Here is a 46,046-nt window from a genome sequence, read left to right on the forward strand (position 1 = left end):
GTCTCGTCGCTGCTCATGAGCCATCCCCTGCCGTTTGAATATCGAGCTCATCTTTGGGCGCGCGGCTTTTGGAGTCGAGTCCTTGAAATATCGCAAGCTCGATGCCTCGGGGGATTACTCCTTCGGGAACGGCGCCGCCGACTTCTGGAAGGACCAGCCCGAGGCCGTTGCCCAATCGGTCCAGACCCGTCTGGGCCTTTGGCAGGGCGAGTGGTTCCTCGACCAGACCGAGGGCATGACGTGGAAGACCGAAGTGCTGGGCGTCCGCACTGCGAACACCCGTGATCCGGCCATCCGGCGCCGCGTGCTCGGCACGACCGGCGTGAAGGCGATCACGGCCTATTCCAGCAATCTCAACCGCGACACCCGGGATTTCAGCGTCAATCTGACCATCGACACGATCTATGGCGCGGCGACCGTGACCGGGGTGAACTTCTGATGGCTATTCCGGTTGCGACGATCGATGAAAACGGCATATCGGTCCCGGATTACGAGACTGTCCGCCAGTATTTCGTCGACGAATTCAAGGGCATCTTCGGTCAGGATATCGACGTCGATCCCGACACGCAGGACGGTCAGCAGATCGCGATTTTTGCCCAGGCCGTGCACGACGCGAACTCGATGGCGCTACAGGTCTACAACGCCTACTCGCCTTCGTCGGCGCGCGGCGTCGGGCTTTCCTCGGTCGTCAAGATCAACGGCATCAAGCGGCTGGTTGCATCGAACTCGACCGTCGATCTCACGCTGATCGGTCAGGCTGGGACCACCATCACTGGCGGAATTGCCAAGGATGACGCTGGCAATCAGTGGCTTCTGCCGACGTCTGTCACCATCCCGGCGGGCGGATCAATCACGGTCACGGCCACCGCGAAGGATGCTGGTGCAATTCAAGCGCTGCCCGGCGCGGTTTCGACCATCGGAACACCGACGCGCGGTTGGCAGAGCGTCACAAATGCGAATGCCGCTTCGCCGGGCCAGCCGGTCGAGCTCGACGCTCCGCTTCGCCAGCGCCAGACCATCTCGACCGCTCTTCCATCCCTGACGGTCTTTGAGGGCACCATGGGCGCTGTCGCAAGCGTGACCGGCGTCGATCGCCTGAAGGGCTACGAGAACGATACCGGGGCGCCGGACACCAACGGCATCCCTGGGCATTCGATCTCGCTGGTTGTCCAGGGCGGCGATGCCACGGCAATCGCCCAGGCCATCGCTGACAAGAAGACGCCCGGCACCGGCACCTATGGCAGCACCTCCGTCAATGTCACCGATGAATACGGGGTAACCCGCGCGATCAAGTTCTACCGGCCGACGCCGGCGACGATCAAAGTCAACATCTCCCTGACGGCACTGCCAGGCTACACCACGGCGATCGAGACCAGCATCAAGCAGGCGGTCGTCGACTTCGTGAATGGGCTCGATATCGGTGGGACGGGCGGCTTCGTCGAATGGGCCGAGGTGTTCGTTCCCGCCAACCTTGCGCTGGCCGGCAACGCCAAGACCTACAAGATCACGGCGCTGACGATCGCCAAGAATGCGGGCTCGTTCGGCACCGCTGACCTCCCGATCGCGTTCAACGAAGCTCCGACTGCTGACCTGACCAACGTCGCGATCACGGTGACCTGATGGCTGACGTCGATTCCTATCTTGGCCTGATCCCGTCGCTTCATCGCGGGAAGCCAAAATTCTCGGCGATGATCAAGGCCTTGATCGAGCCGATCGTCGCGCAGCAGGCTTTCATGGAGCATCTGCCGCTGGACTTCGACCTCGACCAGGCCATCGGCGTACAGCTCGATCAGGTGGGCGAATGGGTCGGCCGGACGCGCTTCATCAAGGTTCCGATCGCGAACGCTTGGTTCACATGGGGCGATGCCAACAAGGGCTGGGGTCGTGGCATCTGGTATGACAAGCGATACGACACGCCAGCGGGCATCACGCGCTTGGACGATGGCACCTACCGCACACTGCTGCGGGCGAAGATCGCGGCGAACAACTGGGATGGGACACTTCCCAGCGCAAAAGCCGCGCTCGAAATCCTGTTCCCGAACGGTGACACCAGCATCGTCGTCATCGACAATCAGGACATGTCAATCACGTTCGCCGTTGCTGGCGTGATCCCTTCAGCCCTGTTCATTGCGCTTCTGTCGCAAGGCTATCTGCCGCTCAAGCCTGAGGGCGTTAAGGCGAATTACCGCATCACGACTGTGAGCGGGCCAATCTTCGGCTGGGGGGTCGATAACGACCTCATCGGCGGATGGGGGCGCGGCGCTTGGGGCGCCCCTCCCGAATATTTCACATCCTAATCATCGGAGCACTCGATGCCCACCAACGACTTCCTGCCGTTCGCGTCGGCGGGCGGCGCAAACGTGCTGTCCCAGGCAGACTATCTGGTGCTCGCAGCTCGCCTCGCGGGTTTCGTCGATGGCGTGGCAATGCCAGAAGAGGCCAATAAGGCTTGGCGTCAATCCGCGGCGATGGCCACCATGATCGGCCGCTTCATCGCAGATCATGGCGGCCTAGATGCACTCGACAACAGCGATATTGACACCCTGCTGGCGAACTTCATCTCCACGTATCGGAGTCAGAAGGCGAACGTCATCACAGTCGGGGGAACGGCAACCGCACTGGTTGGGACACTCAATTCACCTATCGTGGGGTATTCGGTCGGGATTACTCTGCGCGCGGTGATGCCGGCTGCTGCGGTGGGTGGCGGGACCACGCTTGCCCTCAACGGAGGTCCTCCGTTTGGCGTCGTACGGCCGGGCGGTGGCGCCATCCAGCAGGGCGATTGGTTAGCCGCCGACATCGTTCAGTTCGCGTGGAACGGCACATCATGGCAGATCATGTCGCCGCTCGTGGGCGAGAGCCTAAAGCATTTCATCCAGACCTTCGACGTTTCCGGCACTTACACGGTCGGTGCCGGCATCTACTGGATCTTCATCGAATGCTGGGGGGGCGGTGGCGGTGGCGGTGGGGCGAACGGTCCCGGCGCTGCCGGTTCGGGCGGCGGCCCGGGCGGCCATGGCTACGGCTGGTATCCCGTCACGCCCGGCCAGGTCTTGACGGTGACGGTCGGCGTCGGTGGTGCTGGCGGCACTGTGTCGGTCGCAGCTGGTTTCGGCGGCACCTCGTCTGTCGGTTCGCTGATTTCCTGTACCGGCGGCGGTCCTGGCGTGGCCTCTAGCAGCGGGCCGCAGAACACGTTTTTCGGAGCCTCGGGCACATGTACGGGCGGCAACGCCGTGTTCGGCGGCGTGCCCGGCGGTTACGCCTACCAGATTGCAAGCGGCCAGCTTTTGGCGGGCCAGGGCGGCGGAGCGGCTCGCTCGACCGGCTCGACCGTCTCGCCCTCGAACGTCGTCGGCGTCGGCGGCAATTTTCCGGGCGGCGGCGCCAGCGGCTCCAACGCGAACGGTCCCGGTGGGACCGGTGCCGGCGGCCGCGTGATCATCACCTGCTGAGAGGCCTGTCATGTCCCGCTATGCCCAAATCCGCGACGGAGTAGTCGCTGAAATCATCACCTTGCCGACGACCATCACGGTCATGGTCACGCCGGCTGTGCCGGCGGGCGTTGACGAACAAGGCGAGGCCGTTCCAGAGCAGCCGGCGACCTATGGCGAGCGCGCCACGACCCTGGCGGACTTCTACCATCCAGACGTCGCCGTTGGCATGAAGCCGTGTGGCCCGGCTGTCGAGCCTGGCTGGACGTGGAACGGCACGAGGTTTTCAGCGCCCGTCGTCGCGCCTGTCGATCTTCAAGCCGTTAAATCCAGCTTGAAGGCTCAGATCGACGCCCAAGCGGAGGTGCAGCGACTGCGCTACATCACCCCCGGCTCTGGCCAGGCGATGACTTACGCTCGCAAGGTAGAGCAGGCGAAGGCGGCGCAGGCGGACGCCGATCCGCAGCCGGGGGATTTCCCATTGCTCGCCGCCTCTCTGGGTATAGATGGCGGCGACGTCGAGGCGGTGGCAGCGACCGTTCTTGCCATGGATGCTGCCTGGGCGCAGATCGGCGCGGCGATCGAGGCGGTTCGGCTCAACGCGAAGAGGGCGATCGACGAGGCCGAAACTGCCGAAGCCGCGCAGGAGGTAGAACCAGCATGGCCGGATCCCGCCTGATCTCTCCCTCGCTTTGACGCGTGGCCTCAGAGCGGCTTTTCCACATCCGGAGCATCCGCGGCCACGGCCGCCGTCCAGCGGACGCTGGTCGTATCGCGGCAGGCCTTATCTGATCATCCGTTGACGTCTATCGCACGCATCCCGGCGTTTTCTGCGGCCTGCATTCCCTGCGGGGAATCTTCAAAGACGATGCATTTCGAGGGGGCAACGCCGAGCCTGCGTGCCGCCTCCAGGAAAAGGTCAGGGTTCGGTTTCGGTCGCGTCACATCTTCGATGGTCACGACCGCGGTAAACAGGGAAATCAGGCCAGCCGCTTCCATGCAGGCGGAGACGATCTCGCGAGAACCTCCCGAGGCAACGGCCATCGGTAGAACTCCAAGGTAATCTCTGGCGATGCCGGCCACAGCACTGATTTCGCGTACACTGTTGATATCCGCCAGGAACCTCTGCCGCATCAAGCGGATCACCTGATCTCGATCGACCTCGACATCGTGTTCAGCGTCAAACTGATCCATGAGGCCATGTTCCGAGTAGCCGGCGCGTTCCAGGTACCAGGCCCGGTCCATCGTCTTGCCAGATGCCATGAAGCCGTGTGCCCACGCGCCGGCGTAGATGGGCAGCGTATCAACGAGCGTCCCGTCGCAATCAAAGATCAAGGCTTCGGCGTCAGCCGGGATTTCGAACCGTTTGCTCATGGTGCCGCTATATCGCTCGCCAACTTTGGCGTCCAACGCCAACCGGAGCGTTTTGCTTAACCCGGCAAATAGGTTCCGACCCGGGCGGCCGCCGGACAGCCTTCGGCGCCTATCTAACTTCTAATCTTGGAGATTCGGTAATGGATTGCCGCGAGGTGCAAGCCACGCTGGTCGCGCTCGGCTATTCGATTGTCGTGGATGGCAAGCCCGGCCCGAAAACCAAGGCGGCCATCCAGGCGTTTCAGGTGTCACATGGGCTGCATGTCGACGGGATCGTCGGGCCGAAGACGATTGCAGCGCTGAACGCGGCGACGGCGGGAAAGCCGCAGGGCGCTTCGGTCTTCGATCGCGCGAAGTTCTTTGCCTATCTCCGGTCGGGCAAAGCGCCGATGTTCGGCACGTCGCTGTCGCCCGGTCAGGTCCGAGGCATCGAAGGTATCCTCGACGGCTTCGCGAAGACTGGCGATGGCCGCGACAAGACGCTGGGGTATGGGCTCGCCACCGCACGGCGCGAGGTCGGGCCTGGCATGGTCCCGGTGCGCGAGGGCTTCTGCAAGACCGACGCGGCGGCCCGCGCCTATGTCGCCAAGCACTATCCGAACAAGGGCTACAGCAAGCCGTTCGGGCCGTGGGGCCACGTCTATTATGGCCGGGGAATCGTTCAATTGACGTGGTTCGACAACTACGACCGTGAGGGCATCGCCGATGATCCCGATCGCGCGCTCGATCCCGAGTTCGCTGCCGAGCTCATGTTCGCAGGCCTCGTTGACGGCCGCTGGAACGGGCAGGGGAAGGGCATCGCCTTCTATCTGCCGACCGGCGGGCCCGACGACCTGAAGAACGCGCGCCGCACGGTCAACGTCACGGACCACTGGGAAGAGATCGCCAGCTTCTATCGCCAGTTCATGGCGGCGATCTTTGCGGCTAAGGGCGCCGCTTGATCACCTGAGGATCAGTTGCACGGCCTTCCAGAAGCAGAACGCTATTGCACCGATCCAGATGATTTGGATCGCAACCAGCGCCGCGGAGAACATGAATTCCACCGCCTCTGAGCTCAGCCTCTCCGTGCTTCGCTTGTGCCGATGTGGAGCAGGTTGGGCCATCTGAGAACACTCCAGTCTACATGACCGGCATCCCCGCAAATGTGGTGCCGCGCCTTTGATCCCGTAGCGGCCGGGCCTGCCGCTTCCTCACCCCGGAGCATCACATGATCGGCACCCCTGTGCCGGGCTTGCCTGCGCCTGGTCAAACGCTGACGCAGGAGATTGTCCGGCGCATCTTCGATTACGACCCGGATACTGGCGCGCTGGTTCGGCGGGTCAGTTATGAGCGTCATGTAGGAAAGCGGGTGGATGCCCAGTATCGGGGGCGCCGCCGCGTCTTGATCGCACGCAAGCTCTACGAGGTCAGCAGGGTCATCTGGCTATACGTTTATGGCCATTTCCCTGATTGTGACGTCGATCACATTGACCGCGATCCACTGAATGATCGGCTGGATAATCTTCGGCTAGCGTCTCGCGCGCAGAACGCCTCGAACCGCGGTCTTTCGAAGAACAACCGCAGCGGCATCAAGGGCGTTCGACAACGCGGTCCAAGTCGGTGGGTCGCAGGGATCGGCTTCGAAAACCGTTGGATACACCTCGGGTCGTTCCGAACCGCTGAGGCGGCACGGGACGCATACAACGCCGCAGCTTTGAAGCTGCACGGCCAGTTCGCTTGCCTCAACTGACACCACCACAGGAGATCAAAATGCATAACCGTATCGTCCTGGCGCTCGTTGCCTTGGGATCGCTGGCGCTCGCCGGTTGCCAGAACTGGAATACCCAGACATCAGCCGCCGGCTGGGAGCAGATCGCCGTCGGCACTGGCCAGGTCATCGGCAAGACCAAGGCTGACGAGAAGGTGGCGAAGGCATCGGTGGAACTCGCCAAATACTGCGGCGCCCTTCAGGCCGTTGCGGTCGGCGCCACGATCTTCGCGCCGGAGAGGCAGAAGAGCGCGGCGGCTATGGCGGCAGCGGCGGTCAACACCGTCTGCGCCAATCCTCCGTCTGATGTCGCGTCAGCGCTGACGACTGCGGCGGCGGCTTATGGCGCCGTGATCGCGGCCCAGCAGACCGCAACGCCCTGACCGCAGAAGAGGAGATAGGCATGTTCACGATCGAACAGTTCTGGAGCCTCGTCCGCACGCTCCTGCAGACGGCCGGTGCCGCCCTCGTCACGAAAGGCTATCTCGACGACGGCTCGATGCAGGTCGTCGTGGGTGCGCTGATGACGCTGATCACCACCGGATACAGCGTCTGGCTCCGCCGTAAGGCCGGCATCGTTGCTTCGGCCGCAGCTCTGCCGGAGGTGAAGCAGATCGAAGCGGCGCCATCGATCGCGGCGAAGATATCTGACGACAAGGTCATTCCGGCGAGCCCACCTGGGCTCAAGATTTCTCCCGATGGGGCAAGTCCAGGTTTGTGAAAACAAGCCGGAGAGTTTCTTGAGCGCCAAACTGCGCGTCAGGCCCCAGCTGATCAGCATACTGGTTCACCAACCTTTGAGCAGCGAATTGTGCTCGGTCGGCGAAGGCCCGCGCTTGCTCTCGGCTCATTTCCGCCGCGGTAGCCTCGATGAGGCCTTTTATCGCGGCGGCCGCGCCGATTGCCCTTCCGCTGCCCGCGTCGTTTAGCTTTGCCATGGAGTCTCCTCGAATGATCGAAGCCAGGATACTCGCGCTCCGGCTGGCGAGATGACAATGCCGTACCGCAATCACCCTTTGCCGGTTCGGCTCTATCTCGGCATTCATGACCATTTCCCGGCCCGGCGCTCCGAATGGGTTCTGGCCGGGATCATGGTGGCGTGGGGCTGCATATTGATCGGTCCGGCTCCAACCTTTGCGGGCAACCCTGCCTGGGCCCAGATGGCGGCCATGATGAAGGAGAGCACCTGGGGGTGGTTCGCCATCGCGATCGGGGTCTTCCGACTGCTGGCACTCGTCGTGAACGGGACGTTCTCGGGCACCTGGTACGGTCGCTGGTCGCCGCATGTGCGGGCCCTGGCGTCGTTTCTGTCCTGCTTCCTCTGGCTCCAGATCACCTTTGGCCTGCTGGCCTCCGATGCGGCGACGACTGGCCTTGCTGTGTATCCCGGCCTTCTTGTCCTCGACGCGATGAACATCGTCGCCGCGACCAAGGATGCCGCGAGCATGGACAGGGTCGTCGCCGATGGTTCTCCCTGAAGGTATCACCCCAGAGAACGCGATCGGCACGCTTGTCGCTGGCCTTGCCATCGGCGCCGTGATGATCCGCCAGTACCTGAAGGATCGGAAGAGCCCGACAACGCCGTCTGGGGATCGATTGATCCCCGGGCTGTCGATCGCGGACATGCGACCACTTCAGGAAATAGCCGCCGAGCAGTTGAAGCTGACCGCGATCATGGAGCGCATCGCCATCTCGCTCGAGAAGATGCTGGTCATCAGCCAGGAGCGCGCCGAGGACGCCGAGATCGTGCGCCGGGCAGAAATCATGGCCCAGGAGATGCTGAAGCAGCTTCAGGTCACGAAGTCCGCGCCGCGCCGGCGCCGGACATAGATCGCGGCTCCGGCCGCTGATCGCCTCGCCCTCGTAAGGGGCGGCCCTCCTTGGGCGTTTCCTCCCGAACTTGGCCCGGTTCCGAAAGGGATCGGGCCATTTTTGTTTTGGAACCGGAGCGGCGCTCTTTGCGTATCTGCTACAGCAGATGAAACCGACTTGGCCCCGTCAGCTCCGGCTGGCGGGGCTTTTTTCGTTTTTGGCTCCGGTCCCGCACGGAACGAATCGGCCAGCGCCTCGTTGGCGATTCGTTGCGTTGTGGAGTTGCGTCGATGTGTGCGCGTCGGGTTCTGAGAACCGGGCCGGGTGTCGATACCGTGAAGGGGCCAGTCACCCGGCGCCGGAACCCCGAACGTGATCTGTTTTCTGATCCGATGCCCGAACGCATCGAGCCCTGCTTGGCGATGCTGAAGGCTAGGGCGCCAGTCGGTCCAGATTGGGCCTTCGAGGTGAAATGGGACGGCTATCGCCTGGCGATCCACATCGTTGGCAAGCGGGTGCGGATCATCACGCGCGGCGGCCATGACTGGACGCCGCGCTTTCCAACGATCGGGCATGATGCGCTGAGCCTTGGCGTGGACTGCGCCATCCTCGACGGTGAGGCCGTGGTGCTCGACAAGCGCGGCGCTTCCGATTTCGGCGCTCTGCAAAAGGCTCTCGGCGGCCGCGGCGGCAAGCGTTTCGCCTCGGAGGCCATCTTTTATGCCTTCGACCTGCTTTATCTGAACGGCCGTGACCTGCGTCCGATGCCGCTGAGCGATCGGCGCGAGTTGCTGGAGGATATTCTCCTGGCCGAGCCTCATGGCTCGATCCGGTTGAGCGAGGAGATCGACGCCGACGGCGCTCCATTCCTCAAACTCGCCTGCGAGATGAAGCTTGAAGGCATCATCGCCAAGCGCCGCGATGCGCCCTATCGATCGGGACGGGGTGGCGACTGGCTGAAGATCAAATGCAGCCAGTCGGAGAGCTTCGTCATCGTCGGCTATGAACCGTCGACGATTGCCCTGGGCGGGATCGGCCGGCTGCTGCTCGCCGCGAGGCAGGGCGACAACCTGGTCTATGTCGGCGGCGTCGGCACCGGCTTCACGCACGCCACCGGCACGGCGCTGCGAAAGGAGATGGACGATCTCGTCATCCCAAAGCCTGCGATTAATATCCGAGGAAAGCGAGCCTATCGCTGGCTCACGCCCGCGCTTGTCGCCGAGATCCAGTTCCGCGGCTGGACCGATGACGGCAAGCTCCGTCATGCCTCCTATAAGGGCCTGCGCGAAGAGGCCGACGAGGCGACGGTCTACGAGATGCCGACTGGCTAGAGCGGCGGCTCGCCTTCACCGGCTTCCTTCTCATGTGCTTCGGCCAGCAGTTCCCCGGCCGCGAAAAGTATAGCCCCTGTCGGTGCGATCTCCTGCTGCAGATGCCACTCGATCTTATCCCGCGGTTCACCGGAGCGGTCCGCTATCAAGGGCCACCCAATCTTGATCGGGGTAAGCCTTCTGCATGCGAAGCGCGAGTTCCCTTCCGTTGGAAATCGGTTCTTCGGGTTCCATGTGCGATCCTGTCCCCTCGGGCGACCCCTCTGACGCCTTGCCGGCCACGCTGATGGATTGCAGATAGGTCTCGACAGCATCCGCGATCGCCGCAATCTCGCGTTCTTCGTCGCTGTCGGTCGTGCAGCCCATCAATTCGTCAGCCCGCTCCAGCGCAGCGGCCAAATCCTGCTCATTGCGGATGACGAGGCGGGCCATGGCGCATCAACCGGCGCCTAATCCGATCGTTCCCTTCGGCGCTTATCGATCTGCTCATAGAACTCATGCGTATCGCCCCGGCTGATGAGGTTCTTCGAGCCGCAGCGGGAGCAGATATAGCGGAGGTAAATATCCGGGATCGGCGTTTCGGGCGGCAGGTCGCTCACGTCGATGCCGTTCTTGTTGTGCTTGCACTCGTTGCAGAAAATCTCGACACAGCGCAGGCCCAAAGCGAGGCGGCTACCAACGGTGGCGGGCGGAACTTCCCGGCCATCCTTGTCATAGGCGCGCCGCGGGTTGCGTTTCATAGCGCGCGGATCTGCTCCTCAAACTCCTCCGGGATGGCGCCATGGCGGGCGAGGACATCGATCGATGCGACTTCGCCGGTCTCGTCATCCGCGACGACATGCACGACGGCGACGCCTTCGGCTGTGCGCCCCAGGCGTTCCCCTTCATTGAGCGCGTGGTGCTTCGTTTTCGCCGGCACGCGCTGGCTAGGAATGAGCTTCCTTCGGTATGTCTTGAAGGGCTGGAGAAAGAAGGTGTCGACGTTCATGGCTTGACTCCCCGGGGCGGTTTGTTCTCATAATGTTCTCATACACGAGGACGCAAGCCATGTCAGCCCAGCCGGCCGACCAACATGTCGAAGACACCACGCTGGACGCGGAAATTACGGGCATTGTTTCCATGCTGATGGAGGAGCACGGCACCGAAGCCGCGGCCCTACGCGCGTTGGCTCATGACTTCATCATCCTGTTGGCCGATGCCGACCGCTCGACTTCGCGAGGCTATCTGCGTGGGCTGTTTTCGCAGGGAGCGCGGCCGGTCCGCGAGACCGAATGAGCCATGAAGCCTCCGAACGACCTCACCGAGCTGCGGAATTTTCCGTGGATCTTCGTGCGCCTTCGCTGCCACTTCTGCCAGCGCAAGGGCGACGCCCGCCTCGCGGTCCTGTCCTGGCACTATGGAGCGGGCGCGACACTCGCTCAGATCGTCGCCATCTTCATGTCGCGCTGCCCATGGGACCCGCACAACCCGGCCCGGAAGCCGCAGAAATACGGCAGGAAGTGCGGAGCCTACTGTCCCGATATCGGCCGGACCTCACCGCCCGATCTGCCACCCAGCATGACCGGGCTCACCCTGATCGAAGGAGGGAAGGATGACCAACTTCCAACTGAGCAACCCGGAGAGCCGAACCGCCGCCGCGTTGGAGGCGACTAGGAGCGTCTATCTGCAGATTGAAGGCGCCAGCCCGGAGGAAACCAGCCGTGGCCTCGCGGCCGCGCAGGCGGTTTTTGAGAAGGCCGGCGTCACTGCGGGCAAGGCGTATTGGGCGATCTGCGAGCTTGAGAGGGCCGATGACCTGGGATGGGTGGATAAGGTGCCGTCCGAGGCGATCGAGTACATGCATGTCTGGGAGGAGGCGGAGCGCGCCGCGATCGACGCCTGTTGCGCCGGATGGCAGTCCAATAGGCCGGAGCGCTATGTCCTCCACCTGTTCCCAAAGGCGGAAGCTGCGGTAAGCTGAGGCCGGGAGGCCTCATGTGCAATCTCTACAGCCATACCCGCAACGTCGAGGCGATACGGAAGCTGTTCGCCAAGTTCGACAGCGGCGGCGTCAACATGCCGCCGCAGCCCGGCATCTATCCCGATTATGCGGCACCGATCGTGCGCAATGAAGACGGCGGCCCACGGCTGGCAATGACGCGCTGGGGCATGCCGTCGTCGAAGAAGGCCTTGCTCGAAGCTGCGACGAAGCGCGCCGACAAGCTGCGGGCGAAGAACAAGGAAGTCGACTTCGACTGGCTCCTGCGGATGGAGCCGGACGGCGGCACGACCAATGTCCGCAACACCTCGAGCTCGCACTGGAAGCGTTGGCTCGGTGTCGAGAGCCGATGCCTGGTCCCGTTCAATTCGTTCGCGGAGCCGGGCCCCGGCGGGAACCATTGGTTCGCGTTCGGCGAGGAGCGGCCGACGGCATTCTTCGCCGGCATCTGGTGTCCCCAATGGACCAGCGTCAGAAAGATCAAGACCGGCGAAGAGACGATCGACCTTTATGCCTTTCTCACGACCGAGCCGAACGCCGAGGTCGGCGCGATCCACCCCAAGGCTATGCCGGTGATCCTGACGACGCCTGAGGAATGTGAGGCCTGGATGACGGCACCGTGGGAGCAGGTGAGGGCGCTTCAACGCCCGCTGCCAGACGGCTCTCTCGATATCGTTGCCCGCGGCGTGAAGCAGGACGGCCCAAGCGAGGAGCTGTTCCCTGCAGTAGCCCCGCCGGCGCAGGGCGATCTATTCTGATGGGTCATTGGGAGCAGATCGGCCAGGACAATGCCGAGGCGCGGGCGCGCAGGGCTGCCCTGCCTCGCTGGCGGCGGGTGGTGGCCTTGCATGGCCTTGCCGCCTTTCCTCGCGCTGTTATGGATCGTAATGGCCGCTTCGCTGCTCAGGCTCTTCGGGATGGTCTAGAAGCCGTCATCCTGGACGGTCGAACCGATCTCTTGGACATGGTAGGGCGCCAGCAGGGCCTCGATGATGGCGTTGTGATCTGCGTAAAGAGCCGGGATCGCGTCCCATTTCGTCCACTGCGCAGCATCGGCATCATCCCGGCGACGAGCTCCGGGCGCTCGATCTCGTCCGACAAGGTGATCAGAACGGCGCCCGAGATGATGCGGCTCCGCGGATCTCGGTCGATCGCGTCGAACGCCATAGGCCGATAGACGGCAAGGATGAGCCCCGGCGTGGCCCGCAAGTCGACCCCGGCTTCTTCCTTGAACTCCCGGATCGCGCAATCGCTGAAGGTCTCGCCCTGGTCGAGAAAGCCGCCCGGCAAAGCCCATTGCCCGCTGCTCTTTCGCCGGACCAGAGCAATTTCGTTCCCGCGCACGACCACTGCGTCGGCCGTTAGGTGCGGGCCCTTGCCGTATTTCGATTCGTAGGCCGGATCAGGCATCTCACTCTCCCTGCGCCCGGATGGCTGCGGCAATGTTCCGCGAGCAAGCTTTGCCGATCGGCTCGTTCGATACCAGCGCGCCGTGATCCTCCGCAATCTTAGCGCATCGCTCCCTCTCCGCAGCGACCGCTGCTTCGACCTCCTGCCGATGCCTGATCTGCTCGCATGGCGTGCCCATCTGCTTGTCGAGGAGGAGGGACAGTTCGCGGACGCGTTCGCCTAGACGCTCCTTCTCCGCCAGGATCGGGGCGAAGAGGCAGGCCACCTTCTGCGCGATGGCGAACGCACAGGCGCGAAGGGTGAACACACCGCCATTGGCGCCCCGCCAAGACATCATTTCGCGCTCGACCTCGTCAGCCAGTTCGCGCTCTCCCGGCATCGCGGCAGGGGCTGTGTCAGCGCTCATCCTTCGCCTCCCGCCGCAGAGAGCATGGCGCGGTAGCGTGCCGCCATGGACATAGCCGCGAGCTTCCGACTTCCGAAAATCGCGCCGTCATCTGGCCCGATCGCGGCCGCTAGCATTTGCTCGTTCGGCTCCTTCGGCACGAGCACCCACCCCTCCGTGACGCCGGTAGAGCCTGGGCAGAGGGTGGTGGCGAGGAACGGCATCAGAGCCTCGGCAAGCGCACCGGCGCCAAGGCTGCGGTTGCCGTCAACGCGGCGGATTTCTTGCGCAAGGGCGTCAATCGTCAGCTTAGCGCTCATCGCGGGGCTCCAAGGCGGCGCGGCCTGCTTCGGTAAGGCGGTCATGCCCGCATGTCATTTCGCTCGACCGACCCGCAAGGAACATCTCGTCAATTCGGGCAGTGGATAACACGTCGCCCGTTGCTGTCAGGCGCCATTCGAATTCGGTCAGTCCCTTCCGCCGCATCGAGCAAGGCATGTTGCCCCGCCCCTTCGGGTTCTGAGGGCCATGGTCGCGAAGAAGGGTCAACCAAGCTCGGGCCTTTTCGCTCAGCTTCTCAGCCATGGCCTTCGTTCTCCTTGGCGGGGCGGGTCGCTTGAAGGGCAAGGACGACATATCCCGGTTCAACGCCATGCTGGCCGCCGGTCAGTATCCATGCAATTTCGCACTCGATTGGCGGCGTCTTGTCGTAGCCCTGCCATTCGGTGTTCCAGCGGCGAAGCCGGACGATATCGCCTTTCTGGAAGCCTCGATCATCGCGCCGGACCTCGAACGTCTTTTCGCCTCGCGCGACCGCGTCGAAGTAGACAGGCCACGTCTTCAATTCGTGGACGACAGGCATGTTAGTCTTCCTCCTTCGGCATGGCGGCGCGGGAGGGGTCTTTTGAGTGCGCATCAGCGAGGCCTGCGGGGCTGTTCTCCAGAGTCTCCCAATCGCTCGCCACCATGTCGCAGCCAGATGGCGTGTAGGGACCGACCGTCCCGTCCCTCATCACCATCACGATGACGCCATTGGAGAAGCCTTCGACAACGCGCATCTCGATATGAGATGGCCGGTTCCAGTCCCGTCGGCTTGCCCGACCACCACAGAGAACGGCCTGCATGGCTGCATCGAAGCAACCGTCCCAAGGGTTGACGACTACGCGCGGGGCATGAGCTTCCATCGCCCCAACGACGCGCTCTAGCATCAGGAGCGGCACAGTGAGGGTGGCCTGCTCTTCGCCGTCGCCCTCTGACTCGCAATCGCTGATGCCGAGCTTGCGCCGGCTATCGCAGCGAACTCGCAGTCCGATAACATCGGCGCGCAGCTCATTAAGTTCTGGCCGGACACTCGCGGATGCCACATCAAATCCCCTCATCCCTTCCTCCCCTCGGTCGCGGGCGCTAGGGCGGCGCGTAGAAGCCGTTCGCACTCTGAACGCCGCATCGGCGGGTGAAGGTTCTTCATCTCAACCATTGCCGCGTCGATCATAGCTGTCGTGACGCCACCCATCTCCACCGTGGCGGGCGCGGGGTGCGCGTAGAGGGGCTCGCCCTGCGCCTCTGATCCCGCACGGGTCAGCCACTTGATCCGGTCCGCGTCTGTCTCAAATTCCCAATGCGTGAACTTGCCGCCGTGCAGTGGATATCTGAAGCGCCAAGCTACCGCCTCACCCCGCGAGATGGCGTCGCTGGCGAGGAGGGCAAGCGCTTCTTTCGCCAAAGCTTTCATCTCAGCTTCAACTTGGGTTCGGCAGTCTCCCAATTCTCGCAACGCAATGATCTGTTCGAGCTTCACCCGCACCCCGCTCGGAGCCGGCGCTGGGGCGTCGTTGGTCGGGATCATGGGCTGGTGTCCTTATCGCTCGAAGCACGGGCAACCCGCGCCAGTTCGTAAGCCTTGTCGACATCGGCGTGCCATGTAGGGTCGCCGTGGTAGGCAATCGGCTGCTCGTCAGCGTCGATCTTGATCGCGCCGGGGCCGCCGTCGTTCGTCCAGCCCCACCACCGCATCCACGATTTCGTTTCGTCGATATCAGCCATCGTCCTGATCCTCCGGCGCTGGGGCAGCGGTGAGGGCGGCGCGGTCCAGGCGTTCGATCTCAGCGAGGATCAGAGCGCCGGCTTTCACCAAGTCGCGGCGGCGATCGGCTGGCTTCCACCAACTCCGGTCCCACGGCCATAGTCCTTCGGTTTTCGTTTGCTTTGTCCGATGAGCACGCCGCTCTTCGGCGCTTAATTCGCGCTCAAATGTGGTTCCGGCCGCGTAACAGGCCGCCGCCTTGGCCAGTTCGCCAGCCGAATGCTGGTCATCATGTTCGGCCGTCCATCCCTCGGAAGCGGTCTGACGGCGGCGCTCTGCGAGAACATCTTCCCAAGCCCGCGTCGGTGTGCAGTTTGGGCAAGGCTCGGCATCGTAGCCATCGCCTACACGCCAGCCGCCAATCAGCCCATGCCCGTTGCATGACTTGCACCGCGCCTCCATCCCGCTCGCCGGCAAGGCTTCAGGGGATGGGGAGGCGAGATAGGTCATGGCGCGGATTTCGCGAATTGCGGTCAGGCTCTGCTTAGGACCACGGCGCCACTCATCTGCGATGCGGGCGATCTCGCACATGTCCGCAGCCGCATCGGCAATCTGCTTGGCCAGTTCTTCGGGCGCCACCGTCCCCTGCGCGGCGGGGGTTGAGAGAGGGGTCATGCTGCCTCCACTTGCGTGAACATGCCGCCATCCCGCTCAATCCGGGCGCGAGCCATCGCGACATATTTGGGGTTGAGTTCAGTAAGCACAGCGTCGCGACCAAGACGGTCAGCAACCAAACCCGTGGTTCCGGCGCCGCCGAACGGGTCGAGGACAGTTCCGCCGTAAGGGCAGCCAGCGAGAACACAACGCCGCGCGATCTCTTCCGGCATGACCGCAAAATGTGCTTCGTCGTATCCACCAGGCGGAACGAACCAGACATCTCGCATCATTGCGGGCTTCGACTGCTGCTCCGCCTTCTCCATGGCATCCCACCGATCGTTGAAACCGGCGTGCCTGCGAGAGTGCCCGCGCTGCTTGTCGATGCCACCAACTGCCTTCATCGGGCCGTTTGTCTTCGCCCCGCCGTTGGCGCGATGGCTACCCGCCTGCGCCTGAACATCTTGAGCCTTTCGGATCAGCGTCGATTCACGCGGAGGGGTTTTGATTGCATCGAAGTCAGACCAATAGGCGGCCTTCTTCGTCAAAAGAAAAACGGCCTCGTGGGACGAAGTGCAGCGATCCTGCTGGCTCCCCGGCATTCCGTTCGGCTTTGCCCAGACGACCTCAGATCGGAGGAACCAGCCATCCGCCCGCAGGGCGAACGCCACCATCCAAGGAATGCCGATCAGGTCTTTCGGCTTGATGCCTTCCATGGCCTGCCGCTTCCGGCGAACGGCCCAAGACGGCACTTCACCGTCATCTGCCCGCGTCTGCTTGCCGATGTTGCCGCCGCCACCCCATTTGTCCGTGCTGCAGTAGCTATCTCCGAGGTTCAGCCACAGAGTGCCGTCGCCTCGCAGGACGCGGCGCACTTCACGAAACACCGTGACCATCGCCTCCACAAACTCATCAGGTGTGGGTTCGAGCCCGATTTGAGACGGGTTCTCGTAGTCGCGCAGCCCGAAATACGGCGGCGATGTCACGCAGCAATGGACTGACCCGGCGTCGAGTTGACGGAGCGCTTCCCGGCAGTCCGCATTGATGATGCGAACCGTCATCGTCCCGCCTCCCTCTGTTCCGTCCCTGGATCTTTATTTGTGGCATCCGCGAGCGCGGCAGGGCCGTTCTCCAGAGCCTCAAAATGTTCAGGCAAAGGCATCCACTTCAGCGGCACGATGTCGGAATGGAAGACGTGACCGGACGCCCATTTCCAGTCGCCAGCGATATGCATCGCCTCACCAACCCAGCCGCCCGTCGTGGCGACAAGCATCCATTCGTCTTCGGGTGCCGACGTGACGTCCTGCCAAGTCTCTGGCCGGAGCCGCGCGGATGCCAACTCCTGAGAAAGCCTTTCCCCCCTCTCTTCGGAGGCTTTGAGGGCGGCTAGGGCTTCGTCGCGCTGGCGGGTGGCTTCGGCTTGCGCTACCTGGTCCGATTGCTCGTTCTCCTCAACCGCGTCCAAAACCGCCTTGAGTTTTTCAGCGGCCGAATTCCACCCGTCGATCGCGGGATCGCCAAGCTCATCGAGGAAGGCGCGCTCGCACGCCTCCTTCTCGCTCAGGGTGCGGGAGGTCGACTCTAGGGCGTCGGCGACACTGGTCAGAAACGGATCGTTATGCTCGATCCAGCTGACGCCTCCGTCAATCGGGTCGCCAGTCCACTCTCGCCGGACGGCCCGCCTCCTGATCTCCGACGCCAGCGATGCTGCGTTGAGGGGTGCGGTCATCGGTGTCCTCCCTGGCCGTACTTCTGACGGCGCGTTGCCCATGCGCGGGCTCGAATCTCTCGGATCTCATCAGCGGGCTTGGGAGCCGCCTTCTTGCGGGGCGGATTGAGCAGCGGCCCATCGTCCAGACCGGAATTGTCAGACCTGTGGTCGTGAACCCACGTCAGGAGCCCGCCACATTCTTCGCAGCGCACAGCCTCAGACATCGGAGGCCTCCCCGGTGGGGGTGGGGAGGTCCTGCATCGGGATCGGATCGTCCATGCCCCTCAGGATGGCGATCGTCGCAACATACTGCTTGTAGATGCGCCCATAGGCTTCATCGAGGCGCTTGTTCACCTCGTCGTCAGCGGCCTCCGCTTCTTCCTCTGACAAGGTCAGGTCGCCCAACGCAGAACTGAGGCAGTGCATTGTGGCCTGAACGTCTGCCTTGCGGCGCATGCGCTCAGTGGGCGTGGTCGGACCCCAGCCACGACGCATGCGGTCTAGTTCCTGACGCTCAGTTATCGTGGCGTCATCCCATGAGCGAAGAAGTTCAACCTCCCGCTGCCAAGCCTTCGACAGCCTTTCGCGCTGCTCCCGGACGAATTTGAGCGGGACGCCGGGCAGATCGACGCAGCCCAACACTTCGCAAATGGCCTTACGCTCGCGGGTCATCTCATCGATGATCGCTTGGAGCGCCGCCTCCTTATCGGTCGGCACAAGTCCCCGCTCACCCATGGCGCGCGCTCCTCGGGGAGAGGGGCGTTCTGACAACCCGGAAAAGTCGTGGATTATCAGTGAGGGGTGAAACGCAGAACGTGTGAGAACGTCCCTTGCGATCTCCGGTTTTTCTGAGGCCTTCTAAGCTGCTGGTCGCAGGTTCGAATCCTGCCGGGCTCGCCATCGTTTCATAGCGGAATTCCTCTTTGTTCTTCGAGGCGTTCTGACAGGCATGCCGCTGTCATTCTGACTTGGAGCCGCGCCGATGGGTGCGGCGCATCGTTCCCGGAACGCTCCAGCCTCGCCAGTGATCAGCGACCGCGCGGGTGTCGCGGATCGAACTGTACGATGTTCGAAAGGGCTCTTTCCTTTTCGGCTTCGGTCAGGTCGACCAGCAGGCCTTCGATGGCCTTTCGCAAGTGGTTGTCTGCTGCCGTTTGCCCGGTCACGCAGAAAAACGCGCTCAACAGAAGAACGGTGCACTCGTCATAGTTCGAGACGAACTGTTTTTGGTCGTGCTTCAACGACATGATGGCCCCATGCGGTACAAACTGTTTCAAATCGGGCCGGCATAGGCATAGCTGCCGACGGCCGCGCAATTTCGAAGCCAGCGCCCGGTTGCGGATTGGGCCGAGCCCTCCAACGCGGCGGGCGGGTCTGGCAGGCGCCCGGCTCAGCGCCCGGCATCTGCGCTCGGGCCAGGCGCACTGCCTTGATCGCGCCCGAAAGGCGCTTCATCGGGAGCGGCTCTTCGGCTAGACCGGCTCTCTCGGCAAAAGCGCGGCCTCGGCGTCGCGAGGATGGATGATGTTTTCACTCACGCCCGCGATCGACCGGCTCACGGCTTTCGTCTCGGCCAGCCACGCGCGCGCCTGTGCCTTCCTGCTGCTGCTCTCGCTTTGCGCTTTCCTGCCGGGCTTCAGCACGCTTCAGCCGATCGACCGCGACGAGCCGCGCTTCGCCCAGGCCAGCAAGCAGATGCTGGAGACGGGCGATTTCGTCGATATCCGCTTCCAGGAGGAGGCGCGGCACAAGAAGCCCGTCGGCATCTACTGGTTGCAAAGCGCGGCGGTGAAGGCCGGCGCCGCGCTCGGCGTGCCGGAAGCGCGCACGCAGATCTGGCTTTATCGCCTTCCTTCGCTGATCGGCGCGACGGCGACCGTGCTCCTGACCTATTGGGCGCTGCTGGCCTTCCTGTCGCCGCCGCTTGCGCTTCTGGGCGCAGCTCTGATGGCGACGGCGGTGCTGCTCGGCGTTGAGGCGCGTATCGCCAAGACCGATGCCGTGCTCGCCGCCTGTGCCGTCGCCAGCATGGGCGCGCTCGCCCGCACATGGCTGGACTGGACACGCTCGCTCGCCTTCGTGCCGAGCCGACGCAACTGGCTGGTGTTCTGGGGCGCCACCGCCATCGGCCTGCTGATCAAGGGACCCATCGTACCGATGGTCTGGGGCCTCGCCATCCTCGTGCTGAGCGCGAGCCAGCGCTCCTTCCGCTGGCTGAAGCCGCTGCGCTTCGGGCCGGGGCTGCTGCTCTGCCTGATCGTCGCGCTGCCCTGGTTCGTCGCGATCATGGTCAAGACCGGCGGCAGCTTCTTCGCCGAGAGCGTCGGGCAGGACATGCTCGGCAAGGTCGCCGAGGGGCAGGAGAAGCATTGGGGGCCGCCGGGGCTCTATCTCCTCTTCTTCTTCGCGACCTACTGGCCGGCAGCGGCCTTCGCAGCCATGGCGATGCCCTTCGCCTGGGTTCGGCGCAAGGAGCCGCAGATCCTGTTCCTGATCGCCTGGATCCTGCCGTCCTGGATCGTCTTCGAGGCGGTGCCGACCAAGCTGCCGCATTACGTGCTGCCGCTCTATCCGGCGATCACGGCCTTGCTGCTGCTGGCTGTCGTCAATGGCGGTATCGCTCGTCACCGGCGCGGGGCGGTGGCGACGGCGACGCTCGTCGTGACCGTGCCGCTCGCCCTGATGGCCGTGGTCATCTTCGGCAACTGGACGCTGGATCATGCGGTCCCGTGGCTGGCGCTGCCGTTCTTCGCGCTCGTCCTGGCGGTCGGGGTGAGCGTCGTTGCCGCATTTCGGCGGCTCGAATTCGAGGGCGCGCTCTGGCGCTGCGTGCTGGCGAGTCTGTTCCTGACCGTCGCGATCTATCCCTTCGCCATCGAGAGCCTGCGCTCGCTCAAGCTCTCGCCGCGGCTGGCACAGGCAGCGAAGGCGGCGGGCTGCGCCGATCCGGCCGTGATCACGCTGGGTTATCGCGAGCCGAGTCTCGTCTTCCTGACCGGTACCGATCTTGCCATGGCGGCGGGCGGGACGCAGGCCGCCGCCTTCCTCGATCAGCCCGGATGCCGCGTCGCCTTCGTGGAGAGCCGCTTCGCCGGCGAATTCGACGCGGCGCTGGCTGCTTCGCCGGTGAAACCGCGCCTGCTAACGACGATCGAGGGATTCAACCTGAATGGCGGGCGCAAGCTTTCGATCTCCGTCTTCGCCAAGGAACCGGGCTGACCATCGGCCCCGGAACCAGATGGACATGAGAAAGGCCCTCGTCCCGGGACGCCGTTTCGCCGGAAATGGCGTCTTGAAGGATGCTTCGGATGGCTCCCGAGCGTCCCGAAACATCCTCCAGGATGCTCCCTGTCATCGCTCCTCAGGGTGAGGGGTGGAATGTCCACAGTGCCGTCCAGAACGCAAAAGTGGTTCACACACAGCCGCATCTTGCTCTAGAGCAGTGCCAGCCATGTCCCGGATGAAGCCGTTTTGACCGAAGTCCCTTCCCCTCAGCCCTTGCTCAGCGTCGTCGTGCCCGTGCGCAATGAAGAGGGCAACATCGCGCCGCTCGTCGCCGACATCGAAAAGGCCTGCGCCGCGATCGGCCCTTTCGAGGTCGTCTACGTCAATGACGGCTCCACGGACGGGACGGCCGCGGCGCTGGCGGCGCTCGCGGCGGCCAAGCCCTGGCTGCGCGTCGTCACCCATGCGCAATCCTGCGGGCAGAGCGCGGCGGTGCGCAGCGGCGTGCGCCATGCCCGCTCGGCCATCGTCGCGACGCTCGACGGCGACGGCCAGAACGATCCCGTTTTCCTGCCGGAGATGGTCGAGGCCCTTCAGAAGGCCGGGCTGGCGGCCGGGCTGGTGCAAGGGCAGCGCGTCGGCCGCAAGGACACCGGCTTCAAGAAACTGCAATCGCGCATCGCCAACACCGTGCGCGTGCGCGTGCTCAGGGACGGCACGCGCGATACCGGCTGCGGGCTGAAATGCTTCCGGCGCGAGGCCTATCTGGCGCTGCCCTATTTCGATGCGCTGCATCGCTTCATGCCGGCGCTGATGGTGCGGGAGGGCTACGGGGTGGTGCATGTCGATGTGCGCGACCGGCCGCGGCTCACCGGCGTCTCGAATTACGGCTTCTTCGACCGGCTCTGGGTCGGCATCCTCGACCTTGCCGGCGTCTGGTGGCTGATCCGCCGGCGCAAGCGCGTGCCGCAGATCGTCGCGGAGACCCTCTGATGCTGATCGACCTGCAACAGGCCGTCGGAAACTATTTCCACGACGTCTTCGTCAACAACATCGACTGGTGGGTGCTGCTCGGCGTGGTGGCGCAGGGACTCTTCACCATGCGCTTCGTCGTGCAATGGCTGGCGAGCGAGAAGGCGAAGCGCTCGGTCGTGCCGATGACGTTCTGGTGGTTCTCGATCGGTGGCGGAGCATTGCTGCTGGTCTACGCGCTTTATCGGCGCGATCCCGTCTTCATCGTCGGCCAGGGCTTCGGCGTCTTCGTCTATCTCCGCAACTTGCAATTCGTGCTGCGGGCCAAGGCGCGAGGCGAGGATACCAATTCCGGGCCGGGCTGAGGTTCGTTCGGTGCCGGAGGCCGACGTCGTCAGCCGAAAGTCGTCATTCCGGACAAGCGGCGAAACCGCGCCGATCCGGAATGACGGAACGGAGGTCTCTCAACCGTTCGACTGCGGGGCGCCGTCGGCCGCCGCGCCCTGGGCGGCCGGAGCTGGCCCGGCCGCGCCCGGCGGTTGCGGCTTGCGCATCGCCGCGGAATAGGCCGGGTAGCGCTCGCGATAGGCCTTGAGGAACTCCGAGATCGTGTCGGCGCTGGCGGCGGCGCGCGCCAGCTCGCGGATGTCGGCCGCCTTGTTCCGGTTCGCCCCGGTCATGAAGGCGAAGGTGCGGGCATCGGCGCTCTGGGCCATCTTCGGCGCGAATTTGCTGCGCAGCCGGTCGAGCGAGAGCGCTTCGTTCGCCATCACATAGGAGATGCCGGCGCGCATCACGTCGGCCCGCTGGCTATCGGTGAGCGGGCTGTCACCGCGCCAGCTCTCGTCGAGGATGCGCTCATAGGCCTCGCCCGCCTCGCGCCAGCGCCGGCCGGTCCAATAGATATCCGCACGTAGCCGGTCGACTTCCGGGCCGCGCTCGCTCTCGAGCATCTCGAAGGCCTGATCGGTGCGCGAGAGGTCGGACAGGGCCTTGCTTTCCAGCAGCAGGCGGGCGCGCCTGACATCGGCCGGCAATTCGACGAGGCGCGTCGCGTTGAGGGCGCGCACCGCATCGGCGGGCTTGCCGTTCATCAGGTCGATCATGGCGAGACGCGCGGCGACCGTCGAGCGTGCCGCCCCCGTCAGGCGTCGGTCCATCTGGTATTTCAGGATCTCGGCCGCCTGGTCGAGCAGGTCGAGCTCCACCAACCTGTCGGCGAGCAGGCGGGTGATCTCGTCGCCGCGCCGGCCGATCGGCAGGAACTCCTTGAAATCGTAGAAGAGGGCGAGCGCGTCGATGCGCGGCAGCTTGTCGGCGCCGCCATCGGCGAAGAGCTCGGCGAAGCGCTGTGCCGTCTCGTCATGCATCCGCCGGGTCAGCGGATCGTCGGGGAAATTCTCGTTGGCGCGGCGAGCGATCAGGAAAGCGTCCCGCCAGCGCTTCTGGTCGGTGTAAAGCCGGTTGAGCTCGGCCAGGGCTTCGATCTCGACGCGGCCGCCACGCCAGACCACCGAGACGGTTTCGAGCCGGGCGACGGCCTCGTCGACCTTCAGGTCGCTGCGCTTGTCGGTGTCGGCGAGCTTCACCGCGCGCAGTTGCGCCTCCGCCGCGACGGGGCGGCTCGTGGCCTCGAACAGGGGTCGGTAGCCGTTCATCGCGATGTCGGCGCGCCCGCTGGCGTCGTCGAGCATCGCCTGCAGCAGAGCCAGCTTCTCCTGATCGAAGCTGTCGCGCGGCATGTCGGCGAGGGCCTGGACCTGCCGCTCGGCCATGCCCATGTCCTGCGTCGCGAGGGCGGCACGCGTCATCGCCTCGCGGAATTCTCCCTGAAGGTCGGCCGGGTAGCGCTCGAGAAACGCTTCGCCGCGACGGAACCCGGCAAGGGCCTGGGCATTGCGATTGAGGCGCTGCTCGATCAGGGCGCGCCAGAGGGAGGCTTCCGCATCGTCCTTGATCGGCGCCGCCTCGAAGGCGGCGAGCGCTTCCGGGTTGCGGTGCATCTGCGCCGCCGCGACGCCCTTGAGGAAGAGCGCTTCGCGATTCGCGCGCATCGGCTGATCGTCCCGCATCAGCGCATCGAGCGGGCCAAGGGCCTCGGGGGCGAGGTGATTTGCCAGGTAGAAGCGGGCGAGCGCCAGCCTTGCTTCCGATTTGTGGCTCCGCGATGCGCCCGCCGCATCCTGGATCAGGGCCCGGGCCTGCTCCTGCGGCGAGCCGAGGCGCAGTTTGGCCCAGCGCTCGGGGTCGAGGAGGGGAGGCGCCGGCGGCGGCTGGTCCGACTGGGCGGCAGCCTGGGTCCCGTCCTGGCCGGAGAGGTCGAGCGAGACGGTGAGCCCTCCGGCACGGCCGATACGGACCTCGTTGGTGCCGGCACGTGTGACGACGTCGTCCGAGCGCGGCTGGACGGCGAGGCCCTGTGCGGTGGGCAAAAGTCCGAACTCGACGAAGCGGTAGGGCTTCGGCGTCAGTCGGGTCGGGCCGAGCGTGGTGGCGACGGCGACGGGCAGTCCCGCAGGTCCGGATTCCAGCCAGTGCACGCCGGTCAGGCCGGGCATCGGCACGGCGAGGATCGTCTGGCCGCGCTCGTCGACGCCGCGCCGTGGCTCGATCGCCGCGGCAGGCCCGCCGCCCTCCTCAGCGAGGTCGAGCGACCAGCCATTGCCGTCTGCGAAGAAGCGGGCGAGCGGCTGGCCGGCGAGGCGCAGCCTGACGAGCGTGGCCTTGCCTTCGCGGCTGACCGTGCTGTCCTCGATCTGCTGCGGCAAACGCCCGGTCAAATCGGCGGGGTCAATGGTGTCGCGCGTGTCGAAAACCAGCGTCATCGTGCCGGAGTCGAGGAAGGCGGCGGCACCGGTGGGGCGGGGAAAGCGGAAGTCGAGGCGCTTCTCGGCCGCGACGATCGCGACCTTGGACGGGGCGGGCTCGGGCGCAGCCGGCACTGCGGCGGGTGGTGTCGCCCCGGGGGTGGGCCTGGCTTCCGAGGCGGGAGCGGAGCCGCCCGCGGCCGTGGCCTCGGCCGGTTGCGCCGACACGGGCGAGGCGGCGACGGGGGTGGCTGCGGGCTCGGGCAGCGTTTGCAGGGACGCAAGCGAGAGCGCCGAAGGCTTGGCTGGCCTGAGCAGGTCGACGACCAGCCCGGTCTCGTCGTCGAAGCTGCGCGCCTGCCAGTCCGGCGGCAAGGCGAGCGTCAGGCTGAGCCGCTCCTTGCCGGCGTCGAGCGCGGCCAGCGCGATGCCTTCTGGCAGGGCGGTGCGAAGGGCGGCCTCGTCAGCGTTCATCGCCCGGTCGAAGGTGAGCTTGAGCTTGCCGTCGGAGAGGTCGGACGCCATCGCCGTGCCGGCAGGCGCCTTGAAGATCAGGCGCTCCAGCGTCGGCAGGCTCGCGCTGCGCATCGACAGCATGGCCGCGGGCGCCGGCGGCTGTCGGCTCGCCTCCCTGGCCCTCGCCTCGGCCAGGCGCAGGCGCTGGGTCAATTCCGCGATCACCTCGGGCGGCGGGCCGGGTAGCAGGCCGGTCCAGTTCTGCGGCAGGAGGTCGATGAAGGCCTTGTCGCCGGCCTCGATCAGATTGGCCTTATAGGGCTGCGTCAGCGCGAAGCGCATGCCGCGCCCGTCTGGATCGATGCGGGCGATCGAGACATAGTTCGGCAATTCGCGCGCGACCTTCGCGACATCGACCGTGACAGGATCGCCGAAGGCGACGATCAGCACCCCGTTGGCGACGCGCACGCGCGTCTGCGTCGGCTGGTCGAAGGCGAGCGAAAGGCGGCCGAAGCCGGCCGGCATCGCCTCGCCGCGCAGCGTGGCGCTGGCGGCAAGAGCAGGCGCATTCAGACCGGCCGCAAGCACAAGCGCGGTCAGCCCGATACCGAAAGCGAGGGAACGCGACAGACGCAAAACCGGAGACTCGACCCAACGCGGCAGGCCGGACTCGCATCCCGGGGGATGCGCCGACCTGCGCGCAGGTTACTGCGTCAAGCATAATGGCTGCTTAACGCGGCGCCCCGGCTTGCCGGCATCAATGCCGCTTGCAGTCGTCGCGGAAGCGCTTGCGCGCCTTGCCGTGGAGCCCCTTCTGATCGGCCTGGGTCGAGCATTCCTTCGACTTGGCAGCCTTGTCGGCGGCGCTCACCGTGGTCTTGGCGCCCGTCGTGGCCGTCTTGGCGGGAGCAGCCGGAGCCGGCGCGGTGACGGCGGGCTTCGCCGGGGCGGAGGGGGCCGGGGTGGCGGTCTGCGCCAATCCATAGCTCGTCGTCATGGCGAGCATGGCGAGCGGGAGCAGGTAGCGGGCCAGCTTCATGGAGGTCGTCCGTCAATAACCCGGATAATCGGTTCCTGGCAGTCGCCGGGTCGGCTGTCGGATGACAGAAATTCGCGCCTCTCCGGTTGAACGGCTCCTGAATGAATCTTGACCGTGATGGGGCGGGGTACAGGGGCTAGGGCATTGGGTCGGTCTCGTGTTCGATCCGATGCCTTGGCTCGTTGTCTTGGCATCGGCTTTTCCCGAAAGCCGCACGCCCTTTTTCGAGCCGATGCCCTAGCGCGAGGCCGGCGCGATCGCCGGGAGTTCGTTGCCCGGTAGGGCGGCCTCGCTCGCGACGCGGTCGAGCGCCGGGCCGCGGCCGCTCGTCGCCAGCGCGATGGTGAGCTTCTCCGCCCGCTCGGGAGCCATGGCGGCGAGCACTTCCGACATCTTGCGCGGGTTCATCTGCTGCACCACCGGCACGAGCACGTCGAGGCTCAGCCGATCGAAGACGCGGGCGGCGTCCTTGGGCTTCATCGCCTCGTACATGATGACGAGGTTCTTGATCGCCTTGGATTCCTCGACGGCGGCCCTGGCAGCCGGGCTGTTCTTCTCTTCCAGGGTCTTGAGGTCGCCGACGCGGCCGTCGAGCTTCTTCTCGGCGGTGTCGAGCAGGCGCTCGCGCATCTCCAGCTCGCGCATGCGGCCGTCGAGCTCCTCGCGGCGCTCGCCGAGGCGTTCCAGCAGCGCCTTTTCGGCTGGCGAGACGGGCTGCGCCGTGCCGTTCATGATGCCAGCCTTGTTGTTCGGGTTCGCGGCGCGGGCGGCTTCCGCCTTGGCGTCGGCTTCCGCCTTCTCCCTGTCCTTCTTCGGATCGGGGGCGGGCACCGAGCCCGTCGTCTCCGGGTCGAAGATATCGGGAGCGTGGGCCCGGGCGACGCCCTTGGCGAGCCCCCGGACTTCCGGTTCGGGCTTCGCCTTGGCGGAGGCGGCGAAGGCCGGGGGGCTTGCCGGGATCGTGCCCCGATAGGGCTCCGCCGTCCAGGCGAGCAGCTTCAGCGCCAGGAGACCCATGGCGCCGAGGATGACTGCCGGCAGGAGGCGGGGGCGTTCGATCACGCAGCCTGGCCCTCGAGGCGACGGGCGGCGCGGGCGCGGATCGCGGCGGCGGACTGCGCGGCGCTTTCGAGGCGGGAGAGCGGGGTCGGCTCGACCGGGGCGGTCGGCTGCGCTTCGGCTACCGGCTTCGCGACGAGGGCGGCGGCGCTGACGATCTGGCCGATGCGCTCCATGACGGCCTGGCCGGCCTCGACCTGCGCGGCGAGGTCGGCGGCGTAGCGCTCGGCGGTGCGCAGGCGCTCCTCCAGCGTGCGGTCGCAGTCGCCGAGCGTGTTCTTGAGGCCGGCGATGGCGCGTTCGGCATTGTCGGTCGCGGTGACGAGCGCGCCGACGGTCTGGCGCATCCCGGCCTCGTCCGCCTTCAGCCGCTCGATGCGCTTGGCCAGGATGTAGCAGGTGATGATGGTGGCGACGAGCAGGCTGGCGACGAGCGCATCGGCGATGAGGTTGATCGTCATGGCTGTCCTGCTCAGTTGGTGGCGCCGAGATGGCTGGCGAGACTGTCGAAGGCGGCGAGCGTGGTCTTGGAGCGCCGCAGCGGGCTCGTGACCTGCACGGCGATCTTGCCGTCGACCCGGCCGACGCGCCCCTCGGTCACCATGAAGTCGCCGCAGCGCAGCGACACGGCCGAGTCCGGGCGGGCGTCGAACATCAGCGTGTCGCCGATCTCGAGCTGCATCACGCGCTTCAGCGGCATCCGGGTTTCGTGCAGCACGCAAGTGACGTCGACATCGGCCTGCCAGACCTCGGTGGCGAGGTGGTTTTCCCAGATCGGATCGCGCCCGAGCTTCTCACCCATGAAGCTTTCGAGCAGCAATTCACGGATCGGCTCGATGGTCGCATAGGGCAGGAGGATGTGCAGCGAGCCGCCCCGGCCTTCCATGTCGAACTTCAGCTCGACGCGGATCGCGGCATTGGCCGGCCGCGAGATCGAGACGAAGCGGGGGTTCGACTCGACGCGGTCGATGGTGAAGGTCACCGGCGAGAGCGGCTTGAAGGCGGCCTCGGCGTCGCCGAGCACGAGCTGGATGACGCGGCGGATCAGCTGGATCTCGATCGAGGTGAAGGGGCGGCCGTCGACGCGCGGGGCGGGCTGGCCGCGCTTGCCGCCGAACATCGTGTCCAGCACCGAATAGGTGAGGGCGGTCTCGATGGTGACGAGGCCGAAATTATCCCATTCCTCGGCCTTGAACACCGAGAGCAGCGCCGGCTGCGAGATCGAGTTGACGTAGTCGCCGAAGCGCACCGAGCGGATGCTCTCCAGCGTCACCTCGACATTGTCGGTGAAGAAGTTGCGCAGGCTGGTCGAGAGCAGGCGCACGAGACGCTCGAAGATGATCTCGAGCATCGGCAGGCGCTCATAGGCGACCGAGCCGGAATCGACGATCGCCTGGATGCCGTTGCGCGAGGCGCTGTCCTCGGCGCTGGAGAAACCGAGCATCGTGTCGATTTCGTCCTGCGACATCAGGCGGTCGGTGCCGCCTTCCTGCTCGCCATCCTCCTCGAAGGTGGCGGGCATCGTCGACCACTCTGCCGCCATCGTCTCGGGCGTCAGCGGCTGGTCGCGGGGCTTATCCGGATTGTCGCGTTCGAGGCTCATCGGGATGCCGTCACTTCGTTGCGGTCGTCGGGGCGATTGGAGGCGCTCATTGCACCAGCAATTCCTTGAACAGAACGGCGTCCACCTTGGCGGGGTAGACCGTCATGTTGACCCGGCGCAGGAGCTCCTCCTTCAGCCGATACATGCCGGCCGAGCCATCGAGGTCGGAGGGGCGCAATTCGCGCATGAAGATCTGGAAGGCGTCCTCGACGCGCGGCAGCAGCGGCTTGACCTCCTCGGAGACCTTGGCGTCGCCGATCTCGAGCACGACCTTGATCTTCATGATCGGCTGACGGTCCTGCTGGCCGCCATTCGACATGCCGATCATCATGTCCTTCATTTCGAGGAAGGTGGCGGGCTTCTTGACCTTGGCGGCGGCCTCTGCGGCCTGCTCTGCCGAGGGCCGCTTGAACAGGAACCAGTAGCCTCCGCCGCCGGCGGCGGCCAGCAAGGCGACGGCGGCAATGACGATGACGAGCTTCTTCTTGCCGCCTTTCGCCGCTTCCTGGCCCGAGGCGCCTTCGTCTTCGGTCTTGGCTTTCTTCGCCATCTGCTTCAGCCCCGGGCCGTCCGGCCGGCGTCCTGCCGACCTCTCCCGCACCATCTCCAATCACGGTTAACGTCCCGTTAAGGGCGGCAGATTTTGCCGGGCCATTCTTGCCGTTGCGAACGGTTGTGCCGGGTGTCGGTATCGATCTGGTGCCAAGAAAACCGTTTTAAATCAATATGTTGCCTGAGTTAACCATGCTGGCACGGCGCTTGCCGAGTGTCCGGTGTGGCGACTGCGCTGGGGAGCGTCGAGGTCGCCGCGGGACATATCGGGAGTTAAGCCGTGGAGAACGCCTCTCTCATCGGCCTTTCGCGCCAGGTCGCCCTGTCGCGGGAGCTGGACGTCATCGCCAACAACATGGCGAATGTCGGCACGAGCGGATTCAAGGCGCGCAGCGCGCGCTTCAGCGAATTCGTCATGCCGAAAGCCAAGGCCGAGGCCTTCAAGCCGGCCGACCAAGCGCTGTCCTATGTCATCGACAAGGGCACGCCGCTCGACCTTTCGCAGGGCGCGACCGAGTTCACCGGCAACCCGCTCGATGTCGCGCTGAAAGGCGACAACTTCCTGGTCGTGCAGACGGCCGGCGGCGAGCGCTACACCCGCGCCGGCTCGCTGACGATCAACCGCCAGGGCCAGCTCGTGACGCAGTCCGGCCAGACCGTGATGGGCGAGGCGGGGCCGATCACCTTCGGCAACACCGAATTCGACATGCGCATCGCCGCCGACGGCACGGTGACGAGCGACCAGGGCACGCGCGGCAAGCTCCGGCAGGTTCGCTTCGCCAATCCGACTGCGCTGGTGAGCGAGGGGACGAACCTGTTCTCCTCGCCGACGCCGCCGCAGGCCGTCCCGGCCGGCACGCGGCTGGAGCCCGGCTCGATCGAGCGCTCGAACGTCAAGGCCGTCACCGAACTCACCCGGCTGATGGAGGTGCAGCGCGCCTACCAGAACGTCGCGAACATGATCAGCCGCTCCGACGACCTGCGCAGCAAGGCGATCTCGCGCCTGGCTGACCAGCAGGCCTGAGCCGGAAAGGAAGCCCTCCCATGCGCGCCATGCAGACAGCCGCCACGGGCATGATGGCCCAGGAGATGAACGTCCAGGTCATCTCCAACAACATCGCCAACGTCCGGACCACCGGCTACAAGCGCCAGCAGATTCACTTCCAGGATCTGCTCTACGAGAATTTCCGCCGCGCCGGCTCGGCCAGCTCGGACCAGAACACGCAGGTTCCGGCTGGCACCTTCATCGGCTCGGGCGTCAAGACGGTCTCGACCGGCCGCGTCATGACGCAGGGCAACATCAGCCCGACCGAGAAGCCCTACGATCTGGCGCTGCGTGGCGAGGGCTTCTTCAAGATCCGCATGCCGGACGGGCGGACGACCTATTCGCGCGACGGCTCCTTCGATCTCGATGCGCAGGGCCAGCTCGTCACCCGCGACGGCTACCTGGTCGAGCCCGGCATCACCGTGCCGAACAACGCCGCCTCGGTGAACATCAACGCCCAGGGCATCGTCGAGGCGACGATTCCGGGCCAGACCGCGCCGCAGCAGCTCGGCCAGATCCAGCTCACCCGCTTCGTGAACAAGGTCGGTCTCGAATCGATCGGCGACAATTTGTTCGTCGAGACGGCCGCCTCCGGCCAGCCGATCGACGGCTTCGGCGGCGGGGAGGGCTTCGGCACGCTGCAGCAGAACTACCTCGAAGAAGGGAATGTTCAGGCGGTCACGGAGCTCTCGTCGCTGATCGCGGCCCAGCGCGCCTACGAGATGAATTCCAAGGTCATCACCGCCGCCGACCAGATGATGTCGGCGACGACGCAGATGTTCCGCGGTTGATCGGGAGGGCCAGCATCATGATCCGCCTCACCCTCACAGGATTGCTGCTCGCCGCCGCGGCCTTCGACGCCGGCACGGCGCTGGCGCAGCAGCCTCGCGCACGGAGCGGGACCGCTCCGGTCGCCATCGCTTCGGCGGCTGCGACGCAAGCTGCTCCGGCGCCGGCCGTGGCCGTCGTTCCCACGCACAGGCTCGTCCTGCGGCCGGAGCTCAATCTCGTTCGAGACCTCGTCACCTATGGCGACCTGATCTCGGGGCTTTCCGGCGATCTCGCCGGTATGGCCGCCTTCCGGGCGCCGGCGCTCGGCGAGACCGGCACGATCCAGGTCGGCCGCATCGTCGAGGCGGCCCGTGCCGCGGGCGTGATCCGGGACGCGGCGGAGCTCGAGAGCCAGGGTTTCGCACAGGTGGTGGTGACCCGCACCGCTCGGCGGATCGGCGCCAACGAGATCGAAGCGGCGGTGAAGGCCGGGCTGCAGGAGCGCTTCGGCGTCGATGCCCGCATGTTCGCGCTCGCGATAGACGGTGGCGTGCCGCCCGTGGCGATCGAGCCTGAGCTGACCGGCGAGATCGCCGTGTCCGACCTCTCCTTCGATGCCCGCAGCCGGCGCCTCCAGGCGCGGCTCACCGTGCCCGGCAGCGCCGCCATGCGGCTGAAGCCACTGCGCATCCTGGGCCAGCTCGTCGAGACGGTCGAGGTGGTGGTGCCCAAGCGTGCGATCGCGCGTGGCGAGACGCTCGGCCGGGACGATGTCATCGTCGAGCGGCGCCCACGTGACGGCCAGGGCAGCGAGCTGATCGGCGATTCCCGCGCCGCCATCGACAAGGTGGCGCGCCGGGCTTTGCTCGCAGGCGTGCCGCTGCGCACTGGCGACGTCCAGCGCGAGGAGATCGTCGCCAAGGGCGAACTCGTCACCATCGTCTATGAGGGGCCGGGCCTGCTCATCACCATGCGCGGCCGGACGAACGATTCCGGCGCGATGGGGGATGTCGTCTCCGTCACCAATCCCCAGTCCAAGCGCACGCTGCAGGGCACCATCACCGGCCCCGGCCGCGTCTCGGTCAAGCCGGCCATCGGCCGCATCGCCAGCGCCCAGTGAGTATCGTCGTGGAAAGCGTCATGATCCCGAACCGCATCCTCAAGCTCTCCGGCCTTTTGCTGCTGACCGCCTCGCTCGGGGCCTGCGGCGTCGGCGACCGGCTCGCCAATGTCGGGCAGGCCCCGACACTCTCGCCTGTCGAGGACCCGACCGCGGCGAAGGGCTACAAGCCCGTCCAGATGCCGATGCCGGCGATGGAGCATGCCTCCTTCGCACCGAACTCGCTCTGGCGCACCGGCTCGCGCGCCTTCTTCAAGGATCAGCGCGCCCGCAATGTCGGCGACCTCGTCACCGTCAAGGTCAAGGTCACCGACAAGGCCCAGCTCAACAACACGACCCAGCGCTCGCGCAAGAACGGCGAGGATTTCGGGGCGGCCAACACCTTCGGCTTCGAGAACAAGCTCGACAAGTTCCTGCCGGACGGCGCCAAGGCCGACTCGCTGCTCAAGCTCGATTCGGACTCGTCCAGCCAGGGCGCGGGCTCGATCAACCGCTCCGAGACGCTGGCGACCAATGTCGCGGCGGTGGTCACCCAGAACCTGCCGAACGGCAACCTGGTGATCGAGGGCAAGCAGGAGATCCGCGTCAATTTCGAGGTGCGCGAGCTGATCGTCGCCGGCGTCATCCGGCCGGAGGACATCGAGTCGGACAACACCATCGATTCGACCAAGATCGCCCAGGCCCGCATCGCCTATGGCGGCCGCGGCCAGATCACCGACGTCCAGCAGCCGCGCTACGGCCAGCAGGTGATGGATATCCTGCTGCCCTTCTGAGCCGCGCCGATCTTCCGAAATCCGGCCGGCGCGGAGCGCTCCCCCTTGTCTCCGCTCCGGTTCGGCCGGCGGTTCCTCCCGAGCCGCCGACAGCCCCGGCCGCCCGCCACGCTCCCCAAGCTTCAAAGGCAGGCGGCCAGAAGCCCCGCGTCCTCCCGACGCGGGGCTTTTCCATGTCAGTCGTCCTCGATCTTCAGGATCACCGCCTGATCCGGCCCGATGGCGCGGCCGTCCTCGGTGCGCACGTCGAGGCTCACGCGCTGGCCGGTCTCGCGCTCGACCAGGCGGGAATGCTTTTCCTCCGGCGCGAAGAGATGGCGCTCGCCGAACTGGCGCAGCGCGACCATGACCGGGAACAGGTCCTTGCCCATGGCGGTCAGGCGATATTCCACGCGCGTTCCACCCTCGCCCAGCGGAACCGCGTCGAGAATCCCGCTCTGGACCAATGTCTTCAGCCGATCGGTCAGGATGTTCCGGGCGATGCCGAGGCTTTTCTGAAACTCGCTGAAGCGGGTCATGCCGTCGAAGGCATCGCGAACGATCAGCAGCGACCACCAGTCCCCGATCACGTCCAGGGAGCGCGCGCTGGGACAATAATCCCCCTTCAGGCTCTTGCGAGCGACCATCAGCCCGTTCCCCACCCGCGGGCGATCGATCTGCGTCTTTTTGGTTGCATGATGAAACTCATATCGTTATGCCCAATTTGGTTTCATCATAAAACTGATGCCTGAGGTCTGCAATGGATTTGGATCAGGACGCGGCGCTGCCCAGCGCCGCGAAGCAGAGCGTTCGTCCTTCAAACGGGGACGGGACCGTTCAGGCCGCGGACCGGGTCGCAGGGGAGGCGCCGCCCGAGATGCCTTCGCTGAATGGCCGCACCATTTTGCTGTTCGCCGTGGCGAGCGGGCTTGCCGTTGCCAACGCCTATTTCGCGCATCCGCTGCTCGATGTCATGGCCGACGATCTCGATCTGTCCCGCAGCGTCGCCGGGCTGATCGTCGGGGCAACGCAGTTGGGTTATGGGCTCGGCCTGCTGCTGCTCGTTCCGCTGGGGGATCTTCTCGATCGCCGCAAGCTGATCATCGGCCAGTCCCTGCTGTCCGTGCTGGCTCTTGCCTGTGTCGGCGTCTCGCATTCGGCTGCGATGCTGCTCGCCTCGATGGCGGCGGTGGGCCTTCTGGCCGTCGTGACGCAGGCTCTGGTCGCCTATGCCGCGAGCCTGGCGCGCCCGTCGGAACGCGGCCATATCGTCGGCGTGGTCACGAGCGGGATCGTCCTCGGCATCCTGCTGGCGCGAACCGTTGCCGGATCTCTCACCGACCTGTCCGGCTGGCGAACGGTCTATTTCGTCTCTGCGGCTCTCACGATGGCGATCGTGCTGCTGCTCTGGAGAGTGCTGCCGCGGCAGGAGCGCAAGCCCGCCGGCTTGTCCTATGGGCGTCTGATCGCGTCGCTCGTCACCCTGATCGTCACGGAGCCCACCCTGCGCATCCGTGGGGTCATCGCCATGCTGATCTTCGCCAACATCACGACCTTGCTGGCCCCGCTCGTCCTGCCGCTGAGCGCGCCGCCCTTCTCGCTGTCCCATACGGAGATCGGTCTTTTCGGTCTGGCGGGCGCCGCCGGTGCGCTCGGGGCGACGCGGGCGGGACGCTGGACCGATCGCGGCTACGGTCAACGCCTAACGGGGATCGCGCTCGCGCTGATGCTGCTGGCATGGTTGCTGATAGCCCAGCTTCAGCATTCGATCCTGTGGCTGATCGTCGGGGTGCTGGTAATCGATTTCGGCCTTCAGGCCGTCCATGTCACCAATCAGGCGATGATCTATCGCGTGCGGCCCGATGCGCAGAACCGCCTGACGGCGGCTTATATGATCTTCTATTCGATCGGCAGCGCGGCCGGTTCCTCGACATCGACCGTCATCTATGCCCATGCGGGCTGGCCCGGCGTGTGCGCCGCGGGCGCGCTGATCAGTCTCGCGACACTGGCCTTCTGGGCCCTCACGCTGAAGTCGACCCCGGAAGCCGCGACGAGACGGATCTCCGGCTAGATGCGCGGACGGCGCTGCGGCCTCCCGAGCCGCCGACAGCCCACCATGCTCCCCGAGCTTCAAAGGCAGGCGGCCAGAATCCCCGCGTCCTCCCGACGCGGGGCTTTTTGCGGATGGTCCAACCTGATCCTGTCGCCGAAGAGGTCGGCCACAGGAAGCCCAGGCATCAATTCGTGAGCGCGCTGCGGGCGAGACTGGCTGCCAGCGTCAGCATCATGACGCCGATGGCGAGGTCGAGGACGCGCCATGCGCCAGGCCGCGAGAAGAGCGGGGCGAGGAAGCGGGCGCCAAAGCCCAGCGACGCGAACCAGGCAAAGCTGGCCATCACGGCGCCAGCCATGAACGGGAGACGCTCCGTCGGCGGAAGACTCGCGCCGACCGCACCCATCAGCATCACCGTGTCGATGTAGACATGCGGGTTCAGGAAGGTGAAGGCGGCGGTTCCGGCGATGGCGGCGCCGAGGCTGATGCTGGCCTGCCGGTCAACGGTGAGTGCCGACGGATGGGCCGCCCGCCGGAGAGCCGAGGCGCCATACCAGCTGAGGAACGCCGCGCCTCCCAGGCCGAGGGCCAGCGATAGTCCCGGCACGACGGCGAGCATGCTCCCCAGACCACTGACACCCGCCACGATCAGCACCGCGTCGGCGGCCGCGCAGAACAGGACGATCGGCAAGACATGCTCGCGCTTGAGGCCCTGACGAAGGACGAACATGTTCTGGGCGCCGATCGCGATGATCAGCCCGGCGGATAGAGCGAAGCCTTTGGCGAAGGCGGACAGAAGAGCGGTGGTCATGCCGCCTTGATGCGTCGAGGCGACGATGTAGTATAGCTCAATTTTCTTAATCTGATTTAGGAATGCTAATGCTGGACTACCTGTCCCTCGCGGCCCTTGCCGCCGTGGTGCGCGAGGGCAGTTTCGAGAAGGCGGCTGCGGCACTCTGTGTCACGCCTTCGGCGATCTCCCAGCGCGTCAAAGGGCTGGAGGAGCGGGTCGGGGCAATCCTGCTGACGAGAGGTACGCCCTGCCGGCCCACTGCGATCGGCGCCAAGCTTTGCGCCCATATGGAGCAGGTCCGATTGCTCGAAAGCGAAGTCGTCCATGACCTGCCCGGATTGGCCGGTCAGGAAACCGGGCCTCATACGGTGCGTGTCGCCGTGAATGCGGACAGCGTCAGCACGTGGTTTCCCGCGGTGGCCACGCAATTCGCAGCGGAGACCGGCGCTCTGCTCGACCTCGTCCTCGAGGATGAGGCCCATACGGCCGAGCGTCTCCGCGCCGGCGAAGTTCTGGCCGCGGTCACGGCCGATCCCACTCCCGTTGTCGGCTGCAGGATCTATCCATTGGGCGTTATCGAATATGTGGCCGTCGCCAGCCCCGATTTCCTGGGCCGGTTCTTCGATGCGGGCGTCGATGCGGCCGGCCTTCGGCGCGCTCCGGTGCTGCGCTTCGACCGGCGGGACGAGTTGCAGTCCCGCTGGGCGCGGGCGGCCTGGGGAACGGAGGTTTCATCCGCGATCCATTGGACGCCGTCGACCCAAGGCATGCTGGACATGACGCTGGCGGGTCTGGGCTGGTCGATGGCGCCTTTGCCCCTCGCGTTGCCCCTGCTCGATTCCGGAAGGCTGATCGAATTGCCGCCTTACCGGCGGATCGCCGTCACACTCTACTGGCAGCGCACGAGACTGACGGCGCGCCTGCTCGACCGATTGACGGAAGCCGTGCGCTCCGTCGCGGCCCGAAGGTTGGCGCCGGTTCAAGCGCCGGAGCAGCTTCCCGGGCACGACTGACCGCTGTCCGGATATCCGATGTTTTCCGGCGGGTGAGTCTATCGGGTTTCCGATGCCCGGCTACCGACGCAAAAGGCCCCATGCCTGTGGGCATGGGGCCTTTTAGAGAATGCCGGAAGACTGTCTGCCGCGACTCAATCGTCCCTGAAGACCCGCTCGTTGCGCTCGTGGCGCTCTTGGGCTTCCAGCGAGAGCGTGGCGATCGGGCGGGCTTCGAGGCGCTTCAGCGAGATCGGCTCGCCGGTTTCCTCGCAATAGCCGTAGGAGCCGTCGTCGATGCGGGCGATCGCCGAATCGATCTTGGCGATGAGCTTGCGCTGGCGGTCCCGGGCGCGCAGTTCGATGGCGCGGTCGGTCTCGGAGGAGGCCCGGTCGGCGATGTCGGGGTGGTTCTCGCTCTCGCTCTGCAGGGCGACGAGGGTCTCCTTCGCCTCCTTCAGGATCTCGTCCTTCCAGGCGAGGAGCTTGCCACGGAAATACTCGCGTTGACGGTCGTTCATGAACGGCTCGTCATCGCTCGGCTTGTAGTCCGCATCGAGGATGATCTGCTTCGACATGGGCGCGCTCTCTTGCGTTGTCCGCTCACGCGCCCTTCGGCTTTGCCGCGGGAGGGTGAGCCGATTTCGCGCCCTTATAGCGATCCGTTTCAAGCGGAACAATCGCTTCCGACACAGCTTCAACCGCTTCGTGATTGACGTCGGTCAAAAGGCGGATTCTGCCGGCTTTTCAGCCGAATCCGCCTCAATCCATCGCCCGGATCGCTGCGACGATGTCGTCCTCAATCAGCCGGGCGATCGGCTGACGGTAATGTGTGTGGTCGAAGAAGAGATTCGAATCGTGCAGTTCAGGGCGGTCGATGCGCCAGTTCAGCAAGGTGGTGCGGGGCCTGCGGGCCGCGAAATCGCTGAAGGCCTTGAGGCAGGCGGCCTCGGCCGAGCCGTCAGGCGTGCCCGGTTTGGGAAGGGCCGAGACATAGACCGGCGGCCGAACGAGGATGAGCTTTGTCTCGGGCGGGGCCGATTTCATCATCGCCTCGAGGGCGGCTGCAGCGGGGAAGGGGCCGTTGGCATTGCCGCCGCCGGTCTCGACCGGCGTTTCGAGCATCTCGCGCAGATCGGGCCGGGTCGCATAGCCCTGGGCACGGTAGCTTGCCTCATAGTCCCAGTACCCGTCGGGCCGGCCGCGCTCGGCCGTGGACGAAGTCAGATAGGCGATCCGCCGCGGGATCTCCTCGACCAAATCGTAGCGCATCAGCTTGGCGAGATATGCTGTCAGGCTGCGGCTGAGCAGCCAGAACGGAAAGGACTTGTCGTTCGGCAGAGCCGGGTCCGGCGTGCACCAGAACGCGTCGACGCCGACGACGATCGCCTGCGGGGGCGTCGCCTGGTGATGGCGCAGGAACCAGTCGATGGTGAATATGATCTCCTTCGGGCGCGTCGCGGGGGCCACCAGTGAGACGAAGGGGATGTCGGTCTTCGCCTTTAGATGCTCCGGCGAGAGGAGCTGGACATGCGAGTTGCCGAAGATCGCGCCGGTGAATTGCGGGTCGCGGCCGCGGCTCGCCAGAGCGGTGCGCGGTCCCTGCGGGCGCACGCCCTCCTTGAGCTTCAGCGGTGAGCGGCCGGTATCATAGGGGTCGAGCAGGAAGGCCGTAACGAGGAAGACGGCGGCGAACAGCGTCGCGGCAGCGAGCAGCGTCGCGGTGAAGCGCTCCCATTGCGTCCGCCCGGCCATGCCCGGGGTTTCAGAACTGGAAGTAGATGAACTCATAATTGGCGTCTTCGCCGATCTTGAGCAGGATGATGACGAACAGGAGGCCGCTCAGCACGGCGATCCAGCGCGCCGGCGGCAGCTTGTGGACGAGGCTCCAGGCTGTCGGGCCGATGATGGCGAAGGCTGCGGCCGGCAGCAGCGCGCGCCATTTGAGGCCGGTTCCGATGGGGGCGAGGCCGAACAGCCCCTTGTAGATGGTCACCGCCGCGTCGAAGCTCGTGGCGCGGAACAGGACCCAGCACAGCACTACGAAGAGGAAGGTCAGGAGCCAGCCGAGCGGGGCGGGCATCGGCAGCCCGGCGCGACGCCAGAACAGGGCGACGATCAGCGCCAGTCCATGCGCGACGCCCCAGGCGACGAAGTGCAGGCCGGCCCCATGCCAGAGGCCGCCGAGCGCCATGGTGGCGAAGAGCGCCCAGAGCTGCGTCGGCAGGCCGGAGCGTGAGCCGCCGAGCGGGATGTAGAGATAATCGCGCAGGAAGCGCGAGAGCGTCATGTGCCAGCGCCGCCAGAAATCCTGGATCGAGACCGAGCGATAGGGCACCTCGAAATTCTGCGGCAGCACGACGCCGAAGAGCAGGGCGAGGCCCAGCGCCATGTCGGTATAGCCGGAGAAGTCGAAATAGATCTGGAAGGTGAAGGCGAGAGTCCCCTGCCAGGCTTCCATCACGCTGACGACCTTGCCGGCCGCGGCGGCCGCGAAGACCGGGTTGGCGTATTCCGAGAGCGGGTCGCCGATCAGCACCTTCTTGGCGAGGCCGAGGGTCAGGAGCATCAGCCCGCGCCCGATGCGCTCGGCGGCGTCGGGCCGCTGATAGGGGCGCTCGTCGAGCTGGTGCATGATCTCGCGCCAGCGCACCAGCGGACCGGCAAGCACCTGCGGAAAGAAGGCGATGTAGAGCGCGTAGCGGACGAGATCGTAGCGCGGCGCCTCGCCGCGCCGCAGATCTGTCAGGTACATGATGTGGTGGAAGGTGAAGAAGGAGATGCCGAGCGGCAGCGCGATGTCGAATTTCGGCGCCGGCAATCCGGGAATCATTCCAGCGAGATCGGCGAAGAAGTTGAAGTACTTGAACACCGCCAGAACGGCGAGGTTGAGCAGGATTGCGAGCGTGATCAGCCCGCTGGCCTTGGTCTTCTGAAAGCTTTCCGCGATCAGCCAGTTCACGCCGATGGACAGGACCAGCAGCGGCAGGAAGCGCCAGTCCCAGTAGCCGTAGAAGGCGAAGGAGAGCAGCACCAGCACCGGCAGGCGCAGACGCGGCGCGAAGCGCTCCGCCAGCCAATGCAGAGCGAGCGCCAGCGGCAGGAAGGCAAGCAGGAAGACGAACGAATTGAAGAGCATCTGGCAGGCGGATTGAAAGGATGGTTTCCGCCTTAGACCAATCTTTCCGGCGAGTCATGTGATGCATCGACGCGCTTGTTCCGACCACGCGGTGCAAGGGAGTGCTCACCAAATTCAATCAATCAATCGATTGATTGAATTTGGTGGTTATGGTACGCTTCGGCCATGCCAGCGCTCTCTCTCGACGATCAAGGCACCCGCACGGCTCTGATCAGGGCTGGACTGGATCTGTTCGGGCGGCACGGCTTCGAGGCGAGCTCGATCCGGCAGATCGCCCAGGCTGCGGGCGTCAACAGCGCGGGCATCGCCTATCATTTCGGCGGCAAGGGCGGGCTGCGCGAGGCCTGCGCGCAATCCGTCGTCGAGACCATCCGGCAAAGGCTGCTCGGAGACGCCGCGCCGCCGCCCGTACCGGTCGATCTCGGGCCTGACGCGGCTCTGGAGGCGATTCTCGCCCTCGTCGGCCGGGCGACGACCTTCATCGTGCGCAACCCGGAAAGCGAGGCGATCGCCCGCTTCGTGGTGCGCGAGATGATGGAGCCGAGCCCGGCCTTCGACATCCTCTATGAGGGGCTGGTCGGGCCGGTTCATGGCCGTCTCTGCCGCCTCTGGGCCGCCGCGACCGGCATCGAGGCGGAGGCCGAACGCACCCGCATCGGCGTCTTCGCGATGATCGGGCAGCTCCTGTATTTCCGCCTGGCGCGCCCTGCGGTGACGCGGCGCATGGGCTGGAGCGGCATCGGCGAGGCGGAGGAGAGGGCGATCGCGGGCAGCATCCGCTCGGCCATCACCGCCACGATTCTCGCAGCACGGGGAGAACGCCCATGATCCTCGGATTTCTGTGCTCGGTCGCCTTCATCGCCTCCACCTTCGGCGCCTGCGCGCCGGATACGGTGCGCATCGCCGGCTATGTCGAAGGCGAATATGTGCGGATGGGCCCTATCGACACGGCCCGGATCGAGCGGATCGACGTGCGCCGGGGCGATCGCGTCGAGGCCGGCAAGCTCGTCGCCGCTCTGGAAACGACCGATGCGGAGCACAGCCTCCGGGAGAGCGAAGCGCGGCTGGTGCAGGCCCAGGCGCAGCTCGACAACCTGCGCAGCGGCAAGCGGCCGGAAGAGATCGCGGTGATCGAGGCCAACCTTGCCTCCGCCCAGGCGCAGCAGCGCGAGGCCGAGCGGGCGCTGGACCGCCGACAGGATCTGTTGCGGCGCGGCGTCTCGACCCAGGCCGATTTCGACCAGGCGGAAACGGCGCGCGATGTCGCCGCCGCGAGCGTGCGCCAGAACGCCGCAAATCTCGCCGTCGCGAAGTTGCCGGCCCGTCCCGACGAGATCAAGGCGAGCGAGAACGCGGTCGAGCAGGCGAAGGCCACGCTGGCACAGGCACGCTGGCGGCTGGAGCAGCGCCGCCTCGTGGCGCCCTCGGCCGGCCGCGTCAGCGATGTGCTGCGGCGCGTCGGGGAGCTCGCGGGGCCGAGTGCGCCGGTCGTGCTGCTGCTGCCGGACGGGGCCGCCAAGCTGATGCTCTATGTCCCGGAAAGCTGGATCTCCAGCGTGAAGCCCGGCATGCCATTGCAGGTCCACTGCGACGGTTGCGTGCCTGGGCTGACGGCGTCGGTGACCTATGTCTCGCCGGAGCCCGAATTCACGCCGCCGGTGATCTATTCGGAGCAGACACGCCAGAAGCTGGTCTATCTCGTCGAGGCGCGGCCGGATGGCGGATCGCAATCGGCTCTGCAGCCGGGGCAGATCGTCGACGTCACCTTGCGGGGGCAGCGGTGAGCACGAGCCTCGCCATCGACGTGCGCGGCATGACCAAGCGCTTTGGACCGCGCACGGTGGTGGACGATGTCGATCTGGCGGTCGCGACAGGCGAGATCGTCGGCTTCCTCGGCCCCAACGGCTCGGGCAAGACGACGACGATCCGGATGATCTGCGGGCTGCTCAAGCCCGATGCCGGGGAGGGCACCGTGCTCGGGCTCGACGTTCGCACGCAGAGCGCGGCGATCAAGCGCCAGGTCGGCTACATGACCCAGCGATTCTCGTTCTACGAGGACCTGACCATCGCCGAGAATCTGACCTTCGTGGCACGCCTCTACGAGCTGAAGCCCGCCGAGGAGGCGGTGGCGAAGACGCTGGACGGGCTCGGACTGACCTCGCGCAAGGACCAACTCGCCGGCACGCTCTCCGGTGGCTGGAAGCAGCGGCTCGCGCTCGCCGCCTGCATCATGCACCAGCCCAGACTGCTGCTGCTCGACGAGCCGACGGCCGGCGTCGACCCCAAGGCGCGGCGCGAATTCTGGGACGAGATCCATCGTCTCGCCGGCGACGGGCTCACCGTGCTGGTCTCGACCCACTACATGGACGAGGCCGAGCGCTGCCACCGCATCGGCTACATCGCCTATGGCCGCATGCTGGCGACCGGAACCGTTGAGGAGGTGGTGCGCGGCTCCGGCCTCGTCACCTATGTCGTCCACGGGGCGGTGAAGCCCGCCCAGATGAAGGCTCTGTCGTCGGCCGACGGGGTCGAGCAGGTCGCCGCCTTCGGCGCGACGCTGCATGTCGTTGGCACCGACCGGGGCAAGCTGGAAGCGGCGCTCGAACCGCTGAAGCGGGAAGCCGGCATCAAGGTCGAGCCCGGCGAAACCAGCCTGGAAGACGTCTTCATCAAGTTCATGAGCGATGCGCGGGAGCGGGCGGCATGATCGCGCTGTTCTCCCCGCGCCGGCTCGGCGCGATGCTGGCCAAGGAATTCGTGCAGATGCGGCGCGACCGCATCACCTTCGCGATGATGCTGGCAGTGCCGATCGTCCAGCTCCTGCTCTTCGGCTACGCCATCAACAATGACCCGCGCGGCTTGCCGGCGGCGATCCTGGCGCTGGGCCAAGACCGCTATACCCGCGCCGTCGTCTCGGCGCTGGAGGTCTCGAACTACTACCGCTTCCGCGAACGGCCGCAGAGCGCGGCGGAGGCCGAGAGCCTGATGGCGAAGGGCGAGATCTCCTTCCTCGTCACCATTCCCAGCGATTTCGGCGTCCGGGTCGAGCGGAACGACCAGCCGCAGCTCCTGGTCGAGGCGGATGCGACCGACCCGGCCGCTGCGAGCGGCGCGGTTTCGGCGCTGGGAGCGATCGCGAGCCGGGCGCTGCAGCGGACCCAGGGTCTCGAGCCCGAGACGAACCCGGCGGCCGCCGCCGGGGACGGGCTCTCCTTCGTCATCCATCGCCGCTACAACCCCGAGAACATCACGCAATACAACATCGTGCCCGGTCTGCTCGGCGTCATCCTGCAGATGACGATGGTGATGATGACGGCGATGGCGCTGACCCGCGAGGTCGAGCGCGGCACGATGGAGAACCTGCTCGCCATGCCGGTGACGCCCGGCGAGATCATGCTCGGCAAGGTGCTGCCCTATCTCGCCGTCGGCGCCGTCCAGGTCGTGATCGTGCTCGGCGCGGCCCGGCTGCTCTTCGCGGTGCCCTTCCTCGGCGGGCTCGGGCTGCTGCTCGCTTGCGTGCTGATCTTCGTGCTGGCCCTGGTGCTGCTCGGCTACACCATCTCGACGGTGGCGCGCACGCAGCTCCAGGCGATGCAGCTCACCTTCTTCTTCTTCCTGCCCTCGCTGATGCTGTCGGGCTTCATGTTCCCTTTCGCCGGCATGCCGGGCTGGGCGCAGACGCTGGGCGAAATCTTCCCGCTGACCCATTTCCTGCGCATCATCCGGGCGATCATGCTGAAGGGCGCGGGCCTCGGCGATATCGGCGACGAGGTGTTCTATCTCAGCCTGTTCGTGCCGGTCTTTGCGGGCCTCGCGCTGATGCGGTTCCGGAGCACGCTGGATTGAAGGAAGCTGCCGGCGCCATCACGGCGGCGGACACGCCGCTGCGATAGTGGCTTGCAAAATGATAGTTACATCATTAGTGCGAGGACCATGCAGCCCCGGCTTTCCCCGCTTGCCGAATGTCCCTGCGCCCGCGCCGTCGAAGCGGTGGGCGAGTGGTGGAGCATCCTGATCCTGCGCGATGCGCTGCAGGGCTTCACCCGCTTCGACGAGTTCCAGCGCAGCCTCGGCATCGCGCCGAACATGCTGGCGCGGCGCCTGAAGCATCTCACCGAAGCGGGTTTGTTCGAGCGCAGGATCTATAGCGAGCGGCCGAAGCGTCACGAGTATGTGCTGACCGAGCGGGGTAGGGACTTCTTCCCCGTGGTCGCGGCGCTGGTCGCCTTCGGCAACCGGCATCTCGCGCCGGAAGGGCAGGCGTTAGTGCTCGCCGATCGGGAGAGCGGGCGGGAAGTTGTACCGGCCTATGCCGATGCCGAGACCCGGCAGCCCGTGAATTCCAACAACGTCACCGTCATCGCCGGCCCCCAGGCCAGCCCCGGCATGCTGCAACGCCTCGCCATCGTGGCGGCGCGGGATGCAGCTGCGCCGGTCTCTCCCGAATAGGAGCTCTCCATGCGCCGTATCGTCGTCACCGGAATGGGTGTGGTCTCGCCCCTTGGCTGTGGAACCGAGATCGTCTGGCGGCGCCTGCTTGCCGGGCGCTCCGGTTTGCGCCGCCTGCCGGATGCGATCGCCGAAACCTTGCCGGCCAAGATCGCGGGCGTCGTTCCCTCCAAAATGGAGGATGACGAGGGCGGATTCGATCCCGATACAGTGATCGCGCCCAAGGACCAGCGCAAGATGGACCGCTTCATCCAGTTCGCGCTGGTCGCCGCCAGGGAAGCGCTGACACAGGCGGGGTGGCAGCCGCAAACCGAGCTGGAGCGCGAGCGTACGGCGACGGTGATCGCTTCCGGCATCGGCGGCTTTCCGGCGATCGTCGAGGCCGTGCGGACGACCGACCAGCGCGGCGTGCGCCGGCTCTCGCCCTTCATCGTGCCCTCCTTCCTGGTCAATCTCGCCGCCGGCCATGTCTCGATCGACTATGGCTTCAAGGGGCCCATCGGCGCGCCGGTCACCGCTTGTGCCGCCGGCGTGCAGGCGATCGGCGATGCGGCGCGCATGATCCGGGCGGAAGAAGCGGATATCGCGCTCTGCGGCGGCACCGAGGCTTGCGTCGATCTCGTCGCGCTGGGTGGCTTCGCTGCGGCCCGGGCGCTCTCGACCGGCTTCAATGACGAGCCCGAAAAGGCTTCGCGGCCCTTCGACCGGGACCGCGACGGCTTCGTCATGGGCGAGGGGGCAGGCCTGCTGGTGATCGAGGCGCTGGAGCATGCCGAGGCGCGCGGCGCGACGATCCTGGCTGAACTGACCGGCTACGGCACCAGCGCCGACGCCTATCACATCACCTCGGGACCCGAGGACGGCTCCGGTGCGCGGCGGGCGATGGAGACCGCGCTGAAGCAGGCCGGGCTCCGGCCGGCGGATATCGCCCATCTCAACGCCCATTCCACCTCGACGCCGGTCGGCGACCGTGGCGAGCTTGCCGCCATCAAGGCGGTGTTCGGCACCGAGGGCGGCATCGCGATCAGCGCGACGAAATCGGCGACCGGCCATCTGCTCGGCGCGGCCGGCGGTTTGGAGGCGATCTTCACGATCCTGGCGCTGCGCGACCAGATCGCGCCGCCGACGCTCAACCTGGAAAACCCGGATGAGGCGGCAGCCGGGCTCGACCTCGTCGCAAAGGAGGCGCGGCCGGTCGCGATGGAACACGCCATCTCGAACGGCTTCGGCTTCGGCGGGGTGAATGCCAGCGCAGTGTTCAGGCGCTGGCCATGAGCCGCCCGCTCAGAGCGGAATATTGTCGTGCTTGCGCCACGGGCGTTCGACGTTCTTGGTCCTGAGCATGGCGAGTGCGCGGGCG

At 65.8% G+C, this 46,046-nt stretch carries 59 protein-coding genes; 31 read left to right on the top strand and 28 right to left on the bottom strand.

The window, feature by feature from the left end:
• Positions 1-82 precede the first annotated feature (82 nt).
• The 5 genes from AB6806_RS27550 to AB6806_RS27570 are packed head-to-tail and all read left to right on the top strand — an operon-like array spanning position 83 to position 4,113.
• Positions 83-439 (top strand): contractile injection system sheath initiator, encoded by a 357-nt coding sequence (locus AB6806_RS27550; RefSeq protein ID WP_370956178.1) that lies wholly within the window; start codon positions 83-85, stop codon positions 437-439.
• Positions 439-1,620 carry a baseplate J/gp47 family protein gene (locus AB6806_RS27555; protein ID WP_370956179.1) on the top strand — a complete coding sequence of 394 codons (1,182 nt, stop codon included), beginning with the start codon at positions 439-441 and terminating at the stop codon, positions 1,618-1,620. The genes AB6806_RS27550 and AB6806_RS27555 overlap by 1 nt, the downstream gene beginning before the upstream one ends.
• Positions 1,620-2,297 carry a DUF2612 domain-containing protein gene (locus AB6806_RS27560; RefSeq protein ID WP_370956180.1) on the top strand — a complete coding sequence of 226 codons (678 nt, stop codon included), beginning with the start codon at positions 1,620-1,622 and terminating at the stop codon, positions 2,295-2,297. The genes AB6806_RS27555 and AB6806_RS27560 overlap by 1 nt, the downstream gene beginning before the upstream one ends.
• Positions 2,298-2,312: 15 nt before the next feature.
• On the top strand, positions 2,313-3,455 hold the full coding sequence (locus AB6806_RS27565; protein WP_370956181.1) for a glycine-rich domain-containing protein: 1,143 nt from the start codon (positions 2,313-2,315) through the stop codon (positions 3,453-3,455).
• 10 nt (positions 3,456-3,465) lie between these two features.
• Positions 3,466-4,113: a hypothetical protein gene (locus AB6806_RS27570; RefSeq protein WP_370956182.1), complete on the top strand. Its 648-nt coding sequence runs from the start codon at positions 3,466-3,468 to the stop codon at positions 4,111-4,113.
• Positions 4,114-4,226: 113 nt separating this feature from the next.
• On the opposite strand, the gene AB6806_RS27575 is transcribed toward AB6806_RS27570, so the two are convergent.
• Positions 4,227-4,808 (bottom strand): HAD family hydrolase, encoded by a 582-nt coding sequence (locus AB6806_RS27575; RefSeq protein WP_370956183.1) that lies wholly within the window; start codon positions 4,806-4,808, stop codon positions 4,227-4,229.
• Between the two features lie 140 nt (positions 4,809-4,948).
• On the opposite strand from AB6806_RS27575, the gene AB6806_RS27580 reads away from it, so the two are divergent.
• From AB6806_RS27580 to ligD, 8 genes are all read left to right on the top strand, one after another.
• Positions 4,949-5,749 carry a peptidoglycan-binding protein gene (locus tag AB6806_RS27580; protein WP_370956184.1) on the top strand — a complete coding sequence of 267 codons (801 nt, stop codon included), beginning with the start codon at positions 4,949-4,951 and terminating at the stop codon, positions 5,747-5,749.
• 266 nt (positions 5,750-6,015) lie between these two features.
• Positions 6,016-6,537 carry an HNH endonuclease gene (locus AB6806_RS27585; RefSeq protein WP_370956185.1) on the top strand — a complete coding sequence of 174 codons (522 nt, stop codon included), beginning with the start codon at positions 6,016-6,018 and terminating at the stop codon, positions 6,535-6,537.
• A gap of 20 nt (positions 6,538-6,557) precedes the next feature.
• On the top strand, positions 6,558-6,938 hold the full coding sequence (locus AB6806_RS27590; RefSeq protein ID WP_370956186.1) for a hypothetical protein: 381 nt from the start codon (positions 6,558-6,560) through the stop codon (positions 6,936-6,938).
• Between the two features lie 20 nt (positions 6,939-6,958).
• Positions 6,959-7,276 carry a Pam3-gp28 family putative phage holin gene (locus tag AB6806_RS27595; protein ID WP_370956187.1) on the top strand — a complete coding sequence of 106 codons (318 nt, stop codon included), beginning with the start codon at positions 6,959-6,961 and terminating at the stop codon, positions 7,274-7,276.
• A 19-nt stretch (positions 7,277-7,295) separates the two neighbouring features.
• Positions 7,296-7,484 (top strand): hypothetical protein, encoded by a 189-nt coding sequence (locus AB6806_RS27600; protein WP_370956188.1) that lies wholly within the window; start codon positions 7,296-7,298, stop codon positions 7,482-7,484.
• An 87-nt stretch (positions 7,485-7,571) separates the two neighbouring features.
• Complete coding sequence (locus tag AB6806_RS27605; protein WP_370956189.1) at positions 7,572-8,033, top strand: hypothetical protein; 462 nt, start codon at positions 7,572-7,574, stop codon at positions 8,031-8,033.
• A 61-nt stretch (positions 8,034-8,094) separates the two neighbouring features.
• On the top strand, positions 8,095-8,385 hold the full coding sequence (locus AB6806_RS27610) for a hypothetical protein (RefSeq protein WP_370956190.1): 291 nt from the start codon (positions 8,095-8,097) through the stop codon (positions 8,383-8,385).
• 272 nt (positions 8,386-8,657) lie between these two features.
• Positions 8,658-9,698 (top strand): non-homologous end-joining DNA ligase, encoded by a 1,041-nt coding sequence (gene ligD, locus AB6806_RS27615; protein WP_370956191.1) that lies wholly within the window; start codon positions 8,658-8,660, stop codon positions 9,696-9,698.
• A gap of 126 nt (positions 9,699-9,824) precedes the next feature.
• On the opposite strand, the gene AB6806_RS27620 is transcribed toward ligD, so the two are convergent.
• Genes AB6806_RS27620 through AB6806_RS27630 form a run of 3 tightly spaced genes read right to left on the bottom strand, consistent with a single transcriptional unit; the run spans position 9,825 to position 10,686 of the window.
• Positions 9,825-10,130, bottom strand: coding sequence for a hypothetical protein (locus AB6806_RS27620; protein ID WP_370956192.1), 306 nt, complete (start codon positions 10,128-10,130; stop codon positions 9,825-9,827).
• Positions 10,131-10,147: 17 nt separating this feature from the next.
• Positions 10,148-10,438 carry a hypothetical protein gene (locus tag AB6806_RS27625; RefSeq protein WP_370956193.1) on the bottom strand — a complete coding sequence of 97 codons (291 nt, stop codon included), beginning with the start codon at positions 10,436-10,438 and terminating at the stop codon, positions 10,148-10,150.
• Positions 10,435-10,686, bottom strand: coding sequence for a hypothetical protein (locus AB6806_RS27630; protein WP_370956194.1), 252 nt, complete (start codon positions 10,684-10,686; stop codon positions 10,435-10,437). The genes AB6806_RS27625 and AB6806_RS27630 overlap by 4 nt, the downstream gene beginning before the upstream one ends.
• Before the next feature lie 59 nt (positions 10,687-10,745).
• On the opposite strand from AB6806_RS27630, the gene AB6806_RS27635 reads away from it, so the two are divergent.
• The 3 genes from AB6806_RS27635 (at position 10,746) to AB6806_RS27645 (ending at position 12,434) form a co-directional block, all read left to right on the top strand.
• Positions 10,746-10,973 (top strand): hypothetical protein, encoded by a 228-nt coding sequence (locus tag AB6806_RS27635; RefSeq protein WP_133564036.1) that lies wholly within the window; start codon positions 10,746-10,748, stop codon positions 10,971-10,973.
• Positions 10,974-11,289: 316 nt separating this feature from the next.
• Positions 11,290-11,658 carry a hypothetical protein gene (locus tag AB6806_RS27640; RefSeq protein ID WP_370956195.1) on the top strand — a complete coding sequence of 123 codons (369 nt, stop codon included), beginning with the start codon at positions 11,290-11,292 and terminating at the stop codon, positions 11,656-11,658.
• Positions 11,659-11,672: 14 nt separating this feature from the next.
• The gene (locus AB6806_RS27645; RefSeq protein WP_370956196.1) at positions 11,673-12,434 is read left to right on the top strand and encodes an SOS response-associated peptidase; all 762 of its coding nucleotides are present in this window, start codon (positions 11,673-11,675) and stop codon (positions 12,432-12,434) included.
• 145 nt (positions 12,435-12,579) lie between these two features.
• On the opposite strand, the gene AB6806_RS27650 is transcribed toward AB6806_RS27645, so the two are convergent.
• The 13 genes from AB6806_RS27650 to AB6806_RS27710 all read right to left on the bottom strand — a co-directional run bounded on the left by AB6806_RS27650 (position 12,580) and on the right by AB6806_RS27710 (position 19,106).
• On the bottom strand, positions 12,580-13,086 hold the full coding sequence (locus tag AB6806_RS27650; RefSeq protein ID WP_370956197.1) for an NUDIX domain-containing protein: 507 nt from the start codon (positions 13,084-13,086) through the stop codon (positions 12,580-12,582).
• A gap of 1 nt (position 13,087) precedes the next feature.
• Complete coding sequence (locus AB6806_RS27655) at positions 13,088-13,492, bottom strand: hypothetical protein (protein ID WP_370956198.1); 405 nt, start codon at positions 13,490-13,492, stop codon at positions 13,088-13,090.
• Positions 13,489-13,791: a hypothetical protein gene (locus tag AB6806_RS27660; protein WP_370956199.1), complete on the bottom strand. Its 303-nt coding sequence runs from the start codon at positions 13,789-13,791 to the stop codon at positions 13,489-13,491. The genes AB6806_RS27655 and AB6806_RS27660 overlap by 4 nt, the downstream gene beginning before the upstream one ends.
• Positions 13,781-14,056 carry a hypothetical protein gene (locus AB6806_RS27665; protein ID WP_370956200.1) on the bottom strand — a complete coding sequence of 92 codons (276 nt, stop codon included), beginning with the start codon at positions 14,054-14,056 and terminating at the stop codon, positions 13,781-13,783. Before AB6806_RS27665 ends, AB6806_RS27660 begins: the two co-directional genes overlap by 11 nt.
• On the bottom strand, positions 14,049-14,333 hold the full coding sequence (locus AB6806_RS27670; RefSeq protein WP_370956201.1) for a DUF3850 domain-containing protein: 285 nt from the start codon (positions 14,331-14,333) through the stop codon (positions 14,049-14,051). Before AB6806_RS27670 ends, AB6806_RS27665 begins: the two co-directional genes overlap by 8 nt.
• Before the next feature lies 1 nt (position 14,334).
• The gene (locus AB6806_RS27675) at positions 14,335-14,850 is read right to left on the bottom strand and encodes a Thoeris anti-defense Tad2 family protein (protein ID WP_370956202.1); all 516 of its coding nucleotides are present in this window, start codon (positions 14,848-14,850) and stop codon (positions 14,335-14,337) included.
• Positions 14,847-15,317: a hypothetical protein gene (locus AB6806_RS27680; protein WP_370956203.1), complete on the bottom strand. Its 471-nt coding sequence runs from the start codon at positions 15,315-15,317 to the stop codon at positions 14,847-14,849. The genes AB6806_RS27675 and AB6806_RS27680 overlap by 4 nt, the downstream gene beginning before the upstream one ends.
• The gene (locus AB6806_RS27685) at positions 15,314-15,514 is read right to left on the bottom strand and encodes a hypothetical protein (protein WP_370956204.1); all 201 of its coding nucleotides are present in this window, start codon (positions 15,512-15,514) and stop codon (positions 15,314-15,316) included. Before AB6806_RS27685 ends, AB6806_RS27680 begins: the two co-directional genes overlap by 4 nt.
• A complete protein-coding gene (locus AB6806_RS27690; protein WP_370956205.1) occupies positions 15,507-16,169 on the bottom strand; it encodes a hypothetical protein in 663 nt (220 codons plus the stop codon). Before AB6806_RS27690 ends, AB6806_RS27685 begins: the two co-directional genes overlap by 8 nt.
• Positions 16,166-17,209: a DNA-methyltransferase gene (locus AB6806_RS27695; protein WP_370956206.1), complete on the bottom strand. Its 1,044-nt coding sequence runs from the start codon at positions 17,207-17,209 to the stop codon at positions 16,166-16,168. Before AB6806_RS27695 ends, AB6806_RS27690 begins: the two co-directional genes overlap by 4 nt.
• The gene (locus AB6806_RS27700; protein WP_370956207.1) at positions 17,206-17,877 is read right to left on the bottom strand and encodes a hypothetical protein; all 672 of its coding nucleotides are present in this window, start codon (positions 17,875-17,877) and stop codon (positions 17,206-17,208) included. The genes AB6806_RS27695 and AB6806_RS27700 overlap by 4 nt, the downstream gene beginning before the upstream one ends.
• Positions 17,878-18,075: 198 nt before the next feature.
• On the bottom strand, positions 18,076-18,594 hold the full coding sequence (locus tag AB6806_RS27705; protein WP_370956208.1) for a hypothetical protein: 519 nt from the start codon (positions 18,592-18,594) through the stop codon (positions 18,076-18,078).
• Between the two features lie 293 nt (positions 18,595-18,887).
• Positions 18,888-19,106 carry a hypothetical protein gene (locus tag AB6806_RS27710; protein ID WP_038358629.1) on the bottom strand — a complete coding sequence of 73 codons (219 nt, stop codon included), beginning with the start codon at positions 19,104-19,106 and terminating at the stop codon, positions 18,888-18,890.
• A 274-nt stretch (positions 19,107-19,380) separates the two neighbouring features.
• Here AB6806_RS27710 and AB6806_RS27715 point away from each other — a divergent pair, with 274 nt between their 5' ends.
• From AB6806_RS27715 to AB6806_RS27725, 3 genes are all read left to right on the top strand, one after another.
• Entirely contained in the window at positions 19,381-21,078 is a 1,698-nt protein-coding gene (locus AB6806_RS27715) for an ArnT family glycosyltransferase (protein ID WP_370956209.1), read from the top strand.
• A gap of 252 nt (positions 21,079-21,330) precedes the next feature.
• Entirely contained in the window at positions 21,331-22,077 is a 747-nt protein-coding gene (locus AB6806_RS27720) for a glycosyltransferase family 2 protein (RefSeq protein WP_038358626.1), read from the top strand.
• Positions 22,077-22,421: a lipid-A-disaccharide synthase N-terminal domain-containing protein gene (locus AB6806_RS27725; protein ID WP_113254706.1), complete on the top strand. Its 345-nt coding sequence runs from the start codon at positions 22,077-22,079 to the stop codon at positions 22,419-22,421. The genes AB6806_RS27720 and AB6806_RS27725 overlap by 1 nt, the downstream gene beginning before the upstream one ends.
• Before the next feature lie 99 nt (positions 22,422-22,520).
• Here AB6806_RS27725 and AB6806_RS27730 read toward each other — a convergent pair whose 3' ends face one another.
• The 6 genes from AB6806_RS27730 to fliL form a co-directional block, all read right to left on the bottom strand.
• Positions 22,521-25,955 (bottom strand): hypothetical protein, encoded by a 3,435-nt coding sequence (locus AB6806_RS27730; protein WP_370956210.1) that lies wholly within the window; start codon positions 25,953-25,955, stop codon positions 22,521-22,523.
• 121 nt (positions 25,956-26,076) lie between these two features.
• Entirely contained in the window at positions 26,077-26,358 is a 282-nt protein-coding gene (locus AB6806_RS27735; RefSeq protein ID WP_370956211.1) for a phosphate starvation-inducible protein PsiF, read from the bottom strand.
• Between the two features lie 237 nt (positions 26,359-26,595).
• Positions 26,596-27,420, bottom strand: a complete 825-nt coding sequence (locus tag AB6806_RS27740) for a MotE family protein (protein WP_370956212.1) — start codon at positions 27,418-27,420, stop codon at positions 26,596-26,598.
• Positions 27,417-27,878, bottom strand: coding sequence for a DUF6468 domain-containing protein (locus tag AB6806_RS27745; RefSeq protein WP_142021887.1), 462 nt, complete (start codon positions 27,876-27,878; stop codon positions 27,417-27,419). The genes AB6806_RS27740 and AB6806_RS27745 overlap by 4 nt, the downstream gene beginning before the upstream one ends.
• 11 nt (positions 27,879-27,889) lie before the next feature.
• Entirely contained in the window at positions 27,890-29,020 is a 1,131-nt protein-coding gene (gene fliM, locus AB6806_RS27750; RefSeq protein WP_051987467.1) for a flagellar motor switch protein FliM, read from the bottom strand.
• Positions 29,021-29,066: 46 nt separating this feature from the next.
• Positions 29,067-29,570 (bottom strand): flagellar basal body-associated protein FliL, encoded by a 504-nt coding sequence (fliL, locus tag AB6806_RS27755; protein WP_038358623.1) that lies wholly within the window; start codon positions 29,568-29,570, stop codon positions 29,067-29,069.
• Positions 29,571-29,852: 282 nt separating this feature from the next.
• Between fliL and flgF the strand changes: the two genes are divergently transcribed.
• From flgF to flgH, 4 genes are read left to right on the top strand one after another with little or no spacing between them, the layout of a single operon-like run.
• A complete protein-coding gene (gene flgF / locus AB6806_RS27760; RefSeq protein ID WP_038358622.1) occupies positions 29,853-30,596 on the top strand; it encodes a flagellar basal-body rod protein FlgF in 744 nt (247 codons plus the stop codon).
• Positions 30,597-30,616: 20 nt separating this feature from the next.
• Positions 30,617-31,408, top strand: a complete 792-nt coding sequence (gene flgG, locus AB6806_RS27765) for a flagellar basal-body rod protein FlgG (protein WP_038358621.1) — start codon at positions 30,617-30,619, stop codon at positions 31,406-31,408.
• Between the two features lie 17 nt (positions 31,409-31,425).
• Positions 31,426-32,508, top strand: a complete 1,083-nt coding sequence (flgA, locus tag AB6806_RS27770) for a flagellar basal body P-ring formation chaperone FlgA (RefSeq protein WP_370956213.1) — start codon at positions 31,426-31,428, stop codon at positions 32,506-32,508.
• A 20-nt stretch (positions 32,509-32,528) separates the two neighbouring features.
• A complete protein-coding gene (gene flgH / locus AB6806_RS27775) occupies positions 32,529-33,281 on the top strand; it encodes a flagellar basal body L-ring protein FlgH (protein ID WP_051987465.1) in 753 nt (250 codons plus the stop codon).
• Positions 33,282-33,457: 176 nt separating this feature from the next.
• On the opposite strand, the gene AB6806_RS27780 is transcribed toward flgH, so the two are convergent.
• Positions 33,458-33,907, bottom strand: coding sequence for a winged helix-turn-helix transcriptional regulator (locus tag AB6806_RS27780; RefSeq protein WP_038358620.1), 450 nt, complete (start codon positions 33,905-33,907; stop codon positions 33,458-33,460).
• A 230-nt stretch (positions 33,908-34,137) separates the two neighbouring features.
• Here AB6806_RS27780 and AB6806_RS27785 point away from each other — a divergent pair, with 230 nt between their 5' ends.
• Entirely contained in the window at positions 34,138-35,331 is a 1,194-nt protein-coding gene (locus AB6806_RS27785) for an MFS transporter (RefSeq protein ID WP_370956214.1), read from the top strand.
• Positions 35,332-35,497: 166 nt separating this feature from the next.
• Here AB6806_RS27785 and AB6806_RS27790 read toward each other — a convergent pair whose 3' ends face one another.
• Positions 35,498-36,124 (bottom strand): LysE/ArgO family amino acid transporter, encoded by a 627-nt coding sequence (locus tag AB6806_RS27790; RefSeq protein WP_370956215.1) that lies wholly within the window; start codon positions 36,122-36,124, stop codon positions 35,498-35,500.
• Between the two features lie 68 nt (positions 36,125-36,192).
• On the opposite strand from AB6806_RS27790, the gene AB6806_RS27795 reads away from it, so the two are divergent.
• Positions 36,193-37,119, top strand: a complete 927-nt coding sequence (locus AB6806_RS27795) for a LysR family transcriptional regulator ArgP (protein WP_370956216.1) — start codon at positions 36,193-36,195, stop codon at positions 37,117-37,119.
• 134 nt (positions 37,120-37,253) lie between these two features.
• Here the strand turns inward: AB6806_RS27795 and dksA are convergent, their stop codons facing one another.
• The 3 genes from dksA to AB6806_RS27810 form a co-directional block, all read right to left on the bottom strand.
• Entirely contained in the window at positions 37,254-37,676 is a 423-nt protein-coding gene (gene dksA, locus AB6806_RS27800; RefSeq protein ID WP_038358616.1) for an RNA polymerase-binding protein DksA, read from the bottom strand.
• A 184-nt stretch (positions 37,677-37,860) separates the two neighbouring features.
• A complete protein-coding gene (locus AB6806_RS27805; RefSeq protein WP_191125942.1) occupies positions 37,861-38,853 on the bottom strand; it encodes a hypothetical protein in 993 nt (330 codons plus the stop codon).
• Between the two features lie 10 nt (positions 38,854-38,863).
• A complete protein-coding gene (locus AB6806_RS27810) occupies positions 38,864-40,237 on the bottom strand; it encodes an MBOAT family O-acyltransferase (protein ID WP_113254714.1) in 1,374 nt (457 codons plus the stop codon).
• 165 nt (positions 40,238-40,402) lie between these two features.
• On the opposite strand from AB6806_RS27810, the gene AB6806_RS27815 reads away from it, so the two are divergent.
• From AB6806_RS27815 to fabF, 6 genes are all read left to right on the top strand, one after another.
• Entirely contained in the window at positions 40,403-41,065 is a 663-nt protein-coding gene (locus AB6806_RS27815; RefSeq protein ID WP_142021894.1) for a CerR family C-terminal domain-containing protein, read from the top strand.
• A complete protein-coding gene (locus tag AB6806_RS27820; RefSeq protein ID WP_142021895.1) occupies positions 41,062-42,021 on the top strand; it encodes an HlyD family secretion protein in 960 nt (319 codons plus the stop codon). Before AB6806_RS27815 ends, AB6806_RS27820 begins: the two co-directional genes overlap by 4 nt.
• Before the next feature lie 29 nt (positions 42,022-42,050).
• Entirely contained in the window at positions 42,051-42,944 is an 894-nt protein-coding gene (locus AB6806_RS27825; RefSeq protein WP_142021922.1) for an ABC transporter ATP-binding protein, read from the top strand.
• The gene (locus tag AB6806_RS27830; RefSeq protein WP_370956217.1) at positions 42,941-44,083 is read left to right on the top strand and encodes an ABC transporter permease; all 1,143 of its coding nucleotides are present in this window, start codon (positions 42,941-42,943) and stop codon (positions 44,081-44,083) included. Before AB6806_RS27825 ends, AB6806_RS27830 begins: the two co-directional genes overlap by 4 nt.
• Positions 44,084-44,170: 87 nt before the next feature.
• Positions 44,171-44,686: a winged helix-turn-helix transcriptional regulator gene (locus AB6806_RS27835; RefSeq protein ID WP_038358609.1), complete on the top strand. Its 516-nt coding sequence runs from the start codon at positions 44,171-44,173 to the stop codon at positions 44,684-44,686.
• Positions 44,687-44,695: 9 nt separating this feature from the next.
• Positions 44,696-45,961 carry a beta-ketoacyl-ACP synthase II gene (gene fabF / locus AB6806_RS27840; RefSeq protein WP_142021896.1) on the top strand — a complete coding sequence of 422 codons (1,266 nt, stop codon included), beginning with the start codon at positions 44,696-44,698 and terminating at the stop codon, positions 45,959-45,961.
• Positions 45,962-46,046 lie beyond the last annotated feature (85 nt).

Source organism: Allobosea sp. RCC_152_1 (assembly GCF_041360765.1).
Classification (GTDB): domain Bacteria; phylum Pseudomonadota; class Alphaproteobacteria; order Rhizobiales; family Beijerinckiaceae; genus Allobosea; species Allobosea spartocytisi.

Excerpts from the sequence above, each read along its gene's own strand:
- AB6806_RS27830 (WP_370956217.1), top strand. The coding sequence starts at position 42,941 with ATGATCGCGCTGTTCTCCCCGCGCCGGCTCGGCGCGATGCTGGCCAAG.
- AB6806_RS27700 (WP_370956207.1), bottom strand. The coding sequence starts at position 17,877 with ATGACCGCACCCCTCAACGCAGCATCGCTGGCGTCGGAGATCAGGAGG.
- AB6806_RS27680 (WP_370956203.1), bottom strand. The coding sequence starts at position 15,317 with ATGATCCCGACCAACGACGCCCCAGCGCCGGCTCCGAGCGGGGTGCGG.
- AB6806_RS27665 (WP_370956200.1), bottom strand. The coding sequence starts at position 14,056 with ATGGCTGAGAAGCTGAGCGAAAAGGCCCGAGCTTGGTTGACCCTTCTT.
- AB6806_RS27790 (WP_370956215.1), bottom strand. The coding sequence starts at position 36,124 with ATGACCACCGCTCTTCTGTCCGCCTTCGCCAAAGGCTTCGCTCTATCC.
- flgG (WP_038358621.1), top strand. The coding sequence starts at position 30,617 with ATGCGCGCCATGCAGACAGCCGCCACGGGCATGATGGCCCAGGAGATG.
- fabF (WP_142021896.1), top strand. The coding sequence starts at position 44,696 with ATGCGCCGTATCGTCGTCACCGGAATGGGTGTGGTCTCGCCCCTTGGC.
- AB6806_RS27705 (WP_370956208.1), bottom strand. The coding sequence starts at position 18,594 with ATGGGTGAGCGGGGACTTGTGCCGACCGATAAGGAGGCGGCGCTCCAA.
- AB6806_RS27655 (WP_370956198.1), bottom strand. The coding sequence starts at position 13,492 with ATGAGCGCTGACACAGCCCCTGCCGCGATGCCGGGAGAGCGCGAACTG.
- AB6806_RS27810 (WP_113254714.1), bottom strand. The coding sequence starts at position 40,237 with ATGCTCTTCAATTCGTTCGTCTTCCTGCTTGCCTTCCTGCCGCTGGCG.
- AB6806_RS27725 (WP_113254706.1), top strand. The coding sequence starts at position 22,077 with ATGCTGATCGACCTGCAACAGGCCGTCGGAAACTATTTCCACGACGTC.
- AB6806_RS27585 (WP_370956185.1), top strand. The coding sequence starts at position 6,016 with ATGATCGGCACCCCTGTGCCGGGCTTGCCTGCGCCTGGTCAAACGCTG.
- AB6806_RS27620 (WP_370956192.1), bottom strand. The coding sequence starts at position 10,130 with ATGGCCCGCCTCGTCATCCGCAATGAGCAGGATTTGGCCGCTGCGCTG.
- AB6806_RS27580 (WP_370956184.1), top strand. The coding sequence starts at position 4,949 with ATGGATTGCCGCGAGGTGCAAGCCACGCTGGTCGCGCTCGGCTATTCG.
- AB6806_RS27560 (WP_370956180.1), top strand. The coding sequence starts at position 1,620 with ATGGCTGACGTCGATTCCTATCTTGGCCTGATCCCGTCGCTTCATCGC.
- AB6806_RS27780 (WP_038358620.1), bottom strand. The coding sequence starts at position 33,907 with ATGGTCGCTCGCAAGAGCCTGAAGGGGGATTATTGTCCCAGCGCGCGC.
- AB6806_RS27575 (WP_370956183.1), bottom strand. The coding sequence starts at position 4,808 with ATGAGCAAACGGTTCGAAATCCCGGCTGACGCCGAAGCCTTGATCTTT.
- AB6806_RS27670 (WP_370956201.1), bottom strand. The coding sequence starts at position 14,333 with ATGCCTGTCGTCCACGAATTGAAGACGTGGCCTGTCTACTTCGACGCG.
- flgH (WP_051987465.1), top strand. The coding sequence starts at position 32,529 with ATGATCCCGAACCGCATCCTCAAGCTCTCCGGCCTTTTGCTGCTGACC.
- AB6806_RS27640 (WP_370956195.1), top strand. The coding sequence starts at position 11,290 with ATGACCAACTTCCAACTGAGCAACCCGGAGAGCCGAACCGCCGCCGCG.
- ligD (WP_370956191.1), top strand. The coding sequence starts at position 8,658 with ATGTGTGCGCGTCGGGTTCTGAGAACCGGGCCGGGTGTCGATACCGTG.
- fliL (WP_038358623.1), bottom strand. The coding sequence starts at position 29,570 with ATGGCGAAGAAAGCCAAGACCGAAGACGAAGGCGCCTCGGGCCAGGAA.
- AB6806_RS27610 (WP_370956190.1), top strand. The coding sequence starts at position 8,095 with ATGATCCGCCAGTACCTGAAGGATCGGAAGAGCCCGACAACGCCGTCT.
- AB6806_RS27820 (WP_142021895.1), top strand. The coding sequence starts at position 41,062 with ATGATCCTCGGATTTCTGTGCTCGGTCGCCTTCATCGCCTCCACCTTC.
- AB6806_RS27595 (WP_370956187.1), top strand. The coding sequence starts at position 6,959 with ATGTTCACGATCGAACAGTTCTGGAGCCTCGTCCGCACGCTCCTGCAG.
- AB6806_RS27590 (WP_370956186.1), top strand. The coding sequence starts at position 6,558 with ATGCATAACCGTATCGTCCTGGCGCTCGTTGCCTTGGGATCGCTGGCG.
- AB6806_RS27745 (WP_142021887.1), bottom strand. The coding sequence starts at position 27,878 with ATGACGATCAACCTCATCGCCGATGCGCTCGTCGCCAGCCTGCTCGTC.
- fliM (WP_051987467.1), bottom strand. The coding sequence starts at position 29,020 with ATGAGCCTCGAACGCGACAATCCGGATAAGCCCCGCGACCAGCCGCTG.
- AB6806_RS27645 (WP_370956196.1), top strand. The coding sequence starts at position 11,673 with ATGTGCAATCTCTACAGCCATACCCGCAACGTCGAGGCGATACGGAAG.
- AB6806_RS27815 (WP_142021894.1), top strand. The coding sequence starts at position 40,403 with ATGCCAGCGCTCTCTCTCGACGATCAAGGCACCCGCACGGCTCTGATC.
- AB6806_RS27675 (WP_370956202.1), bottom strand. The coding sequence starts at position 14,850 with ATGAGGGGATTTGATGTGGCATCCGCGAGTGTCCGGCCAGAACTTAAT.
- flgA (WP_370956213.1), top strand. The coding sequence starts at position 31,426 with ATGATCCGCCTCACCCTCACAGGATTGCTGCTCGCCGCCGCGGCCTTC.
- AB6806_RS27835 (WP_038358609.1), top strand. The coding sequence starts at position 44,171 with ATGCAGCCCCGGCTTTCCCCGCTTGCCGAATGTCCCTGCGCCCGCGCC.
- AB6806_RS27565 (WP_370956181.1), top strand. The coding sequence starts at position 2,313 with ATGCCCACCAACGACTTCCTGCCGTTCGCGTCGGCGGGCGGCGCAAAC.
- dksA (WP_038358616.1), bottom strand. The coding sequence starts at position 37,676 with ATGTCGAAGCAGATCATCCTCGATGCGGACTACAAGCCGAGCGATGAC.
- AB6806_RS27635 (WP_133564036.1), top strand. The coding sequence starts at position 10,746 with ATGTCAGCCCAGCCGGCCGACCAACATGTCGAAGACACCACGCTGGAC.
- AB6806_RS27715 (WP_370956209.1), top strand. The coding sequence starts at position 19,381 with ATGATGTTTTCACTCACGCCCGCGATCGACCGGCTCACGGCTTTCGTC.
- AB6806_RS27690 (WP_370956205.1), bottom strand. The coding sequence starts at position 16,169 with ATGACCCCTCTCTCAACCCCCGCCGCGCAGGGGACGGTGGCGCCCGAA.
- AB6806_RS27625 (WP_370956193.1), bottom strand. The coding sequence starts at position 10,438 with ATGAAACGCAACCCGCGGCGCGCCTATGACAAGGATGGCCGGGAAGTT.
- AB6806_RS27555 (WP_370956179.1), top strand. The coding sequence starts at position 439 with ATGGCTATTCCGGTTGCGACGATCGATGAAAACGGCATATCGGTCCCG.
- AB6806_RS27695 (WP_370956206.1), bottom strand. The coding sequence starts at position 17,209 with ATGACGGTTCGCATCATCAATGCGGACTGCCGGGAAGCGCTCCGTCAA.
- AB6806_RS27795 (WP_370956216.1), top strand. The coding sequence starts at position 36,193 with ATGCTGGACTACCTGTCCCTCGCGGCCCTTGCCGCCGTGGTGCGCGAG.
- AB6806_RS27630 (WP_370956194.1), bottom strand. The coding sequence starts at position 10,686 with ATGAACGTCGACACCTTCTTTCTCCAGCCCTTCAAGACATACCGAAGG.
- AB6806_RS27785 (WP_370956214.1), top strand. The coding sequence starts at position 34,138 with ATGCCTTCGCTGAATGGCCGCACCATTTTGCTGTTCGCCGTGGCGAGC.
- AB6806_RS27825 (WP_142021922.1), top strand. The coding sequence starts at position 42,051 with ATGACCAAGCGCTTTGGACCGCGCACGGTGGTGGACGATGTCGATCTG.
- AB6806_RS27735 (WP_370956211.1), bottom strand. The coding sequence starts at position 26,358 with ATGAAGCTGGCCCGCTACCTGCTCCCGCTCGCCATGCTCGCCATGACG.
- AB6806_RS27570 (WP_370956182.1), top strand. The coding sequence starts at position 3,466 with ATGTCCCGCTATGCCCAAATCCGCGACGGAGTAGTCGCTGAAATCATC.
- AB6806_RS27685 (WP_370956204.1), bottom strand. The coding sequence starts at position 15,514 with ATGGCTGATATCGACGAAACGAAATCGTGGATGCGGTGGTGGGGCTGG.
- AB6806_RS27660 (WP_370956199.1), bottom strand. The coding sequence starts at position 13,791 with ATGAGCGCTAAGCTGACGATTGACGCCCTTGCGCAAGAAATCCGCCGC.
- AB6806_RS27650 (WP_370956197.1), bottom strand. The coding sequence starts at position 13,086 with ATGCCTGATCCGGCCTACGAATCGAAATACGGCAAGGGCCCGCACCTA.
- AB6806_RS27710 (WP_038358629.1), bottom strand. The coding sequence starts at position 19,106 with ATGTCGTTGAAGCACGACCAAAAACAGTTCGTCTCGAACTATGACGAG.
- AB6806_RS27805 (WP_191125942.1), bottom strand. The coding sequence starts at position 38,853 with ATGGCCGGGCGGACGCAATGGGAGCGCTTCACCGCGACGCTGCTCGCT.